The organism is Halopseudomonas litoralis, from assembly GCF_900105005.1.
Lineage (GTDB): Bacteria > Pseudomonadota > Gammaproteobacteria > Pseudomonadales > Pseudomonadaceae > Halopseudomonas > Halopseudomonas litoralis.
On the sequence record NZ_LT629748.1, the window covers coordinates 2,063,043 to 2,116,400 of the forward strand.

Consider the following 53,358-nt stretch of genomic DNA (forward strand, 5'->3'; position numbering starts at 1 on the left):
TGATAACAGGCATGACGGTAACCGCGCTGTTGACCCTGGGCATGGCGTTCGCCGGCGATTTCGATACCCTGCTGTGGCTGCGTGTGGCCCAGGGCGTCGCACTTGGCGTGCTGCCGGCCACAGCCATCGCTTATCTGGGCGACAGCATGAACCGCCAGGCACTGATTGCCGCTGTTGGTCTGTATATTGGCGGCAACACCCTGGGCGGCGCCGGCGGGCGCGTGCTGGGCGGCTTCATTGCCGACCACTTCGGTTTGCAGATGGTGTTCCTGATTATCGGCGCCAGCAGCCTGATCTGCGCTCTGGCGGTCGCCCTGCTGCTGCCTGCGGCCAGTGTCTTCAAACCTCAGCCGTTATCCCTGGGCGGCAGCCTGCGTACGTTCCGCAGCCACCTGAGCAACCGAGCCCTGCTCCCGGCCTATCTGGTCGGCGGGCTGGGATTCATGGTGTTCATCAACCTCTACACCTTCATCACCTTCCGCCTCAGTGCCGAGCCATGGCAACTGGGCGCCGGCAGCCTCGGCCTGCTGTTTCTGACCTATATGGCCGGCACCTTTTCCGCCGGCATGTCCGGACGTGTCGGAGCGTCCCGGGCTCCCCAGGGTATGGTGCTGGGTGTGTTGGTGTTCATGGTCGGCTGTCTGATTACGCTGTCGGACCAGCTGTGGATCATCATTGCCGGCCTGCTACTCAACTCCTTCGGTTTCTTCCTTACTCACTCGCTGGCCAACAGCTGGGTCAATCAGCATGCGGCCCACGGCAAGGCCAGTGCGTCTTCACTGTACTCGGTGTTCTATTACCTGGGAGCGGCGGGAGGCATCTATTATCTCGCGCCCTTCTGGAAAGCCGCCGGCTGGCCGGCGGTTATTGGCGGCAGTCTGCTGATGCTGCTGATCAGTCTGGCACTGATCGGTTACCTGTACCGCGGTCAACAACGACGCTCGCAGAAAGCCTGACTGGACGTACCCGTCGCGCTTGCCTATCATCAGTCGAAAAACAAGACTGAATCCTGTCTCAGGATATGACAAGCCAAGGAAATGTCGGCATGCCCATAGCTACCTTGCCCCCCGATACGCGACTACTGCTCATTGATGACCATCAGATTTACCTCGATGGCCTGACTCTCACCCTGAACACCTTGTGCAAAGGCATCCAGCTGGACCACGCGCGCAATGCCAGCGAGGCGGAACGGCAGGTGCAGCAACATACCTATGACCTGATTCTGCTGGATCTGCACCTGCCTGACAGCAGCGGCCTGGCGGTGCTGGAAAAGCTGCGCGTGATCGATCCGCTGACGCCGGTGGCAATTCTCACCGGCAGCAACAACCCCAGCGACATGGACGCCGCCCTCCGCCTCGGCGCGGCCGGCTTCATCAGCAAGACCGCCGACGGCCAGATGCTGGTCAGCGCCGCGCTGCGACTGCTGTTCGGCGAGCAGGTGGTCATGGCCAACGAACATCAGCCGCTGGACCGCCAGACCAACGCCCGCTCGCTGGGTATTACGCCACGGCAGCTGGAGATTCTCGACCTGCTGGCCGAAGGCCTGCCCAACAAGGTGATCTGCCAGCGCCTGTCGCTGTCCGAAGACACCGTCAAGACCCACCTCAAGGCCGTCTTCTCCGCTCTCAACTGCCACAACCGCACCGAATGCGTGAATACGGCCCGCAAGCAGGGCTTGATCAGTAGCTAGACTCCGCCCCGAGCCACCCGTCAGCACAGACCGGTAACTCGAACGCAAAGCATGGGAGATCCCATGCTTCATGCCAGGGAGCGGGCTTTGTGGAGCTTAGAGTCTTCCACTCATAACCAGCTGACTAACCGGCATCAGATAATTCTGCCCCGCCTTACGCCTCTGCTTTCTGCAGCAGTGTTTGCACCATCCGCCGCAGGCGTGCGGGAAGGACGGGTTTGTAGATGACGGATACGCCGGCCTGTTCGGCGGCGGCAGGCAGGGTGCTGCTGGTGTCGGCGGTAACCAGCGCTGCCGGACCGGTGTAGATGCCCGCCTCGCGCAGCGCCTCGATCAGTTCCAGGCCGGTCATGTCGCCTTCCAGATGGTAATCGGCGAGTATCAGATCCACCTGTTCATCGCGTTGTCCACCCTGCAGCAACCGGTCGCCCTTTTCATGACACTCGACCTCACAGCCCCAGTGGCGCAACAGGGTTTCCATGGCTTCGCGGTTGACCAGGTCATTTTCAACCAACAGCACCCGCCCTTGCAGCGTTGTGCTGCCGAGCATCGGATTGAGCGTCGCTTCCTGCTGCCATTCACCCATCGGCACCTCTATCCAGAAACGAGCACCCTGCCCCGGTTCGGACTCCACGCCGGAGGGATATTCCAGCAGATGCTGAAGCTGTCGGCAGATCGACAACCCCAGTCCCACGCCCTTTTCCAGAGTACGCGCGGGGTTGCGCAGCTGGGTAAACTCCTCGAATATCCGCGCCTGCTCGTCGCGGCTCAAGCCGCAGCCGTCATCCACCACCGCAATTCGCATCTGCTCGTCTTTCTCGGTTACCACCACCTTCACCTGGCGGGCGCTCGCATGCACCAGTGCGTTGTTCAGATAGTTGCGAATCAGCCGCTCCAACAGCATGGGGTCGGTGTAGACGGCACTGTGCGGCGGGCACTCCAGCAGCAGCTCGATATCCCGCTCCCGCGCACTCACCTCAAAACCGGCGAGCAGGCGCTGAAACCAGCCCTGCAGGTTGATGTGCCGCAGTTGCGGACGCACCATGCCCACCGATAGCCGCGATATATCCAACAGCGAATTGAGCATGGCCTGCAACAGATGGGTCGACTCGGCCAACCGCGTAACACTTTTGCGCGTGTCCGGCTCGACGACTTTTTCCTCCAGATGCCGAATGAACAGACTCATGGCATGCAGCGGCTGACGCAGATCATGACTGGCCGTGGCGAGAAAGCGCGTCTTGCTCTGGCTTTCCCGTTCGGCGCGGACCCGCGCTGCCTGCAGCAGCCGTTCATTGAGGTAGCCGCGGCGCAACATGTGCTCATAGGCATAGGCGCCGATGCTGCCCATCAAGGTGAAGCACCCCAGAAACAGGCCGTTACCCAGTACCAGCTGCCGCGATGAGCCTATCAATATCTCTCCCACCAGATAACTGACCACGATGAACCAGGAGCCCAGTACCGAGTTGCGCATCGGCAGACCCAGCAGGAAGCAACCCGACAACAGGATCAGATACAACCCGTCATGGGTGACCGTCACCGGCACCTGCTGCACTCGGCAGACCAGAATCACCATGACCACCATCAGTCCGGTGCATATATAACTCAGGGTCGCGGTATTGAAAGCCGTCCGCGGGACCACCCGGCCCGGGCGATTGGAGTACCAGATACTGAAACATATCAGCAGCAACACCAGCACCCGTACGGTGATACTCAGCCTATACAACGACTCGGGCAGGAAGGCGTAATCCACCCAGATGAATAACAGCATGAAGCCGATAGTGGAAACAGCGACCGGCAACACCCGACTGCACATCTTTCGATGCATGAAGTCCTGGAAGTCAGCTTCTATTGAGCTCGGAAACCGCAATCGCCCAAGGCGACGACTCTGTACCAGCAGTCCTGGCTCGTCCAGACCAGGGGTAGCGTTCATCATTATTGTTGCCCTGTTCATTGCACTGCTTCCAAGCCTACGCCGTTGTGAACAATCGACCAACCCCGCCTATGGGCAAAACCCCGCCGCGCCGGCGGCAGTTTTGCCAACTGACTCACAACCCTGATTCTCAAGGGCGGTCTTCCCGGTCCCGGTCTGCTATAACGACCACCTTGTTCGTCAGACAATGGAACACAGGATGTTCGCCCCGGCCAATACCGCGCATTTCACGCTCGACATTCCCCGCCTCGACCACGACTTCAAGGTGCTGTCCTTTCAAGGCACCGAGGCCATCAGCCAGCCTTATTGCTTTGAGCTGGATCTGGTCAGCGAACGTCCAGACCTGGATATCGAAAGCCTGCTGCACCAGCCGGTGTTTCTCAACTATGCAGGCCCGGGCAAGGGTATACACGGACTCATCCACAGCATCGCCCAGGGCGAATCCGGCAAACGCCTGACCCGCTACCGGGTAACCCTGGTACCGCGCCTGGCCTACCTGCAACACGCGACCAACCAGCGGATTTTCCAGCACAAGAGCGTGCCGCAGATCATCACCGAGGTACTCAAGGGCCACGGCATCTTCACCGATTCCTTCCGCTTCCAACTGCGTGAGGAAGGTTTCGAAAGAATCTACTGCACCCAATACGGCGAAACCGACCTGCATTTCATCCAGCGCCTGTGTGAAGAAGAAGGCATCCACTACCACTTCCAGCACAGCCCAGACGGCCATCAACTGGTATTCGGTGAAGACCAGACCCTCTTTCCCACACTGCCGCCAACCCGGTTCAATCAGGGCAGCGGCATGGTTGCCGACGAACCGGTCATCAAACGCTTCAATCTACGCCTGCAAACCCGCCCCAGCCACGTCACCCGCCGCGACTACAACTTTGAAAAACCGCGCCTGCTGATGGAAAGCGCAGCGCAAAGCGAAGCCCTGCCCACCCTGGAAGACTACGCCTACCCGGGCCGCTTCAAACACCGCGACCGAGGCACCCATCTCACCACCCGCACCCTGGAAACCCACCGCAGCGACTATCGCCTGATCAATGGCAAAAGCGACCAGCCCTTGTTGATCAGCGGACATTTTCTGGCGTTGACCGAGCACCCTCGTCAGGAATGGAATGATCTCTGGCTACTGACCTCGGTAACCCACGAAGGCAAACAACCCCAGGTACTGGAAGAGTCTGTCACCAGTGATGTAAATCCAGAAGAGGGTTTTACCCAAGGCTACCGCAACACCTTCACCGCCACCCCCTGGGATGTGATCTTCCGCCCCCAAACAGTCCACAAAAAACAAACCATCGCCGGCAGCCAATCCGCCGTCATCACCGGCCCCGAAAACGAAGAAATCCACTGCGACGAATACGGCCGCGTCAAAGTCCAGTTCCACTGGGACCGCCACGGCCAGGCCGACGCCAAAACAAGCTGCTGGCTCAGAGTGGCCAGCAACTGGGCCGGCGACCGTTACGGCGGCATCGCCATTCCAAGAATAGGCATGGAAGTCCTGGTCTCCTTCCTCGAAGGCGACCCCGACCAACCGCTGATCACCGGCTGCCTGTACCACAAGACCCACCAGGTCCCGTACAGCCTGCCCGAACACAAAACCCGCAGCGTATTCAAAACCCTGAGCACTCCCGGCGGAGACGGCTTCAACGAACTGCGCATCGAAGACAAGGCCGGCGAAGAGCAGATCTTTATCCACGCCCAACGTGACTGGGACCAGAACATCCAGCACGACCAGACCACCCACATCGGCAACGAACGCCACGACCGCGTCGAGGCCAACAGCTACACCGAACTGCTGGCCGAAGAACACCACACCACCCACGCCGACCGCAAAACCGAAATCAAGGCCGACGACCACCTGACTATCGCCAATAACCAGCACATCAAACTCGGCACCGCCCATCTACTCGCCGCCGGCCGCGAAATCCATCTCAAGGCCGGCCAGAAAGTGATCATCGAAGCCGGCATGGAAATCACCCTTAATGCCGGTGGCAGTTTCATCAAGATCGACCCCAGCGGTATCACCGTCGTGGGCCCTCAGGTGCGGATAAACTCAGGCGGCAGTCCGGCAAAAGGCAGTGGCAGCGCGCCAGTCCTGCCGGGCCTTGTCCAGGCAGCGGATGCAGATCATGCCGGTGAGGTATTGATCCCTCTGCCCAAGCTGCTGAACGAATCAGGCATCACTCCTCTGTGCGGAAAACAAGCTGACGGCGATTGCAGTCGTGGAGATTGCCCATGTCGATAACCGCCATGGAGTCACTGCTGAGCAGCTCCCGCATTCGCCTTGATGATCTCGACTCTGCCGGACAATCCCTGTGCTTCATCATCGATCAGAGTCGTCAGCCAGAGGCGCTGAAGCGCCTGTATGGCCTTGGCCATCCCCTGGACCAGCACAATCTCTTCCTGGGGACCGAATTCGCCGCGCTCGCTGACAAAGGCCCGATCTGGATCAGCGCTCCGGAAACCGCGGAGCTGAAAGCGCTCGCCGCCGAGCTTTGCCAACAACGTAACGCCGGTATCTGCCTGTTGACGAGAGATGTGCAGCAAGCTCTCAAACATGCGCGCTGGCTGCTCAAGACGAATGACGGCTCCGGTGGCCAGAGCCTGCTCAGTTATTACCGTGCCAGCCTCTGGGCCGCGCTTGTGACTGCCGCCGAACGCCCGTCCGCCCACCTGTTGGGACCATGGACCAGCGTCTTCAGCCCGGCCCCCCGGCATTTTGGCGACGGCAATGGTGACTGGATCGCCTGGCCTGCCAGTGAGGAGCCTCTGGCCCCAACCGCTTACGCCATGCACTTCAACCTGCCACCTGAAACCGCCGCGCGGCAAGGCCACTTCGGATGGTTGTACTGGCTCGACGAAGAGTATACCGCCTTCGGCTCGCCGGAGACCCGATCACTGCCCTCCATAATTGACCACCTGGAGCTACTGGCCCGGCACGGCATTCATCAGGCACGCCATCTACGGGAGCTGGCAGCACTGCTAACCGGCCCACCGCTGGAAGACAGCCCCGACGCCATGGCGATATTGGCCAGCGACCTACTGGCTTATCAGAAAACGGATCAGTTGAAGAAGTTGACAGCTGCTGCCCCGCTACGTGAACAGGACAACTGGAATCATCATGGAATTCGATAACTACCTCGTCGTTACGGGAGACACGCTCGGAGATATCGCCCAACAACACGGCACCACCGTCGAGCGGCTGCTACAGCTCAATCCCTTCATTCGCAATGCTGACCATATCCAGGCAGGATGGAATCTCAGCGTACCCAGGCAGGCCGCCGAGGCAGTTACAGCTGGCCCCGACACGCAACCAGCAACGGCATCGGGGTCAATGATGCTGGAGCTCGGACCGGAGGCACCCATTGACGAAAGTTGCGATGTCACGTTCGATGATGGCGCCCCCGCCTGCAACACCCGGTTTGCCGGGATTCTGTACGCCACCGAGGAGCGGCAGTTCTGGTTGTTGCCAGAGCCGGCACTCGATGCGATCGGCGAAGCCACCTCGACCCTGGCAAATAGAATATCGCCAGACAAGCCCGCTCATGAGCGTCAACAGGGCCTGGATGAAAGCGGTCTGTTGGAGTATTTCCTGCAGCCGAAGTTGACCAACTTTCTCAGCGGGGACGACCTCACCCGCGCTTTGCAGATCGAAGCTCAGGTCCCCGATATCGATAACTGGTATTACTGGTGGTCGCTCAAGGCGCAGGATCTGAACCTACCGCGCAACCCGTTTGATCGGCCGCAGATGCGTCACCCTTACTCAGAAGAAAACAGAGAACATAACCGGCAGGCAGAGGCATACATACGCCAGGCGAAATCACGTCAGGCTGAGATGGAGGCACTGCATCGAGAGCGTGCCGAACTGCAACAACTCCATGAGGAGTGGGCAACACTGCAGAAGAAGGCGTTGGCGGTAGCCAGGAGCGAGGGCTACGCCTACGAAAATGGCGCGCTGTTCTCACCCGACGCCCTGGAAGCGCGCAAACGGGTACAGCGCTATCTGGACGAGCGCCAGCAGGTAATGCGCAGCAATCTGAATGCAGACGCCATAGCGGAGATTCTGGCTGAAGGAAAGGCGCTGGAGCAGGAGTCACGCTTATGTCTGCAGCCGTGCTATGGCCAATTGGACAAGCTGCACCGGTGGCGAATGTACAACCTGCCAAAACTGGAACTTTATCAGGATTACATCGATGCCATTCTCGATGTGGCCGATTATGGCCTGGCCGTTCCTGAATATGCCCTGACACCGAACCCCAGCAGTGGGTTGGCTGCCGGGGAGAGAGCGCTGCAAGTCTATCTTGAAGCTCAGCGCCACCAGGCCGCGGTCACCGCCCGGCTGCAGAAGAAATATCAGGATTGGGTCCGAGCGACGGGCACCAACGCCCCGCCACCTGCTGGGCTGGTCGATGCCGAGCAGCAGGAATGGGATGAATTGCAGAAGCTACTTGACGACCTGCACCAGCAGGCGCACCGCAACCTGAAAGCCAGCCCGATTCGCAGACATTTACTGTGGGACCCTGAACAATTCACCCCGCGCCCCGTCGAGAGACTGGTCCGAGGCGACTTCCCGCTGCGGGAAGCCAGCCTGCTCGGGACCGGCAACAAGGTGGTTGAAGCGCTCAGCCTGTTTGATCTGAGCAATATCGGCGAGCAGCTGAAAGCCAATGGCAAAAAAGTCGTGGATGACCTGGGCAAAGCGATCAGACGCATTCCGATCAACGACAAACGCGGTCTGAGCACCACCACCAGCCTGTTTCAACAATGGCTGGAAGGTCATGGCGCCATCGCCATTCATGACCAGGCGGGAGACTGGTTTGATAAGCACGGCTGGTTCGAAGTCGACCAACTCAGTTCATATCTGCAGGCCCGCTCGATCAAGGTCGCCCAACTGGAAGACGCTGCGGCGCGTCAGGCCTGGGGACAGAATCTGCGCCAGATGCTATTTCGTGCAGATATTCGTGACCACATGCGGCTCTTCGACCCCAGCCCGTCTGCGCAACTGGTGCGCTGCCTGACGCCACCGCAGGATTCGCTGCATAACGGCGTGACCGTGAAAGGCCCCAGCCTCAGCCTCGCTGGCGGACTGCAGACCTCGGTCAAGGCGAACATCGGCATTGACCTGGCGCAGGGGGTAGTCGAGCTGTTCAGTGTCAATCTGCCGGCCCGCGCGGAGGCCAAAGATCTCATGCTGACTTACCTGAACCACAGCGGCGAACAGGTTCAGTTCAGCCTCGGTCGCTACTCGATGCATCTAAGTGCCCTGGCCTGGGGTTATGCGGGAGCGGCCATGCTGCTGTCTGCCAGCATCAGCCTCGCACCCAACCACCCCGCATGGGGCAAACCCGGGCTGACTGCGGAAGAACGGGCCCAGCGGCGAGGCGCCGACCTGAAAGACCGCATCGACATCCGCAACGGCGCCGGTGCGCAGTTCAGCGTTTTCGCCGGCATACAGGCGGGAGTCTCCCTGACCGGCGCACTCAATTGGGCACCGCCGTCACATATCGCAACCCTGCGCACCCTCCCCGCCGGCCGACCCGGCGCGCACAGCACCAGCCCGGACAATCACTGGCTCAGCCTGGCCAGCCTTAACGCCGGTGTAGCCGCAGCCGCAGGCGTAGGCGCCAACGCCCAGATCAATCTATCCCTGACCGGTGGCCAACTGATGCTGAGCATGAAAGCCTCACTGGTAGCCGGCCCGGGAGTCAAAGGGGAATACAGCTTTGCAATCAGCTATGCCGGCGTGGTCGACCTGATCAACCTCTTCCGCCGCGAACTACACCGAAACCACGGCAACCCCCTGGAATGGGTAACCGACGATGCGGCCAGCTTCATGTCCAAACTCATCACCCTCGGCGCAAACGGCCTGAGCGTGCCGATGCTTTACTTGATGGGTCTGGATACCATCATGTCCTTGTATGAGGCGCTGACCGATGGGGCGCGGGGCGGGCCGATAGCCTTGGCCATTATGGAATACGAGAACACTGCGGAGCTCGCGCAATGGTTTATCGAAGCTCCCCCTGCAGCGTTGGGGCCAATTCTGATGACACTTACGGCAGCCCCGCGGAGTTTTAGCGTGACGAACACAACCGTTACACAAGACGCTGCGATACGACATGACCAAGAGGAGATATCCCGGGAGCAATGCCGTAGCATCCAGCAGCGCGCTATCGATCGAATTTTCAGCTGGATCACGGTTGTTGCGAAAGCGTCTGACACGAACCTTGAACGCGCTCAGCAGCAGTTTGGCCACGCTTGTATGCACATGAATCGCTTTGGTGTTCCAGAGCCAAACTTATCGCGAATTTATCGCAGAAATCGGTTGAAACTAGACTTATTTATGGCGGCAGCTAGTAGCACAATGGCACCTGGCATGGTTGGAACGCAAGAACGTTACAAGTCTAATATCGCTATACTTGCCGCCACTCACGACTCCACACACGAATACCATCCTGACACTAATTATGTATGGGCGAGAGGAGTAGGCCCGTTTTAGTTTGTGACGGGAGTCTAGAACAAAACGCGATGAAGTTTAACATCAACTCAGAAAGCCACAAAATGGAAGGCCCCATCCACCCGTCTCTTACTCCCAGACAAGCTGAGTATCTACTGAGCAGCTCCGGGATTCATAACACATTGAGGATGACTAGAACCAATGTTTAAAAAAGCAGCGTTCGGCCTGTGCTTGCTGATACTTACCTGCACAGCCGTATGGAGTGGAACCCTGACGCCTGAGCAACGGGACGCGCGTGAAACTGGCATCCGATTATATAACCAATACAAAGCCATATCCGCTACGCCGTTCCTTGAGACCGCAGCCCAAGCCGGCGACGCTGAAGCTCAGTATTACTTGGGAGAAGCCTTGCGAAAAAACAATCGTTTCATGACGCATGAGTCCCATAAATGGCTGGAGGCCGCAGCCAATCAGGGCCATATCTACGCCATGATTCGGCTAGGTCGGAGCGGCAATGACCTTTGCGCAGTCATGGGGAATTGTCCCAGCGGCAGCAAATCCCCGGGGGATTGGCTACGGCACGCCTATCGGGTAGCCCTCCCCCTCGCTGAACAGGGTGATCCTGAAGCGATGTTTTTAATGTACAAAATCACACTTGATACCGACTGGCGAGCCAAGGCTGCAGAGGCCGGTTATGCCTTGGCTCAGTATGGTGAGGCAATTTCCATTAAACAGGGTCGCGGGTTTTATTTATTTGGCAACCGGAAAAAAGCCGTTGAGAAATGGTTCAAGGGTTCCGCCGAAGGCGGCTACCCGCTGAGCATGCAGTATTATCAGGTCATACTGGCCGAAAGGGATGATTGGGAAGGCGTGCGCTATTGGCAGTATAAGGCAGCAGAAACGGGGCATGCTGACAGCATATATACGTTGGGAGCCTACTTGTCGCATGAGCCGGAGGGCGCTGGGCACAAGCTTGATCTGGTCAAGGGATACGGGTTGATTTCATTGCTTCTGGAACTGGATGGTGGAGGTTGGCTGCTAACTACAGTAGAAGAAACATTACCTCTAGTCGCCGCCAAAATGACACCCGAACAAATCGAACAAGCTCTGAAGTTCGCCGAGGAATGGAAAGCCACCCATCCGCCGGTATCTTATTTCCCCGATAAGCTCAGCATTTATTGAGTCAGTACAGCCATCCCAGAGCCTCCCGCTTACTTGAATGCTCTCCATTAAACGGGGCATTTACTGACGCCAGATCACTTGGCTACGCCCTCCCCCTACGCAAGATGATCCCGGAGCGTCCGTGGGCTGATTGCCTCGGGAGCATTGGCCTCTATACTGGGTGACTCAGTCATCTGTTTCACACCGGGGAAGTCTCATGCCGCAAACCACCACTATCAACCGCCAGATCCTGCTCGCTTCACGCCCAGTGGGCGCACCGGTGCCGGATAACTTCAAGCTGGTCGAATCCGCCGTCCCCACGCCCGGCCAGGGCCAGATGTTGCTGCGCAACCTCTGGATGTCGCTGGACCCCTACATGCGCGGGCGCATGAGCGATGCCAAGTCCTATGCCGAGCCGGTAGCTGTCGGTGATGTGATGCCCTGCGGTGGCGTCAGTCGGGTGGTCGAGTCAAACCTCGATGGTTTCGCCGCCGGGGATCTGGTGATGTGCTATACCGCCGGCTGGCAGGATTACAGCCTGTCCAACGGCAGCATGGTATTCAAGCTGGACCCGAACATGCCCGAACCCTCGCAGGCCCTCGGCGTACTCGGCATGCCCGGGTTCACCGGCTACATGGGTCTGCTGGATATCGGTCAGCCCAAACCTGGCGAGACCGTGGTGGTCGCCGCAGCCACCGGCCCGGTTGGCAGTGTGGTCGGCCAGGTGGCCAAACTGAAGGGTTGCCGGGTGGTGGGGATCGCCGGCGGGCCGGAGAAGTGCGCTTATGCGGTGGATGAGCTGGGCTTTGATGCTTGCCTGGATCACAAGCTCGACAGCCTCGCTGATGATCTGGTCAATGCCTGCCCGGATGGCATCGACGTGTATTTCGAGAACGTAGGCGGCAAGGTGTTCGATGCGGTCATGCCGTTGCTCAATCCGCATTCGCGGGTGCCGGTGTGCGGTCTGATCGCCCAATACAACGCCACCGAGCTGCCAGCCGGTCCTGACCGTCTGCCGCAGCTGATGCGCCTGCTGCTGAGCCAGCGCATCCGCATGCAGGCGTTCATCATCTTCGACAACTACGGCCCACACTATCCCGACTTCCTCAAGGAAATGACGCCCTGGGTGGCCGAGGGCAAGGTGAAGGTAAAGGAGCACCGGGTGGAAGGCCTGGAGAATGCACCACAGGCCTTCATCGGGCTGCTTGAGGGACAGAATTTTGGCAAGATGGTGGTCAAGATCAGCGACTGAGAATACGCATGACGCCAGCAACCAAAATGCTCGACAAGGCCAAGGTGGCTTACAGCCTGCATCGTTACGATCATGATCCGCAGGCTGAGTCCTATGGTGGCGAAGCCGCTGAAAAGCTCGGTCTGAATCCGCAACAGGTGTTCAAGACGCTGCTGGCCTGTACCGAAACCGGTGAACTGCTGGTAGCCGTGGTACCGGTTGACGGGATTCTCGATCTGAAGCTGCTGGCCAAGGCGGCAGGCGCCAAGAAGGTTGCCATGGCAGATCCCGCCGCAGCCCAGCGCAGCACCGGTTATCTGCTGGGCGGCATCAGCCCTCTGGGGCAGAAAAAGAACCTGCGCACCTTCATCGACAGCAGCGCTACCCGCTGGCCACAGCTGTTCGTCAGCGGCGGGCGCCGGGGCCTGGAAATAGAACTGGACCCGCAGGACCTGGCCCGCCAGACACGCGCCACCTTTGCTGAGGTCGGTAAAGCCGGCTGAGCATCCATTGGAACCAAGGGCAACGCCTATGCCAAATCATCTTCTTGCCATCGACCAGGGCACCACCAGCAGCCGCGCCATGGTATTCGATGCGCACTGTCACTCTGTAAGCGTGGCGCAGCAGGAGTTCGCCCAGTACTTCCCCCATGACGGCTGGGTAGAGCATGATCCAGAGGAAATCTGGCAAAGTGTGGTGACTGTGGTGCGCGCGGCGCTCGAGCAGGCCAACCTGAGCGTCAGCGACATCCTGGGAATCGGCATCACCAATCAGCGGGAAACCACCCTCCTCTGGGATGCCGAGACCGGTGAAGCGGTGTACCCGGCCATCGTCTGGCAGGACAGGCGCACTGCGGCTTTCTGCGATCTGCTGCAGGCCGAGGGCCATGAGTCCCTGGTCAGCCAGCGCACCGGCCTGCTGATCGATCCCTATTTTTCTGCCACCAAACTGCGCTGGTTGCTGGACAACGTGGACGGTGCACGTGAGCGCGCTGAACGGGGCGAGTTGCGCTTCGGCACGGTGGACAGCTTCCTGCTGTGGCGCCTGACCGGCGGCCGGGTACATCGCACCGACGCCACCAACGCCTCGCGCACCATGCTGTTCAATATCCATGATCAGCAGTGGGACCAGGAGCTGCTGCAACTGCTCGATATCCCACCCAGTCTGCTGCCCGAGGTGCTGGATAACGCAGCGGATTTCGGGCATACCGATGCAGACCTGTTCGGCGCCAGCCTGCCGATTTCCGCGATGGCCGGTGACCAGCAGGCGGCTCTGGTCGGGCAGGCCTGCTTTACACCCGGCAGCGTCAAGAGCACCTATGGCACCGGCTGCTTCATGGTGATGAATACCGGCGACCAGCCGGTGACGTCCTCCCACCGACTGCTGACCACCGTTGGCTATCGACTGAACGGTCAGACCACCTACGCGCTGGAGGGCAGCATCTTTGTCGCCGGAGCGGCGATCCAGTGGCTGCGCGATGGCTTGAAACTGATCCGCCACGCCGACGAAACCGAAGCCCTGGCCGAACAGGTGGGTGATCAGAGTGGCGTGTATCTGGTGCCGGCCTTCACCGGTCTGGGCGCGCCCTATTGGGACCCGCAGGCGCGCGGTGCCATCTTTGGTCTGACGCGGGATACCGGCATCGCCGAAATCGTCACCGCAGGCTTGCAATCGGTGTGCTTCCAGACCCGCGATCTGCTTGAAGCCATGACCGCCGATGGCGCCATCGCCACCGCATCGCTGCGCGTGGATGGCGGCATGGTGGTGAATAACTGGATGGTTCAGGCGCTCTCCAACATCCTCGGTGTGCCGGTGGACCGCCCGCAGGTGACAGAAACCACCGCCTTGGGCGTGGCCTTTTTAGCGGGTTTGCAGCAGGGATTGTTCGACAGTCTGGAAGACTTCGCCGCGCGTTGGGATTGCGAACGCAGCTTTCACCCAGCCATGCCCGAACAGCGGCGCGAAGCGCTGTATACGGGCTGGCTGGATGCGGTGCGACGGATCAGGAATCAGAGCCCTTGAGCGGGGGCTCCGGCGGCGCAACGACCCCGACCTCAGGCGCACAGACGATATCCTCCATCTCGTCGATCGTCGCCACTTCCTCGGTCGGCACTGCCACCATCTGATGCTCTTCCCGCGCCTCGGCATACAGACTCCAGGCAGCAATGAACAGGGCCGCGATCAGCGGTCCGATGACAAAGCCATTGAGCCCGAACAGGGCCATGCCGCCAAGGGTGGAAATCAACACCACGTAGTCCGGCAGTTTGGTGTCCTTGCCGACCAGAATCGGGCGCAGCACGTTGTCCGCAAGGCCGATGACCACAGCGCCGAAGGCCGTCAGCACCGCCGCTTGCCAGACCGCGCCAGTGGCCAGGAAGTAGATCGCCACCGGTCCCCAGATCAGGCCCGCACCCACCGCCGGCAGCAATGACAGCACCGCCATGATCACGCCCCAGAGCAACGCGCCCTGCAATCCGAGTGCCCAGAAAATGAAGCCGCCGAGCGCGCCCTGTATCACCGCCACGGCAATGTTGCCCTTGACGGTCGCCTTGACCACAGTAGTGAATTTGCTCAGCAGATGCTGTTTGTAGATCTCCCCCAGCGGAATCGCCCGACGCACCCTGGCCGCCACCTGACGCCCGTCGCGCAGCAGGAAGAACAGGAGGTAGAGCATGATTGCGAAGCTGATCAGGAACTGGAAGGTGTTCTGGCCGATGCTGAAGGCCTTGGTCGCCAGGTACTGGCTACCGCTCATGGCCAGGCTGGAGATGCGCTCCTGCACACTGGAGATATCCGTCATGCCGAAGCGCACCAGCAGATCCTGGGCGAAACTCGGCAAGGCATTGATGACCTGTTCCAGATAACCACCGAAATCCAGCGTGCCCGAATCGATGCGCTGATAGATGGCTGCCCCTTCCTGAACCAGCGCCCCGGCCAGCAGACTGACCGGCAGAATCACGATAAACAGGATGATCAACAGTGTCGCCAGCGCGGCCATGCCGCGCCGCTGATTGAAACGTGCCTCGAAACGGCGCTGCATCGGTTGAAAGATCAGCGCCAGGATGGTGCCCCAGAATACCGCGCTGTAGAACGGCAACAGCAACCACACGAAGGCCACTGAAACCAGTGCCAACAGCAGAAGAAAGCTCTTGTTCTCGAGATTGTCGTTAGTCATGACCAGCGGGCCACTCCTGATTCCATAGAAGCAGTCGAGGATACCAGTGGCGGGCAATCGCAGATAGCACGCAGGCGACTATTTCCGCTGACTATGTGCCCTGGTGCGAAAGATCAAACCCTCCAGCCAGGCTACTGTCACAGCTGAAGAGACATTTCATTGCAGATGGGAGAGACAATATGAAGACCGCTTCATTGATCATCGCCACCGCCTTACTCGCCAGCCCGATCGCCTTCGCCGAAGACGTCACCTGCCAATCCAATATGCAGGAGCTGGCCAGATACTCCTCCGCCCCACTCGACCAGCTCACCGACGACGCGCGCACGCAACTGGAAGATCACATCCGCCTCGCCGGCGAAGCTCAGACAGATGGCGACGAAAAGGGTTGCATCGTGCATTCCAGCAAGGCATTGCAGGAAATCAACAGCATTGGTCAGGAGGATGAACAGGGGCAGCGCAACAGCAATAACTGATCAGTGCAGGGCAAAAACAACAAAACCCGCTTATGGCGGGTTTTGGCAATTGGTCGGAGCGACTTGGATAGAACTCGACCTATAAGCTATTGATCACAATGCAATTTACCTAACTCAATAAATACAGGCATACACGCTGGCATACAAGGTTCACAGCCCTGATGATTCTGCGCGAACTCTGATCCAGTGCTGAATGTCCTGCAGTCTGTACCCCACCGGCGCATTTCTGGCTGTGCTATCGCTGAGCATCACCGGCTTCGGGAAGTGCGGGTCACTCTTCGAATACCGGTAGGCTGTGGCCCTGGACAGGCCGGTCAGTTTCAGCAGCATTGGCAGGCGCACCAGGGACTGCATCTGAGCTTGCTTATTGGTTGTCATGTTCCAGCCTCCACTTGGTGTTGTTGCTCTGGCTGCGGTCTGCTGTTACCAGCCCGTCGCGCTCCATGCGTTCCAGCTCTTGCCGGATCACTTTGGTGGCCCTGGGGATCTTGAACTTGAACCACCAAGTGCAATAAGCAAACGTCTTGTCATGCCAGCTCAAAGCATCTTCGCCATGCTCTGCCCATCGCTCGCGGCCCTCTGCTTTCCCCCTGCCTATCTCCGCGATGATGGCGGCGCGCAGCGCTGGATCGTGCGGCTTATTGGTTGTCATCAATAATCTCCTCAGCCGAATCAATTCTCACAGCCCACGCGCTATGGCGAGTCGGGTTGCCCATCAGCGTCCTGACTTTCTCGAAAGCCTCGTCGTGATTGTGTGCAATAACGGATACAGACTGCGCCCTATCCCAGCGCGTCATGTAGTAGCCGGTGGGGTCAGATTCGACTACCCGAGCATTGAAGCGGAACAACGGCTTATTGGTTGTCATGGCTGGGCTCCTTAATCACTTTCAAGAAATCCCTAATTGTTGCCTCCATAGATGCCGCAGCGGCGTTGCATTTTCCGTCCCGTTCGCTGCTGTATATCTTCTCTAGTTCGTCCAAGCGGAAGAATGCTTTCTTCAAGAAATCAAAGTCGCTCATGAGATACCCCCTTTGCGGTGGGCGGCAATAAATTGCTCGCACCGATCCCAGAACTCGGTATCCAATGGACGGCCATCCAGCACACCTTCCAGCGCCTCCACCAGCCCCGAAACGTCCGGCGCGGGCTGCGGTGTTTCTCTGGTCGCGCACCGGTGTTGGTGGATGTGTACGAGGACTATCGGGCCGTCCTGCCCCTGGGCCATGACATTGAGGGTATAAACTCCGTCGGTTAAGTCTTCGCCCACGGCTATATCGACTCCGTTGATTGTCGTGAAGTCCATACCGTCTCGACAGGTGCAGCACTTCGGTTGCTGGCTTTCGGGCTGCTGGGCTTCCGCTGCGCATTTGCAGTAGGTGCCGTAAGCGCCGCATTCCAGATCGCAGTCTGCGTACTTGTCGGGCTGCTGCTCTGCGGGCTGCATGGCCTCCGTGGCGACATGCAATCTTCCAACACCCCTGCAATCAGGACATTCGACAACGAAAGCATCGGCAGCATCACATGGGCGCGGATTCTCGTACCGCTCCCAGTCCGTGATGATTTCGCCGTTTCCTTGGCAGCGCTCGCACTGAACGCAGCGGCATGGGGATGACTCCCCCTGCACAGCAGGCGCTGCATTGAGCAATGCCTCCCGGTACTGTCTCACACTCTGAAACGACATTGCGAAGGCGTCATTTCCTATCAGGCAGACCAGCGCTTCAAGCTGTCCGATATCGCCCGTGGTAATCTCTGTCTGGCTACTGCCGTGTGCTTCATGTTCTTGCATGGGTACTCTCCTTTGGTGATAACAACAGGGCGTTGCCGCGCCCTACTTCTTGAAGATCCAGCACTTGATGGTGCCGGGTTTGGGTTTGTCGAAGGCTTCGACGCGGGCACTGGCGCGGATGACGCTGTGCACGGCGCGACTGCTTTCGATGAATTTGTGGCTTCGGCTCTCTTTCAGCAGCTCGCGCAGCAGGGTCAGGTCGGCGATGTTCTGACGGTTGTTGGCCGCGACCTTGGCGAACTCGTTGAGGTTGATGGCAATGAGCTTGGGGTCGGCGCTGTGGTTGACCACCGGGCCTTCTTCCAGCGATTCCAGGTACTCGTACACCTCCCAGAACTCGGCCACGGCCGGGTGGTCTGCGTTGACCGCCTGCTGGCGAGCCACTGCCATGCCGCGCAGCACCAGTTCCACTTCGGCGCGCTGGGCTTGGGTGATCGGCATCAGGTGTTCCAGGCAATCGACCAGGGCCATCATCTGGGCATGGTTCTTGGCGATGCGCTCGATGCGGATCTCTTTCAGGCCGCGCAGCTCCTTTTCGTACACGCCGACGCGGCTGCCAAAGGTGGCGACCATCTGGTCTTCCAGTCGCAAGGCGCGGACCAGGAATTGGCTGACGTCCTCGGTCTGCATCAGGTTGAGGTTGTCCGCCGCGGCGCGGCTGGCATCGGTGGCCACCGGACGCTGAAAGTGCAACTTGACGATACGGGTCAGGATCGCCTCGGACGCACTCACTGCCGCGTTCTGGCTGATGGCGATGGTGCCGCGAAACGGTGGCTCATAGGTCTCGTTGCCGGCGGTCTTCACGCCCCGCGTGCGCAGCGTGCCTCCGCCGTAGAAGTCCTTGAGCTCGTCCCAGTCGAATGACTTGGCGTGGGCTTTGTCCGGCTCGTTGCGGTCACCCTCGATCAGCACCACCGGCATGCCGGATACCTGCCCCATGGCCCGGGAACGACCCGCTACTGACGACTTGGATGGGTCAAAGCCCTCGTAGTCGCGGCCGAAGAGCTTCCACAGAAACTGGATCAGCGTTGACTTGCCCGCGCCCGCCTCGCCGGTAATCTCCAGAAATGGAAAGGACTTGTACTGGGCACGGATCTGCTCGGCGTACAGCGAGCCGACCCAGAACGCCAGGGCGATGACGCCCTTGGCGCCGAAAGCGGTCCACAGCCAGCCCAGCCATTCCTCACGGTACTTGTTTTCACTGAGACTGATCTCCAGCGGGATGGTTTTCAGCAGGCTTTTCAGGCGCAGCTTGCCGAACTCGAAGAAGTCTTCCTCGTTGACCTGGTACAGCTGGCCGCCCTTGATGGCAATGTCGCCGAGCACATAGCACTGGTGCTCCTTGCTGTAACCGATGTAATCGATGGTCTCGACGGTTTTGATGCCGAACAGCTGGTCCTGCATGATCCTGTCCAGCTGCTGGCCGGACCCGGTGAAGTAAGCGCCTGCACCGGTCGACACCAGACGCTTTTTGAACTCCGCCGCCGCCGACACCTGGCCGCCGGTGAAGGTGCTCTTGACGCTGCCGCCGTCATGGGGGAAGTCGATCCGAAAGTAATACCACGACTCGTCAGTAATCTCGTTGCGCTGGAAGTAGAGCGCCTGCGGGTAGCAGTTGGCGATGCGGATCACCGCGCCGGACTGCTCCAGGGCCTTTTCGCGCAACTCAAAGTCAGACATGGTGCGCACGTCCACGCTCTCTGACTCGCTCAGCTCGGTCAGGACCTTGTTGTACTTGGTCATGTCCAGCTTGAACCAGTACAGGTTGCTGTTGAACCCGAAATAGAACTCCTGCCGCTCGCGCCAGGTGTACATCAGCAGGCCCTTTTCACCAGCGGTCTTGGCCGTCAGCAGGTCGCCGTGGTGGCGCACCTCCTTGATTTTTTCCTCGGTCAGCTGCTCCAGCTGGTGCAGGTCGTTCCAGTCGTGCTTGCGCTGGCCCTGGAGAATCTGCGCAGCTGAGCAGCGCCAATCGTCCTGCTCGGCACGGTCTACCCATTTGCGGGTGTAGCTCTGGCCTGCGTGGTCGCCGTCCAGCGCCCAGACCAGCTTGGGCAGCTTACTGCCATTGGTCTTGCAGTCAGCGGCCAGCGCTGCCAGAGCCTTTTCCGGGTAGTTGTTGCAGCTCATGATGGACACGGCGCTGATGCCGTTATGCACCAGGGCGATGGCATCGAAGATGCCTTCCACAATCCACAGCTCATCAACTGCAAGCAGGTCGACGCAGGGCGGGCACCACCAGCCGCCTTTGTGGCTGGTGCCGTAGGAGAAGCGCGCCTTCTTCTTGCCAAACCGGTGCGGCTGGTCGATCAGCCGCTCCCAGTAACCGCCGCCGGGCAGCTCAAAGCGCACCGTGGCAGAGCCAATACCCAGCTCGCGGTCGTGGTAGTACTCCTGGGTATACCAGCCGCCGATCAGCTCTTCTTTGAAGCCGCGGGCATATTCCAGGTACGCCCGGGCCGTTGCCTTGGGCTGCTCGGGCGTAGCCTTGTAGCGCTCACTCCAGTCGTTGAACAGGTCGTCAAACAGGTCTTTTACGTGGAAGGTGTCGCCGCATTTGCTCTCACGGCCGCAGCGCAGTACCCAAGGGTTCTGGGCGTGGGTATACAGCTCCTTTTTGCCACAGGATGGGCAGATGCCGCCACGGATCCACTCGCCAGAGACCTTGCTCAGGCTGTAGTTCACCGCGATGCGGTTGAGCACTTCACGTTGCAGTTCGGCTTGCATTTATTCCGCCCCGCCTGCGCTCTCGCGCTCAGCCATATTCAGTGCCGCCACCAGCTTGACGCTGGCGGCCATGTCTGGGCAGCTGGCGACGATGTGCCCGGCCCGCATTGCGTGAGGGATGTACCTGTACCGGTCACACCAGAATTCATCCTGCAGGCGCTGGCGATGCATGACCTGCAGGGTGCCGCGCAGTGCGGCCGCCTGCTTCTCGGTCAGTTCCAGATTGATGCTGATAGTGCGCATGACGGCTCCCCTTGCCTTGGCGAATGGATCAGTTGACGGGCCGCAAGTGGCGACGCGCCGGCGTATCGATCAGCCGCTCGAAGATCATCTTCACTGGGACGGCATGGCAGATGCCGGAATTGGGATCAACCAGCATGGCCACCCTGCCGGTGCTGCCGCTGATGTCCATGTAGCGGCTGTCTTCGCCGGAAACGAGGTCGCCGTAGGCGTAGGAGGTTATGTTCTGAGCGGTCGCCTCAGAACACTCAAAGCAGCCCATCAGGTAGGCAACGCAGCGGCTGAACAGGCACTGATCGTGGCCCAGGTGCTGAGCCTGGTGGCGAGCCATAAAACCCAGCGCGGCTTCCTGAAGTGTTTCCTGGTAGTCCTTTTTAAATGCTTTCATCGGTCAGTTCCTCGTCGTCAAGCAGATCAAGTTGTTCTTCTTCTGAAGGGGGCATTGCTTCGCGCCGGACGCGGCTGGGAGCCGGTGGGAGCACCGCTGCTGGATTGGGCATGGAGCTGGGGCTCAGCTCATAGGTCATCTCGAACCGGGCGTAACAGGACCAGCTGCACACCTCGTTAGTGCATTGCAGGTAGGTGTCACGCAGGAAGATGTGCACGCCCTCGCTGGTGCGGATCCGCACTTTGCTGCGGCAGTGGGGGCACACCAGTTTGTAGGTGCTCATCGTTCTCAGTCTCTCCCGTTATTGATTGGGTACAGCGCCCGGCCACGGCCGGTTAACTTGATGGCAGCCCGGCGCAAGCGGGCCTTGATCAGCCATTCCGCTGCCTGCTCGCAGCTCTGCAGGCCATAGCGCCGCTGGATGCGTTCAAGCAGTTCGCGGTCGGCTTCGTCGAATTCAAAATGGGCTTCGGGCATAAGTAAGTAACTCTGCTGGCACTGGGTTCAGGCGATCGCCCGTTCTACATTGGGCTCTGCCAGAAGCAGGTCCCGCGCTTCACTCAGGGCAAGACGGCGCAGCAGCTCGGCCTGGCTCAGCCCGGTGTAGTTCACCAGGGCGTCGATCAGGCCTTGCTCGTAGTCGTCCAGGTTCAGCGTGGCGCGGTGCTTACGAATGCGTTTTGGGTCGGGATACATGTTGGCGTTCCTTATGCCTGAGCCTGATAACGCTGCATGCCCTGCACAATCAGTAGGCGGGCCATTGCAGACATGGAGCGAGCCTCTTGGTCGGCCATCTTGACCAGCTGGGCGCGCTCTTCCGGCGTGAGGTGGGTCATCAGCGGCACACTGCAGCCGCGCGGCGATGGGGAACGGGGAATGGTCTTTGTGGTCATGTCTTACAACCTCTTATAAAGTGATACAAAATGACGGATGGCTGCAAAGCGCTATGTGCTCTGCTCTCCGGTCAGGCATTCGCGCATCAAGTTGAGCGGCACCATCATGTCGCCGATGGCGAACCGCACGGCAATTGACTGAAGCTCTGGGTCCGTGGCCGGGTCTGGCTCCAACTCCTGCTTGAGCACAGGAAGCGCGGCCTCAAGCTTGTCGAGCAAAAAACGAAGTTCATCAGCGTGTTCAATAAGGGGGTTATTCATGGGGTTTCACTCCAAGGGTGAGGTCAGGAGGCTGCAGGGCCGACTAACCGAGGCTTACGAAAAGGTCATCGCGGTCATGGATGGAAAAGACACCAACCCGGATGACCCCGCGCACGACAGCCGGGTCGAGCGTTGGATTGACAGTCAGGACCTGCGCTTTGCATTGGCTCACCTGGAGGTCGCCATCAAAGAAATCCGGGGCGATCTGGGGAAGCGATAGATCCCTGGTTACCGCATGAGGGCGCTTGCCGGCGCACTGCTCTTTGCTGGGGTGGTTGGTCATTGGGTCTCTCCTTTGGATATACATTGGTAACCACTCGGTTACTTAAACCGTTAAACAAACTGTAAGACGAGATAATAATGGTACCGAACGGTTCTTTTGTCAACATGGAAAATCACCGAATGGTTTCTATCGGGAGTCGGCTGCGGGAATTAAGAAAAGAACAGGGGCAAACGCAGGAGGCGCTGGCCGAGGCAGTGGGCGTGACAAAGAAGACACAAGGAGTTTACGAGCGAGGAGAAAGGAGCCCCGACGCGATGTATCTGGCAGCCATGGATCGCCTCGGCTTCGATATTCTTTACCTGGTAACCGGGGTGCGTCAGCTACCGCCCGAAGCCTCCCAGGCCGACCACGAGCAAGCTCTGATCAATAGCTACCGAACCCTGAGCGAGCAGCAACAAGATTTCGTCCGGGAAACCGTCGCCGCCCTGGCCGCTGCTGCCGAAAGGCAGCGGAAGTGAAAAGGTAGACGCCTGGATTTCAAAACAAGCAGCAATTCGACCTTATTCCCCCGATGACACGGAAAAAAGGTGTAGAGAATAGGTATCCAACGCTGAATGGCCACGGTGGCCCAGCATGGATGGAGCAGTACCGATGTCTGACCTACCTCACAACCCTCGACCCGACAATCCCAAATTAAGCGCCAAGGAAGCGGTGCTCATAGCAGCATTCCGGCGACTCACCCGCCAGCAGCAAGCCTCCCTGCTGGAAGCCGCCGAGGCCCTGGCCAACTACCCTGGCTGACCCCCGCCACCCATGCAGCCGCTGAGCGGCTGCATACCTACCCTGCCTATATAGTCCTTAAGTCGGTTGTCCCTGATGGCCAGAAGATGGCATTATCGGAAGCCTTACAACGTCTTACAGGATCGGGAAACATGGAAGGCTTCGCTTCTCTATTGGCATTGGTCGCGCTAGTTGCGGCGTGGTGGCTGGCTGCAAAAAAGCTGAAAGGCAAAAACTGGTTTCTACGCCACCTCACAGGCTCGACCGTGGGAGTGGTTGCCCTGATAGCAGTGATGCTGTTCTTTGTCGCTACCGGCCTCGTAGATCCTGAAGACAGCACCTCGCCAATAGCTGCCGACGCTCGAGAGGAAGATCTCGCCCCAGAGATCGTCCTTCCTGTTAAGACCGATGCACTGCCTGAGCCCTCCAACCAGGCGGCCGAGACAGAACTGGCATCGCCTGCTGAGCCTGAGCCTGAGCCTGAGCCTGAGCCTGTAGAGGATACCTTCGCCCCCGAATCCCAGGCCATCCTTGACGAGTTCACCCCGCGCATGGCCGCTCTGGTCGGTGCCGGCATGTCCATGGAGTCAGCAAGAAACAATGATCTGGGCCAGTGCGGCGACATGATGCGGCAGAATCAGGCCGAGCTGTCCGCCTTGAGGGAAGAGCTGTCCGCAGCGTACAAAGCGCTACCTGCCGGCCAAGGCGCCTGGCACCCGAGCTTCGAGCCACTGCACAACGCCAGTGCCAACCTGCCCCGCTGCGTAACCTGCCTGCCCACGGCGCTGCCTGACTGCAAAGAAGCGGCTCATGCGCTGGCGATTAAAGAGTGATGAGCCAGCTATTCATAACAGTAAAAAGGAACTATGCATGAAAATACATGCCTTCAAGGTAGAGGCAAGCGACCAATCGGCCGCCTTAGAAGATGTGCTCGCGCTGGTAGCGAAAGAAAAAAAGCTAAATAAAAGAATACGGTTGGTCGCAAAGGCTGAAATCAGAATTGACGCGATAGAAAAAAGAGACGGGCTGTGGTTTATGGAGTTTGCTAAGTTCAGAGCAACTCAAGGTCCTGGACGCGGAAAGAAAAACGCGAGAACCGAAGGGTTCGACTTCAAGAAGGGAGAAACCTTTGCGGAAGAAACCTGTGCCCTTTATGACCCAGCGACTGGGTATATCCTGATTCAATATAACCACTCAGGCGTGCGTTCAGGCGCGATCTGCAACTACCTTAGCGACTACGACCAAGCCGCCAGTAATGTTTATACATTCAACCCCAAATTCGATCCTGACACTGAAAGACGCCTGTTGAAAAAGGCTATAAAGAAAAGGTTGATGTTCAAGCTCGATGTCAGCGCAATGACTGCGGATGATATAAAGCGCGGAGTGGCCCTACGGGATGCGGTAGCCCTTGGGCAAAAGTGCGAGGCAGGCATCATTGATATCGAATTGTCTGCGGGCGGTGATAAAACGAATGGCCTCAGAGGCACAGTTTCCAATGTCATGGGGGCTCTGCGAGATCTATCGCAACGAAATCCCGAGGCAGTGAAAAGCCTGAGGGTTGCAGGCAAAACAGATGAAGACGATGCGATAGAGGTCCTTGACCTGCTAACCCAGCGACTATATGTTGAGCTTGAAGACATCAAGCCAGGGCTTGATCTCAGGCTGCCACTGGAAGATCGCTGGAAGGGCTTGAGCCGGGCACGCAACTCTTGGAAGAAGATATTAAAGTGAAACTCCTTTTTGAACGTTTATACCCATATTTTTTTATGTGTATGGCGTTCTATTTCTGGAGTTTACTGAACATATCGCTACCAAAAAATGATTCCCTACTGTCCTCTACTCTGGGTGTTTCAGGCGTGCTGGTTGGATTCTTGGCCACCAGCAAAGCTATTCTGATCGCGATGAATTCAAAAATTATCGACGACTTGCGCAGTAGCGGCTATATGCTCTTTCTGGTTTCCTATATCGGCCAGGCCATATGGATCAACCTGACATTCTGCACCATAAATGTCATCGGTTTTTTCCAGGACCACACACAACCTTGGTATTCCGGCATCTGGATAGTTTTGGCAGTCGGGTCGCTCCTTTCATTCATGCGAGTTGCCGATACCATGCTGGCGATTTTCAGGCACCACTGACAAGCCTCCCCATTTCCCTCTTCACCGCCCTCTCCGCACTGTGCTTGCTCGCATACAGATGGCTCAGCCGCTTCGGGTTGGTCTGGTCGCCTTCGGTGACCTTGATCTGTTTGCCAGTCTTTTCGTCCCGGTACCAGGCGAGAACGCCGGTATAGCCCCCCTCCACCAGCGCCGCCAGATCCGGGTCGTCGGCCAGCTGGTTTTCCAGCTCCAGACTGGTGAGGTAGCCGCTGTCACTGAGTGAGTGGGTGACGCTCTTGGCCAGCCAGACGGTGTCTGATATCTCCTGCTTTATGCCGCTTAGGCTGTAGGTCATTTCCGGGATCAGATCCGGCCTGCCGAGGGCCAGCGTGTAGCTGAGCGTGGCAGCGCCGCGCTGCAACCGCTGCCACTCCGCCCGCGCGGCCTGCAGGGCGCTTTGTTCGTCGGTGTAGACATGCCGCAAGGTCTTGATGTTGTCATCGTTGCCGATGATGGCGTCCAGGCGTTCGGCGCTGTTGTCGTTGTAGTAATGGGCGCGCACGCCGGTGTAGGCGTCCCGGTCGGCTTCCATCCAGCGGTGGCCGTCGCCATCGCGGCGGGTCAGGGTGATGTGCGGCAGATCAATGCCGCTGGCGGTCTTGCTGGCTCCCACCGGCATAAGCAGCAGGTGGCCGGCTTTGACGCTGCTGATGGCGTCGTGGTCGCCGGCCAATCTGGTCAGCAGGTTGGCGTCGGATTCATCGGCCTGGTCCAGGTGCGGCACCGGGATTTTGCCGAGCACTTGATCAATGACCGGCTTGAGGCTGTAGGCGCTGGCCACGGTGTAGATGATGTCTGCCAGGGTGACGCTATGCCAGCTGCGTTCGCGCTTGCGGGTGAGGCCTGCGCGCAGGTCGGCGCTACTGGCGCGGATGCTGATGATGTCCGGCGCGCCGCTGTGCTCAACCTCGTCGACGATGTAGCTGCCCTTGTACACCAGCCCGGTGTCCTGCCAGCCCAGCCAGAGCTGCACGGCGGCCCGGCGCGGCGGGATGGCCAGTTGACCGTCGTGGTCTTCCAGGGAGAAATCCAGCTGGTCGGCTTCAAGGCCGCGGTTATCAGTCAGGCTGAGACTGAGCAGGCGCTTTTCGATCTTGGGCGTGATGTCCTGGCCATTGACCACCAGCCGGTAAATGGGCCGGGGATGGTGGGTGGCACGGTTGTATTGGTCGGCGGCATTCTGCGCACCGTTTTGCAGGGCGCGCGCGGTGTTGCTGGCCAGCCCGGCCAGTCGCTCGATCATCGGAGCAGCCCGCCTACGGTTTCCAGCAGATTGCCGAGCAGCTCGATACGGCTATCATCCACGCGCTGCAGGGTGATGCTGAACTCGATACGCCGCGGGGCGCCGTCTTTGAAGAACAGGGTATTGGTTTCGCTCAGGTTGTCGATGACCCACAGGCCGTAGATACGCCCGGTACCCTCTACCAGGGGCCAGGCTTTGCCGCTGTCGCCCATCAGGCGCAGGGCATCCAGTGACAGGCGCTTGCCGGACAGCTCGGGCACGATCAGGCCGGACAGAGTGATGGTGTCTTCGCCTTTGCCGACGAACTGGCGCACCGGGCCGGCGCCGACCCGGTTGCTGCTGGGATGCCGCCAGGCGGTTTGCCGCTGAAAGTCCTGGTAGGCGGCGGTGGGCAGGCTGAATACGAACAGCCCCAGGGCCATCATCATGCGTAGCACCTCATTCGTTGTCGTACAGGGCGGAGCGGATACGGGCCGCTTTGCCGCGTTCGCGCTGGTCCATTACGCGGTTGATCATGCGCTCCAGCTCAGCAGAGTCGGTACCAGCCGGGGCGGTAAGCTGGATGGTGATGGTGTCGCCCTGCACCACGACGGGGGCGCTGCCGCTCTGCAGGGGCGGGCGGCCATCCACGGCCAGTGCCTGCCCTGCCCCGCCGATGCCCAGCGCCAATGCACCGGCACCGGCCATGGCTTTGCCGGCCTTGAGGATGGACGCCAGCGGGCCGTCCTGACTGCGATCCAGCCCAGCCTGCAGGCCGGCCATGGTGTCATCGCCCAGGGCGGCGAAAACGCGGGACGGCGAGCGAATGCCGAGCTTGTCCTTGAACCAGCCGATGGCTTGGTCGCCGGCACCGGTGACTGCATTCTTGACGGCGCCGAGCCCATTCTTGATGCCGGTGACCAGGCCACTCATGAGCATGCCGCCGAACTCGGTGAACTTCCCGGGCAGGTCAACACCGAAGTAACCCATCACGCCCGCGAAGGCCTTGTAGAACAGGCCCAGCGGTGACCAGTTGATGATCAGGGCGCTGACGCCGAGGATGCCGCCGTCGAAGGCGGCTTTGATTTCACTCCAGATGCCAGTGAAGAAGGTCAGCAGCGCATTGAAGGCGCTGTGCGCCACGGCGACCATGTCGGCCCATAGCGCTTTGAGCCCGCCCACTACGCCATCCCAGTTGCGCCAGAGCATCCAGGCTGCCACGCCCAGCAGAGCGATGGCGGCGATGACGGCAAGTATCGGCCAGGTGGCTGCCCAGGTAGCGCCGGCGAACGTGACCATGGCGAATTTGATCATTGCCAGCGGGCCGATCAGGCTGGCCAGCACGAACGTGAGCGCGCCCATAGCCGCAACGAATGCCAGTGTGTAGCCGACTATTTTGGCAATGGTACCGGCCAGCTCGGGGTTCTCCTGCATCCACTCACCCACGCCGCGTACAACGCCGGTCAGGCTCGTTATCAAGTTGCGGAGGGGGCCTTCGTTGGTGTCGGAAATGCTGATGCCTATTTCTTCCCAGGCGCTCTTCAGCCCCTTGAGATCGCCACCGATATTGTCAGCCCGGGTTGCAGCCATGCGGGCGTTCTCGCCGGCGACTTTGTGCAGCTGGTCCAGCAAGTCATCCAGCCCGCCATCGGACATCTGACCGACCAGCTCCGCCATACCGGAGCCGGCCTCGGCACCGAATATATCGGTGAGCAGCGCCTTGCGCTGGACGTTGCCCATGTCCTTAGTAGCGCTGTTCAGATCGCGCAAAATGTCCGGCATGTCACGCATCTTGCCGTTGGAATCAGCCACTTGCAGACTCAGCGACTCCATGGCGTCGCGTCCCTTTTTGGCGGGGCCAGTCAGGCGATTCATCATGGCTCGCATAGCGGTACCGGCCTGGCTACCCTGAATACCGATGTTGCCCATGAGGCCTGCCATGGTGGCGGCCTGCTCCAGCGTCAGGTTGAGGTCTTCTGCGCCGCCCAGGTACTTCATTGTGTCGCCGAGCGATTCCAGGTTGACGTTGGCGCGCGCGGCGGTACCAGACAGGACGTCCGCCACGCGAGTGATATTGCCTTCTGTCTCAGGGTCGATCTTGAAAGCGCTGCTGATGTTGGATGCAATATCGGCGGTGCGCGCCAAGTCGGTGCCGTTGGCCAGCGCCAAGTTGAGAATGTCACCCATGGAGGCACTGATTGCTTCGGGCGTGAAGCCTGCGCGCGCAAGGAATGTTTGGCCGCCCCCCACTTCGGTGGCGCTGAAGGCGGTGCTCGCACCCAGCGCCCGGGCCTGATCCTTGAGCATCGTCATTTGATCGTCATCCTTGCCCAAGCGAGTAACCGCCTGCAGCTCGGACATCTGTTCCCCGTAGCTGATACCTGGTGCGAGCATGCGACTGGCACCGAGCAGGCCGGCACCGCCCACAGCCATGCCACGCATACCAACCCCGGCCATACTGCCAGCGAATTGCTGGCTGCCGCGTAGATTGCCCAACTCTTGGTGATAACGCCGATGCTGTCCAGTAAGGCGTTTTAGCTTTGTGCCCTGGTTGGTAATCGCGGTATTGGTTTCGTTTATCTTGGTCTTTAACTGACGCTCATGCTCGCCCAGGTTGCTGGTGCTTACACCGGTCTCTCGGAGCTTGTCACGGAGCTTTTGCAGTGAGGTGCGGTGCTCGCCATGCTTGGTTTTGAGGCTTCTTGCTTTGCGAGCTGCAGCGTCGAACTCGTCGCGAAGCCCCTTCGATGCGGTCTCGGTTGAGCCCATCTGCCGCGCCAGCTCTCGCACTTTGTCTTGCTGCTGTTTAAGCTCATCGCCACTCTTGCGACTAGCCTCTTTCAGCGTCCTGAAGCTGCTGATGTCCTTTTGCTGAGACTGCAAGCCCTTGAGGGTATCGCGGGTTTCCTTCAGAGATTTGGCCAGACTCCCGCTGCTGTCCATGATCCCACGGATCGGCTTGGTGGCCTTGTCGATCGCGGCCAGCACTACTTCCAGTTTAAGATCGCGCGCCATGCTTGGTATCCGCTCGCTTGCGGGCGCGTTCGCGCCACTCCATCAATTCGGCCAGGCCCAGCGGGTCCATGTCCGCCGGGGCCCAGTGGAAAACCATGGCCAGATCGGCCATGGCGTCTTCTACATGCCTTGGGATGCTTCCGCTTTCGCCGACTTCTGCAGCAAAAAACCGGAGACGGCGACCCCGCACTGGACCAGGTCGGCGGGGTCCATGCGGCCGATCTCGATGTCGGTGATGGTGGGCGTGGTGATGCGCGGCAGGACTTTGCGCAGCGCCAGTACGTCCATCTGCATCAGCTCGATCAGGGAGACACCGCGCAGCTCGCCGGCCATGGGCTTGCGCAGGGTGAGGCTGTCAATGCTGTGCTCGCCACGGACGATGGGGGTGTCCAGCTCGACGACTTCCATGTTGGGGTTCTTGGCGGCTTCGGCTTCAGGCGCTACAGCTGCCGGCTCGGCTTTCTGGGCGGCCTGATCGGTTTCTGGCTTGCTCATGGGGGTGGTGCTCCTTGGGTGTTGGTGTGCCGGCGGGCGACTGGCACCGCGCCGGTCTTGGGGTAATCGTTACAAGCCGATGGCGGCGCGCTGTTCAGCCAGGCGGTCTTCGCCGTCGACGATTTCGACCATGTTGAGGATGTCGATTTCGACCAGCACTTCGTTGTCTACGGTCAGCTTGTAGTAGCTGCAGGTGGTGGTGACGGTCTGCTCGGTGTCTTCGCCAACTTCTGCGTCACCCATGCCGATCTCTTCATGGCGGCCGCGCACCACCAGCTCGACTGCGCTGACTTCGCCGGTGTCGTCGCGCTGGTAGGCGCCGGCAAAGCGCAGCAGCACGCCGTCGGCACGGGTGATGCCGAACTGGCGGAAGACCTGGACGTCGAGGCCGCCGGTAGTCCATTCCAGCTGGATGCCATCGTCGCCTAGGCCCAGGTCGACTTTCACGGGGCCGTTCATGCCGGCGGCGCGGAAGGCTTCCATCTTGCGGGCAAGCGTGGGCAGGGTGACTGTTTTGGCCAGGCCAACGTAGCTTTCGCCGTCGTTGAACAGGTTCATGTTTTTGAGTTTGCGGGGCAATGCCATGGCTGTTCTCTCCGGTTAGGCGTTGATGCGGCTGGCAAAGTCCACCAGGTAGCGGTCGGTGATGCGCTGACGCAGGCTGAGATCTTCCAGCGGCGGCACGGGGGTGTAGTCGTAGTCAATGCGCAGTTTGCCGGCTTTGAGTGTTTCGGCGGTGTTGGCGCTTTCGTCATACCAGGCGCTGCCGTCGATGATGTAGCCCAGGGCTTTCCACTCGCGGAATTTGGCGTTGATGCCTTCGATGATGTCTTTCACCAGCGAGGGGTGCATGGGCTTGTCGATGGCCCACAGGTGCGCTTCGGCCATGGTGTCGGCGATGACATGGGCGGTGCGGGTGTAGTTCTCGAAGGCGAACAGCGGATCTTCGCTGCAGGTGCGCGAGCCCCAGAAGCGGTAGCCGCCCTGCTGGATGAGCGTGGTGACGTCGTTCTGGTTGAGGTAGCCGGCGTCGGTGGCTGGGTTCTGCAGGTCCCAGAACACGTCTTTGTCGATGCCGGTAACGCCGTTGACCGGGACGTTGGACAGGGTTTTGTGCCAGCCGACGGTCTGGTCGATCTTGGCGCGCAGGCCGAGGGCGCGGGCGACGGCGTAGGCTGTGTCGGTTGCGCTGGTGGCGGTATTCCAGGACTCGAAGTCCGGCCAGATCAGCATCAACTCGCGTCCGCCGAAGCTGTCGCGGTAGGCAACGGCCGCTTCTTTGTCGGCACACTCCCAGGCGCTGGCGTATACGAACGCGCGCAGCTGCTGTGCCAGCGCGACCAGGGCGGTGGTGACGGCTTCGCTGTCGAGGCCGGGCACGCCCAGAATACGCGGAGTGACGCCCAGTCGGGCCTTGGCTGCGAGCAGTGCTTGCATACCGGTGTATTGGCCGCCTTCTACGCCGCCGATGATGTTGGTGGTGGTGGCGGATTCGTCGTCGCCCTCTTCCACGCGCACAACAATGGTGAATGGTGCGGTTTGGTCGGCAATGGCCCGCAGGCTGCGCGCCAGGGTGCCTTGGGTGCCGGCGTTGCCAATGGCGCCGTGCACGTTGGTGAGCAGGACGGGTTTGTTCAGCGGGAATACCGCTTCGTCGGCGTCATCGCCCGTGCACACCATGCCAACCACGGCGGTGGAGATGGTGCGGATCGGGCGTGTGCCTTCGTTGATCTCGATGACGCGGACGCCGTGATGGTATTGATCGGGCATGGTGGGTTCCCTGCAATGGGTGGGTTACTGTCAGGGGTTCATGCTGTCGCGTGGGCGCGTGGATTGGGAGCAGGGGTAGTTGTAGCGGTGCGTTCTACAGGGCAGAAACCCCGCGATGGCGGGGTTCTTTGTGGCATGCGGGTCAGTCTTGGCTCAGCAGCGCCGCCACGTCCGGGTTGTCTGCGAGGAACGCGGCCAGCTTGGCGACAGGGTCGCCGCCCTTCGGCCGGGGCTGGTTGATCAGGTCCCACCTTACGCCGTTCCATCGAGGCCGATGCCCTTCGGGCACATCATCCGGCGGGGCTACGGCAGTAGTGCGGGCTGGCATAAGCCAGACGCCGGGCTCCAGCGGGCTTTCGTCCGCCTCGGTCTGGCCTTGGTAGATGCCTGCTGCGTCGTACTGGTAAACGATCATGGGCGCTCCTTAGAATTTTATGCAACCGAGCATGGCCATGTTGCGCGGGCGGGTTTCGGAGCCGCCAGTGGCCTCCACCTCGATGCTGTGGTTGTGGGTGCCGGCGGAGCCGACTGATACCGTGTGGGTGTGCGCTCCGCCGGTGCCGATGGAAACGGAGTGGGTGTGGTTGCCTGCAGCTTCAATCCTGTCGCTACTCCACCCTGAGCCTTGGCTCTCGTCATCCAGGCCGCGACCGCCGCCGCCGGCGGCTTGTCCGCTCAGCCGGTGATTGTGATGGCCTGATAACCCGGTGGTTGCCCCGTGGCTGTGACTCCCCGCCGTGGCCGCTGTCCCCGTGTGCGCGTGAGCGCCTGCGCTGCCAGCCGAGCCTTGGTGCGCGTGGGATTGGAGCTCGCCGGCCTGGCTGCTGCCGAACTCACGCCCACCGTCCGCGCCACGCCCATCATCCCAGCCGCGCAGGAACTCGCCGCGCAGATCCGGAAGGTTGAACGTTGTGAAGCCGTTACCAGCACCAAAGGCCGTGCCTATCGCGGCGAACAGATCAGCGTAGGCGGATCGGCTGACGGCCGCGCCGTTCGCCTTCAGCCAACCGGTGGGGGCTGTGTTGCGGGCGAAGTGGGCAATCATTCCTGATGGCGCCATGTGGCGCGTTTCTGCCTTGCTGAAAACGTCCAGATTGGCGCGTGCCGCTGGTCTGCTGTCCAGGTCGGACAGGTTCTTGCTGCGCTCCAGTGGTGACGGGGCGAAGCCGGTTGGCTCGTTCTGGGCGGCGATCAGCTTGGTGCCGCCAGGATAGCTTTGCCCCAGCACGATGCGGGTGACGCTGTCAGGTTCCGGCGCCTTCTGCCAGCGGTTTGCGCCGGCGCCCTCATACAGGCGCAGACCGTCGACGTAGACCGCCAGCCCGCGGGTGGTCACTACGGCCAGATCCACCAGCGTCTGGCTGTCGGCCAGTGTCTGCTCTTCGTCGATGGTGTTGACGGTGATGTTGATGTCGTCCGGGTCGCTCCAGACGATGTCGCCGTCGGCGTTGCTGGCCTTCTTGGCGATCTGACCGGTGGTGCCGCCGGGCAGCAGTGTGGCCATGGTGACGTTGTTGATTATCCAGGTGTGGGTCGCTACGGCAACGTTCGGGTCTATCTGGAGGGTGACAACGCTGGCGTTGGTTACCAGGAACTCGAAGCGCACCACGGTATCGGCAAAGGCGCCTTCGCTGTCAGAGGGCTTGTAGGTTTCAGGCAGGTTGCCCACGGCAAACAGGCCGCCCTGCTCGTCGAAGATACCTATCTCGCGCAGAGTGAAGCCGCCGACGCTAGCCGGGATGATCAGTTCGGCGGAGTACCTGTTGTCGCGCTCGGGGTCGGCGTACACGCGGTTGATCTCGGCGCGAAAACGCTCGCGTACCAGGCCGGTTGCGTCAGCCTGGTCATCGATGTCAACCGGGTTGCCATTGCCATCGCCTACGGCCATTTCGACGATGTTGATTGGCTGTCCTGCAGCCTCGGCCGCAGCCATGCGCTGCAGGCCGTGAGCGGTGTGAATCGATTTGAATGTGGGCATGTAGTGCTCCTTTGTGCTTTACGTCAGCTGAGGCCCAGCGCCTTTCTGGCTTCCTTTTCGCTCATGCCCAGGCCGTACTTGGTCATGAGGGCGTTCACTGCGAATTGAGGGCTGTGGTAGTTGCCCGTTTTCAGCTGGATGCGGTATGCGCGGATCTCGCCCCACTTCCGGTAGTACTTGTTGCTGCTCAGCCTGCTGTGGACGAAGGGTCCAAAGAGGGCGATCAGGCCCCAGCCGGGCTGCACGAACACGCCCAGGACGCCAGCAATGGCAAAGGTGGCAAACATTGCGTAATACCACTGTCGAACGTGGAACTTCTCGTGCTCAAGCAACCCTTTGTCATGGCGGTACTTCTCCAATATCTGGATCTTCCACATGCGGGCCTTGCCGCCCCAGCCGTCCAGATCGCGCTTGAATTTCAGGGAGTAATATTTCATTTCGTGCTCCTGGTGCCGGGCTTACGCGCCCGGCCATGGATACATGGACTTGATCTCTGTGTAGCGAGCCAGGCCGGCAGCGCGAGCCGCTTGGGCTTCGTCAATCAGGCCTTCGGCCTCCAGCCGATTGGCTTCTGCAAAGTGGCGATCTGAGCCGATCTCTGGGTGTGCGTAGGCGCACAGGCGGCGCTGCTCAGTGATGCGGATAGCCCAGTCGCTGTGGCTTTCTTGCGGGGCTTGCTGGTCGTTGGCTTCAGTCATGATCTTCTCTCCGGAATGGTCGGTCTTTCAGGTACTTGCTGATGGCGGGTATCGCTTCGCCATGGCGGGCATGTGCTATCCAGCTGGATAGCTGTTGATGAATGTCAGGGAAGCCGATTGTGCGGTTGGCGTACTGGCGCTGAAGGCGCCGGACGCGGCGCTTGAAACGCTTCAGGCTAGCCTTGCGCAGCCGCCGCTTGTGCGGCCACAGGTGATAGCCGAGGAAGTCGAGCCCGCGGCCGTGGGTGGTGGCGATCGGGAAGATGACCGTTTTGTGGTTCAGCTCCAGGCTCAGGTTGCGATCAAGCCAGGCTTCAATATCCAGCCGTAGCGCCTGCAGGTGCCGCTTGTCTGGGTGCAGGACAATGAAGTCATCCATGTAACGGCAATACCACTTTTCGCGCAGCCGGCATTTGACGTGCTGGTCGAGCGCGTCCAGGTAGACGTTGGCCATCAGCTGGCTGGTTAGGTTGCCGATGGGGATGCCGCGACCCGGCGTGCTTGGCTCGCTGTAGCTGTCGATAATGTTGTCCAGCAGCTGGAGGATGCGCTTGTCGCTGATCTTACGGCGGATCAGGCGCTTCAGGGCTGCATGCTCGACGCTGGGGAAGTACTTGCGCACATCGGCCTTGAGCGCGTAGAGACTGCCGTGACGGCGCAAGCAGTCGCGCATCATGGCCTGGGCGTAATCAGCCCCAGCGTGGGCTCCCTTGCCGTCCCGGCAGGCGTAGCTGTGCGCAATAAAGCTGCGTTCCCACAGCGGCTCCAGCAGCTCCATTAGGGCGTGCTGGACGACGCGGTCGCGGAATTCGGTGAGCGCGGTGATGGTGCGCACCTTGGGCTCGCTTACCTGGAATGACCGGTAGCCGCCGGTGCGGTACTGGCCCCAGATCAACTCGTTCTGCAGCTGGATCAGGTTGCCTTCGAGATCCCGCTCGAAGTTCAGGCAGGGCCATGACTTGCGCTTGCCCTTGCGGGCTCGCCTGTACGCACGGTAAAGCGCGTCAAAGGTGATGATCTGTTCAAACAATCCGTTGTGGGTTTTCATGCTTGTCCTTGGGGGCGCAGCCGACAGGCTTCCCGGTGCGGTACCACGCGCCGGCTGCTGAGGTTTTTTCGCCTTGCGGCGGGGATCTGACATCCTTTCGATCGAGCACTGGAGCTGTCGCCGTAACGGCAGCACTTCTGGCTCGTCAAGGATCGGAAGCGGAGACGGAAGCCACGATTCGAATTCGAATTCGTGCGGTCGTTGTTGAGGTTCAACGCGGCCAGGCCAGCATTGCCCGCGTTATTCCAATTCCCGCCGCGATTCGGCATGCGCTCACTGTTGACGCCAGACCCTTCTCTCATGACTGGGCCTTCGCCCAGTTCAGCCATCCACCGATCATGCGACCGAGTTCCGCCAGTTGGCGGGACCAGATCTCGTACTGGCGGAAGGGTAGAAAGGTGAGTTCATGCGATAGCCGGACGTATGAGCGCAGCAGATCCAGCTCCGCGTCCAGGTCTTGCATGGTGGTTTTCTTGTGGTACCGGCGGTTGACGACTACCACCAGGCGCAACAGGCGGAACATGCACTGGCGGATTTCCGCCGACAGCACGTGCTTTTCCGCCTTCGGAAAGTTGCGCAGCGGTGAGTAGGCATAAAGGATCATTTCTTCAACCTTCAGTCTGATTTGCAAATCTTGCTGTGACACATAAAACCCTTAGGCCCGGCTATCGCCGGGCCAGACAGACGGCAGACCGCAGATTACTGAGCGCGAAAGCGGAGACGGAAGCCACGAGTCGAAGTCGAATTCGCGCGGTCGCGGTTGAGGCTCAACGCGGCCAGGCCAGCAATGCCCGCGTTATACCAATCCCCGCCGCGATACGGCATGCGCTCACCTTCAGCAGTGACGTACAGGCGGCCTTCAGGCGACAGTGCCGGGGTTGCTGGGGCGATCAGCGACTGTTTAACCAGCATGCTTGCGCCTTCGCTTGAGTGAGTTGCCCACTGGGTGGCATTCGACAGGTCAAACCCGGTGTCGATCAGCGAGGGTTCGTCGGTCAGGCCATTGTCCGGTGCCAGCCAGACGCGGCCGTCCTGTAGCGTCATGCCGGTTATCCACTCCCAGACGTTGCCGACCAGGTCATGGATTCCTGCAGGTGTACCGTCGTGCGACCAGGCTGCAGGCCCGGATCCGGTGAGCGTGCGAGCGGTGCCGCTGCCGCCCGGCGCAAAGCCGTCCTGACGGCGCGCTGCCTCCCATTTGTTGGTGTGATGCCGACCGTAATCGGTGTTGCCGTTCGGCTGGTAACCATTGGCCATGCACCAGAGCGCGATAGCGGCCCAGTCCAAGTTGCTCATCATGTCCCAGCCCGAGCCATTGGCTTTGCACAGGCCGCGAGCGCTGTCGAAGTTGATGCTCGTGCGCGGATCGGCCATCGGCAGGCTTACGGCTTCGCTGCCCATCATCGATGACAGATAGGCGCCGACGAAGATTTCCGACGCGGGCTGGCCATTGAAGATGAAGGCTGGGTGTAGGCCGCTGCCCAGCTCGCCGCCGGGGGCGACATCCTCAAGGTTAAAAGCTGGGAACACATGCATGTGGCACGGTGCGCCGTTGGCGGTGTACAGCACGGTCATGCGGCCGCCGCTTGCGGCTTCGACTGAGGCGCGCAGCTGATCGACGATGAACCAGTCCGGTGAAATGTGGCCTTTGCTGTTTGCCAACGGGATCTTTCCGGCGGCTGGCTCCAGTGTCGCGGTACCCCCGGTAACGATGGAGGCTGCGGTGTCTGCGCTGGCGGCGGCAGCATTGGCTTTCAGGGTTGCGGTTCCAGCGGATCCGGCGGCGGCGCTGGCCGAGGCCTGGGCCTCGCTTGCGCTGGTTGCGGCTTCGTCAGCGGCGCCGGTTGCTGTGTCGGCTCGGTCGTCAAGCACTTGCTTCTTGACGTTGACGGCCTCGGTGAGATCCGTGGTTGCTGCGATTAGATCGCTGATCTGGACGTCCAGGGACATGGGCTGCTCCTAATTGAATCCGTGGTGGTTGATGATGATGGTCTGGGTGCGAACAATATCTGTGGCCATGCCGGCGAAGGCCGGCAGGATGGCGCTGGCAATCTGCGCCTGCTCGGTGGCAACGCCTGCTGCAGTCTCGGACTTATTGGCATGCTCAATAGAGACATCCCGTGCCAGCGATGCTACGGAAGCGCTGCCCTGGGCTGCGGAGGCGGCGCTGCTTGCGGTGGTGGCGCTTTGTTCTGCCAGCACTTTGCTGCTCAACGCAGACTGGCGTGAGTTATTGGAGGACAGGGCGCTGTTGGCAGCGGCGTCACGGTCATTCTTTGCTGAGTCAGCAGCATCTACTGCAGTGCCGGCGGCGATGGCGGCGGCCTGTGAGGCGCCCCGAGCAGCCTCCTCAAGGGGTTTGACTTTCCCCAGCGACTCAGTGGCGGCGGATTCTGCAGCCTCTGCCTTTTGTGCAGACTGGCTGGCAGCCAGCTGACTGGCGTGCGCGTACTCCTTTGCTGTAACGGCTTCTTGCTTGGCCAGCTGGCTGGCGTGGGCGCTTTCCTGAGCCTGTACAGCTGATGGCGCGGCGCGCTCGATCAGGTCTACCCATTCCGGCTCGGTGCCTTGGTATCCGTTGCGGACAGCAACCTGGTAAGCGGAAATGCCGGGGATGCCCTGGCTGGTATTGCTGGTCACTTCAATCGGCTGGACCACCGGTTTGGTGATGACGGTTGTATCGTTCATGGCTACCTGGTTACCTCTCGATCAACTACAACGATGCCCTTTGCGAAGCGCAAAACTTCACCGCCGGAAAATTCGACTTCTATGTCGTGTACGCCGGAACGAAAGGCCAGGGCGGCAGTGACGGCTGGCGGCAAGTCGATAAGCATCTCGCCTTGCAGTGGATCGGTGATGCGGATGTAGCTCGCAGCGCCGAGATCGAGCTCTACGGCGGGCGAATTGACGCGCCGACGAAACTGCATGCGTACCGAGCAGCCGGACAGGTCCACGGGGTTGCGTTCACCGGCTTCATCTTCGGTGTGCCAGCTGATGGGCATGGTGAAGCTGGCCCCTTGGTAGATCGGCAGGTCGATCTGTGCCGGACCGGTGCGCAGGATCTCTTCAAGCGCGGTCGGATCAACAGCCATGGCGGTCTCCTTCATTCAAAGCCATTGCTCTGCACCATCAGGGTTTGTGTGCGCACCAGGCCGGTGGCAATGCCTGCCATGCCGATGCGGACGTTCTCGACTGCCTCCGCGCTGGGGTAGAACTTGATTCCTCTGGCGACGCCGCCTTCGTTGCGATACAGGGCCAGGTATGTCGCTGCCTCATCGGTGGGTACCGAGAAATAACGCTCGTTGGCGGTCTCGCGCAGCCCTTCGGCGACCGTGGTGTAAACGCCGCCAGATAGCCAGGCGGCATCCGCCGCGGCATCCGCGCGTATCGCGTCAGCGCGGGCTGCAGCGCTGGCGGCTTCAACTGCTGGCAGGAGGAACGGCAGTGTTGGTACTGGATCCCCATCAACCGTCAGGTAAACCGTCTCGGCCGCCGGCGCGTTGATGAATACGTTGAGGCGCTGCTCGTTGTCCTGGAAGCGCTGGGCGGCTTGGTCAAAGGGTAGGTTGGCCATTTCAGTTCCCTAGTGTCTGCGCGAGTGCATAGTTGGTGACGTTGTTGATCAGCGCTTCTGCGGAGAAGAAGCCGGGCAGAATGGAGATCTCCTGCTCGATGCCTGGCGTCAGCGTCAGCTCGCTGCCCAGGCCGGCGACGGATGCGGTGCGCGGGCCTGCCTGGGTTTGTATGATCGGGGCCATGTGGGTCAGGTGCGAGCGCAGGTTCTTGGTGTTGTCAACCATCATCAGCAGCAGGTCGATATCGGAGCGGCTGAATCCGGTCTGGCTGGCCTCAAGGATCAGGCGGTAGGTGTATTCCGGCGCCTGCGGCACCTGGTTGAACCACTCCTGGACTCTCGCTTCAAAGCCAAGGGCGCGCAGCGCTTCGAGCACGGCGCCGATGGTGCCTTTGCGTCGGTGAACCTCGATAGAGGTTTTTATCGCAGCGCGCTTCTGCTCGGATGACCAATTGGTGTCCCATACGTCGACCGATACCGCTCTGGCCAACCACGGCAGCAAGTTCTCGGGGCAGGTGTCTGCGTTCCAGATCTGGCGGAGCGGTACCGGGATGCCGTCGAATCGAGTGGCGACCTTTTCAAGTGCGCTTTCGAGGGCGGTGGAGCTGGGAGGCAGCAGACTAGACATCATAATTCTCCGCCACGGTCACCGCGATCGAGGTGCAGTAGGATGCTTGGCCTTCGCCGTTGACGATGGTCGCGGCGGGCTGGATCAAGTCCACTCGCTGCACGCCTGCCTGATGTAACGCTGCATACAGGCCGGACAGGGTGACGTCATAGGCCATGCGGTGCATGGCGTCGACATAATCTTGCGCGGCGGCCTGTGCTGCGGCGCGCACCACTTCGCTATCGGGGCCTGGGTAGGTGGTGATAACGGCTTCGATCTCGTATTCGTTCACGGCCGCCGACAGCACGGTGACCTTATCGGTCATCGGTCGGACTTTTTCAGCATTGACTGCCGCCCGGACAGCTTCGATGAGCTGCTCAGAGGCTGTCCCGTTTCCTTCTCTGCTGAGCACGTAAACCAGGACTTCTCCCGGCACCAGGCTGTCAGCGTTGGCGTCTCGAACCATGCCGCTGGCATTCAGGGCGGCAAAGACATAGCTGCCCTGGCTTCCGGCCGTGGTGAAGCCTTCAAACGAAAGCTGCACTCGGCGGCGCAAATCTTCGTTGCTTTCATAAGTCTCGGGCACCGGTGGAATCGCGCTCGGGTCCCCCGAGGCTGCAACCAGGCGCTGCACTCCGAAGTTCGCGGCGATCTGATCCAGGTCAGCGTCTTGGGCATAGGCCAGCATGAGCGCACGGCAGGACTCGTTAATGCGTTGGCGCAGCATCATCTCGTCGTAAGCCGATAGCTGCAGGATCTTGTAGGCCGGGTCTGATTCGACCAGGGCATTGAACTCGGGGTCCAGCTCGACGAGTGTGGCCAGCTTGCGCTCGAAGATGACTTCGTAGTCCAGCGCTTCGACGATGTCCGGCGGATCCAGCAGGGTAAGGTCGACCGTGGTGAAGCTGCTCATGATGCGGCCCCCATTTGTATCGCTACCTGCAGGCTGACTGGCTCATTGGTTTCTGTGCGCTCGCCTTCCAGGTCAATCAGACTGCGGCCGGCGGCGGTGCTCTGGATGCTGACACGTGACAGGCGAATACGAGGCTCCCAGCGCAGCAGTGCGGCGCAAGTGGCGGCGTACAGCTGCACTGTGGTGGATGCGTTCTGTGGCTGGTCGATCAGCTCAGGCAGCAATGACCCGTAATCGCGGCGCATGACGCGTGAGCCGATCGGAGTAGTGAGAATGTCGGTGACGCTCTGCCGCAGGTGATCAATGCCGGTCAGGCGCTTGCCGGTAATGCGGTCCATGCCGATCATTGCGGGGCCTCTGTTCTGCTGCTGCCGCGCTCTACGCCACCGTGCGTGTGCGTGACCAGATCCACGCCGCTGGCAACCACGTCCTTATCGGCTTTAACGGAGCCTTTGACGGCAACGTCCTCGCTGACGGTAACGGTGCCTGTGATGGTGACGTCGCCATGGATCGCAACGCCGCCGGGCGCGTAAGCGGTAATCTTTCCGCCGGTCGTCATGATGACGGTCATCTCTTTGCTGCCCATGTCATAGCCAAACCACGTGCCGTCGGCATAGGTGGTGCTATCCAGGGATGGGCTGACGCTGGGAGCCGGGAATTGATCGCTGTTGATGCCTACCAAAACAAATCCGGTGGCCATTTCCCCGCTGGGGCTGAACACGGTGCACTGCTCCCCCAGGCTGGGGGCGCTATGGCGGCGAACGGATCCGGCGCGGCCGACGAAGTAGCGCAGCCAGCCGGTCAGGAGGTCGCCGGTTTTCACTCGGCATCGGGTTTGGGCATGGTCCACGGCGTAAATGGTGCCAGGGCGGATCATGTTGTCGAGGCGGCGGCGTAAATCGGCGATTGGGTTCATGCCGTGGATGTTGCCGCGTTATGCGCGCGCGGGCATGGGTCTGGGTTTGTAGGATGGCGGGCTACAGCTCGGAAAGATGGTCGAGCAGGCGATCGCGGACCATATCGAGGTCGCTGGCACTGAACCCAAGCAGTTCGCGCTTGGAATACCGCACCTCTGGCGAGTTACGGGCGGGCCTATCTCGCAATCCGTACTGATGCACTCTGGCCAACCGTGCTGTGCGGCTCATGAAGGCGATACCGATGCTGCTGGCGTTGCTCTGCAGCTTGAGGTGTTTGACGGTACGCAGCTTGGTGAACATCTTGCGCTTTACCCTGCCCTGTTTGCCGCGCAAGTTTTTGGCCTTGCGCGGGGCGTAGGGGGTGCCGTCGGGGTTGCGCTGGGCGGTAATACGCTGCTGCTGGCTTTTGCGCAGGTCGCGGGCGATGCCTTGGTTTAGCTTTCGTCGCTCTCCAGGCTCCAGCTTGGCCAGTAGGGCGCCGGCCCAGTCTTCAAGGGCTTTCAGGTCGTCACTCACGGCGCAGGGCTGTCCCACTCAGCAAGTACGTTGCCAGCCGCATCAGTCGTTTGCCAGCGCCTGGCCTCGAATGGCTGGTCGATCTGCGGCTCCGGTGGATGTGTGGCCTGTAAGGTGCCGTCTGCTTGCTGCTTTACGATGACCCTCTCGGTTAACGGCAGTGTGATCGATAGATCCACTTTCTTGTTGTCGAGAATGTCGGCCTCGAACTGTACTGATTCCTTTGCCCGGGCCGGGTTTTCCATCAGCTCTCGCTGGTTGTCCAAGAGCCATGCGAACAAAGGAACAGCGATGCTGTCCGGATGGGCGGCGAAGTCGGTGAAGATCAGGTTCAAGGTGTAGCTGTATTCGAATGACAGGCCCGGCGCTGCGGTGCTGCGCATGGTGCCGTTGTCGATGAATACCAGCAGGCGGTCAGGGTTCTTGCGCAACTCAGGGATGGCTCGCGTCAAGTGCTCGCGGAGTGAATCGGGCTTGTTCATGGGTCACCTGGTATTGGTAGATGATGTCGACCTGGGCGGCGCATTCAGCCCAGGCGGCCTCGATGCGATCGGCGTCAGTCAGCAGGTCGCCGTTCTGCGCCGGGCTGGTCGCGGGCAGAATGCAGGGCGTCACTGCGGGACAGCCAAGCCTGATAATCTGCGGCGCCGGTAATGGCTGGACGGGTGCGCAGGCGCTGAGCAGTGCCAGGCAGATCAGTAGCAGACCAGTCGCGTAACAGTTGATTTTCATGGGTGAGCTCCCTAATTCGTTGTTGTCGCTGCTGCAGCTGTTGGCGGATCCCGGCCTGCTGGTTGCGGAGTGCAAGCTGGGCAGCCCGCTCGACAGCCAGCTCCTGCTCCAGCTGGTCTATCAATTGCTGGTGCCTGGCGGTCTCTCGCTTCGCCTGCAGGGACTGCCCTTGGGCGGTGGCCCGCTCTTCGATGGCGCGCTCGATGCGGCTTTGCTGGCTCCAGATCAGCAGGCATAGCGCCGCGATAAGGCCGGCGCCGTACAGGGCCTGCCGTAGCGCGCTCATGCGGCAGCCTGCAGGTGCTCAGCATGCCGGGCATAGGCGCGCTGCAGCTTCACGTCATACAGGTTGCGGGCGTAGGCCGGGCCGTTATAGATCCGCGCGAAGGCGGTCCACTTGTGCGCTTTCAGTGCTTTGTGCAGGGCTGGGTCGGCCTCGATAAACCGCACGAACGCATCAAGGTGATTGGCTTCGCTGGCCTGCATTGCTGCCTCGAAGTCGGGGGCGCTGTCATACCCGAGGTTTTTCCAGTGGAAGCCCATGATCTGGAATAGCCCCCAGCTCGCCGACTCGATCGCGCACGGTGTATCGATCATCTTTGCGCGGGCCAGTCGCGGGTATTCCGCCAAACCGCCAGCGTAGCCGCCGGGGCGTTTGTTGATCAGGCCGGGGTGCGCCTGCTCCAGTGATGCGACCCGGCCTTTCAGATCCTCTTCGCCTTCGTCCAGCAATAGCCGGCGGCGCATGATGTGGCGTTCAAACAGGATGGCTGGCTTGCCTGGAGCGAAGAACCCCTCGCCCCGGCTTTCGACTTCGTTGACGGCTTTGACTGCGGCCAGGTCGGCGCCAAGGCGATCGGCTGCGCGGACCAGGTCGGCTTCTTTCAGTAGGGCGCTGCAGTCGCTACCGGCCAGCGCCTGGAAGGTCTTGGTGCCGGCCAGGCCGTCGACTACCAACCCGGCGCGTAGCTGGAACGCCATCACTGCCGCCTCGGTCTTCTCGCCGAAGTCGCCGTCGACATACAGGCTCGCGCCGGCGCGTTTCAGTCCTGCCTGCAGGTCGCGAACCGCGTGGCCTTTATCGCCGAGGCGGAGTGTGCTGGTCATAGGATGTCTACCTTTTTCCTGATGAATTTGGCAGCAGCGGCGCGGCTTGCCTCGACGCCGAACAGACCGACCATGCATGCGAAAAACACGCCCGCCTCCGCCGGTGCGCCTATGAGTGACGGCCCATAGGAGACGCCAACGCCGAGCAGGCCGCAAAGTGGGGCTTCAAGTGCCAGCTGGCGGAACCGTCCGCCGCTGTAAATGATTCGCCAGATGGCCACCAGCATGGCCAGTGCTCCGGCATACAGCGCCGGGAAGTTGTGTTCCAGCCAAGTGGCAAGCCACAGCCAGGTTTCCGGTCTATCAGGCATGCGCTTCATTCCTTTGTCCCCGCGGGGAATTGCTGGTGTCAGTCCCATAGGTTCACTGTGCCGGCCTGCTCGGCCTGCTCCTCGATCTCTGGAAGGGCGACTGGATAGCCGGCGGGCAGAAAGGTGCCCATATCCGCCAGCCCGTGGTTTGCCTCTAAAACAGCCTCAGTAACACCTGCGGTGCGGCCGTAATGCCGCCAACAGATCGCGTCTACGGGCTCGTTTTTGTTGGCGCGGACGATGTCCATCAGATCAGTTCAACCGTGCTGCGTGCGCGGCCGGCAAGGTCGCGGATGGCCCACCAGGCGTCTCGCCGGAGCTCGTCAATACTGGGGGTCAGCGCTTCGGCGTTTCGGTCGCCATCGGCGCTAGTGTCGTAGCTGCGGTATCGCTCAACCAGTTCAGCGCCGGCGATGCATGTCACGGCGCGGTTATACAGAATTACAAGGCGGCTGACGCCGTCGATTTCGGAACTTGGAATGTCTTCCAGGGCGTGGTGCTGCGCTGCATGGCCTGCTTTGTAGGCGGCAAGCTCTTGGTTGACGCTGAGCATGGCATTGACCAGGGCGGCCTCCAGGCGTGTGTCGGTGACGGCGCCGTCCAGTCTCAGTCTTTCGCGGGCAATGTTCGCGTCGATGTCTGGGAACCAGTCATCGTTGGTTAGGGTGAAATCTGCAGTTTTTCCGCTAGCGACGAATGCGCTCATGATGCTGCTCCAAGTCGCCGGTGGGCGGGGTGCGCAGCAAGGGAGAAATCAGCCCTGCTTTGCACCCCGCGCCGGCGGGCGCTGGGGGGACGCTCGGTTAGCCGATAGTTTCGGCGTGTTTCTTCAGCAGGCGATCGACCTTTTCCAGGTCTTTCTTTCCGCCGCAATTACTGTGCAGGTCAATGGCGCGGACTAGGTTGATGCGGGCCTGATCCAGGGTGACTGCATACAGCTCATCTGTCGGGTTGGCTTCGGCATACACCAGCAGCGCTTTTCCGATGGCCAGGTGCAGCTTGGCGCGCGCCTCATCTGGCATATCATGTTTGGCTGTCAGCTCCATTGCCGTGTAAAGCACCGAGCTGTCGAAGTCCTCGCTGGCCTTGAGCTTGTTCAGCGCGCCATTGGCCACTTCTTCAGCGAGTAGGCAACCAGTGGTTCGTGCAAAGCGGTCGGGCATCTTCAGCGAGTGCTCAAGCACATAGGCGCCAATGGCCAGAGCCTGGGCATAATCACCGGCATCGATGCACCAAACCATCAGGGTGGTCAGTACTTCATCCTGAGCACCTTTGCCGGCAGCCAGAACGCCTTCGATATACGGGGCGTACGCAGGGATCAGCTGACGCTTCAGCTCCGCCTTACCCTGCTGCGACTGCACCTGCTTTAACCGCAAGCGGTCCTGATTCAGCGCCATCAGTTGATGTTCGTACGCCGTCGCCCCTTCCATCGACATGGCAGGCTCGACTGCTGCGGACTCCAGAGCTGCGCGTTTGCGCAGCTGGTTGCGTTGGGCTGGGCTCAGCATGGTTATACCGCCTCGATGTTTTCTACCAGGGCCGCCAAGCCGAAGTCTTCGATGACGTAGGCGTCGTTGGATGACTGGTAGTCACCGATACGATCGTACTCTGGCTCGTCTTTGACATGGCGGCGGCGCGCACCTTCCTGCCAGTAAAGGGACAGGTTCGACAGGGTGGTGACCAGCACGGTGCCATCGGGGAAGAAAGGCGCGTCGACAATCGGCAGGCCGCCCAGGCGGGCCTTGCTGATGATCTCGTCGGTCGCGTTTTCCTCCTGGTTGGAGTTGGCGCCTTTCTCGACTGCGGACAGGAGTTTGCTGTGGAGCAAGCCGCGATCGACCAGCACCACCAGGTCGGGGTGCTTGCGGTGCCATGGGTCCAGCATCTGCACGGCGTCAAAGACCAGGCCGTCCAGGGTTTTATAGTCCCCGGCAGCGCCAACAGTGACCTTGCCAGCTACATCGCCCTCGTCCATGACCCGGTCTGGCGCGCCAGTGCGCATCTTCTGCAACCAACCGATATTGACGTCCTGCAGCAACTGGTTGGTAGCGCGACTGGTTGTCGTCGCAGCCGACGTGCCGTTGAAGCCGACCATGATGCGGTCCAGCGCTTGGCGCTGTGCTACTGCGCCGGATAGCCGGGTCTGGAAGTCGGGGAACTTGGCCCAGGCGTCAAGCAGCGCATAGGGGAAGGCGATGTCGAAGTCGGTTTTTTTACAGGCGTAGCTGTCTTTCGACAGCGCGTGAACGTCGCGCGGGTGGCGGCGCTTGTTGTCGGATGTGTCGGTGCGGCCGGCGATAGTGCCGTTCACGCCAAGCAGCAGCGCTTCGCCGGTCATATCGGTAACGCCGATGACGTTGACCCGCTGCAGTAGCCCGCTGGCTTCCTGAATGGCTGTTTCAAGGCGCTGCTGAACCGTCGGCTCGACTGCGAACTTCTCGGCGGCCGATGCGACGCCGTTGACCTTAGCTACCTGCCCCAAGTATTGGGTAAATGCTATCCGTGTTGTGTTGCGCATAATGTTCTCCGAAGGATCCGTATCAGTACTGGGTCAGGACGGTATCGCCGCCGCCGGTGGCAGGGGGGCGCTGGGTTTGATTTGGGTCAGCTTGGTTGCTGAGCTTGGTGGTCAGCTCTGTCAGCTGGCTGCTGAGCTTTTCAATTTTCTCGGCAGCCGCCTTATGGCTTTCTTGCAGGCTGGAGAAATCGTCGTTCTGCTTGCTGGCATGGTTGGCCAGCGCCTCGACGGCATCAGTCAGCTCGGAGAATTGGGCGTCATCCTTGACCGTTTTTTCCTTGCTCTTGCTGAGGAGATCAGCGACACGCTTGAATATGCCGGTGGCCTTAGCATCGTTTTCGCTGGTCTCCTCAAATTCAATTTCCGCCTCTTCCGCGGCGGTGAACAGGTTGTCTTCGTGCGTCTTGCGTTCTTTCAGTGTCCCGTGCTGCGCGCTGAACGCCAGGGCTTCAGTGCCCAGGCTGGCGGGGGAATCCGTGACAGCCATGCCGACCAGGTAGGCCTTGCCGGTGTCTGCGAACTTTTCCCGGACTTCGATTGAGGTGTAGATCTTCTGTCGATCCTTATTCAGCGCGAGCAGCGCTTCGTTGGGCTCGATCTGAGCGTACAGGGCCAGCTTTTTCTTGCCGCCGATTTCGACTTCTTCAGCTTTCAGTGCCAGCACGTCGCCGTAAGCGCCGAACTCCCCGCCCGGCCAGGACCACTTGATGTGTTCGCAGTTGATTCTCGCGCCATAGGTCTTTGGGTCGTACTGCGCGGCCATTTCTTCGATCCATGAGCGCTCGATCTGGCGGCCATCCGTGGTGGCGCCTTCAGTGGCGACCTGGAACCATTTGGAGCGGAATTTCTTCTTCATGCGGCAAACCTCAATGTGGCTACGTGGTGGGCGTAGGAGTTGAGGCCATGGTCGGCATGCAGCGCCGCGCGGGCAATGGGGTCGGTTTGTAGGGGCGGGCTATACAGTGGCAATGCCGTGTAGCTATCGCGCGCGGGCGTCAGCATCTGCGGCATGAATACATCAATCGAACTTTCTTCTCAACGTGATAACCGGCGCCAGTCCAAATTTCTGTACTGGATGGGTTGGCGCGTTACCGATATCGCCGACCTGCTTGGCGAGAAAGAAAAAACGCTGCACACCTGGAAGAGTCGCGACGAGTGGGATCGAGCCGACTGCGTCGAGCGGATCGGCGGGGCCCTGGAGGCTCGGCTGGTTCAGCTGATCCTGAAGGACGGCAAGTCCGGTGGCGACTTCAAAGAGATCGACCTGTTGCATCGACAGCTGGAGCGGCAGGCACGAATTCAGCGCTACCAGGAGGGCGGTACCGAGGCAGATCTGAATCCGAATATTGCCAAGCGCAACGAGGGGCCGAAGAAAAAGCCCCGGCGCAATGATTTCAGCGAGAAGGACATCGAGACGCTGACCGAGGCGTTCACCGACGGTTGTTTTGGATACCAGCTGGACTGGTTTCGCGCGGGAAATCAGCGAACCAGGGCAATCCTCAAGTCGCGCCAGATCGGTGCGACCTATTACTTTGCCAGGGAGGCGCTGCTCGATGCCCTGGCCACCGGGCGCAATCAGATCTTCCTGTCAGCATCAAAGAATCAGGCACATATCTTCAAGGGCTACATCCAGGCGTTCGCCCGGGATGTATGCGGTATCGAGTTGACCGGCGACCCTATCGTTTTAGGCAATGGCGCTGAGCTGCACTTTCTTGGAACAAACGCGCGCACTGCCCAGGGCTACCACGGCAACTTCTACTTCGATGAGTTCTTCTGGACCCACCGTTTCGACGAGCTCAACAAGGTGGCCAGCGGCATGGCGATGCAGAAGCAGTACCGCCGCACCTACTTTTCGACCCCGTCGAGCATGGCGCACGAAGCGTATAGCTTCTGGACGGGTGAGCGATTCAATAAGGGCAAGCCCGCGGCACAGCGGCTGTCGATCGATGTGTCCCATGATGCGCTGCAGCAGGGTCGGCTTTGCGAGGACAAGCTCTGGCGGCAGATCGTCACCATCCTTGACGCCCAGGGGCGCGGCTGCGACCTGTTCGATATCGAGGAGCTGCGCCAGGAGTACAGCGCTGACGCTTACGCCAACCTGCTGATGTGCCAGTTCGTTGATGACGGGGCCAGTATCTTTCCGCTGGCCATGCTGCAACCGTGCATGGTCGATAGCTGGATCGAGTGGGCGGAAGATTACAAGCCGTTCGCCATGCGCCCGCTGGGTGATCGGCAGGTGTGGGTGGGTTATGACCCGGCCGAAACCGGCGACAGTGCCGGACTGGTAGTCGTCGCGCCTCCCTTGGTGCCTGGCGGGAAATTCCGCGTACTGGAGCGGCATCAGTTCCGCGGCATGGACTTTGCCGCGCAGGCCGAGTCGATCCGGCAGGTAACGATGCGTTACTGGGTAACCTATATCGGTATCGATATGACCGGTATGGGCTCGGGCGTAGCGCAGCTGGTCAAGAGCTTCTTCCCAAATCTGACCACCTTCAGCTATTCGCCTGAAGTAAAGACCCGCCTGGTGCTCAAGGCCTATGACGTCATCCACAAAGGCCGGCTGGAGTTCGATGCCGGCTGGACTGATCTTGCCTCTTCGCTGATGGCGATCCGCAAAACCACCACGGCCAGCGGCCGGCAGATGACCTATACCGCCGGCCGCACCGATGAAACCGGGCATGCAGATCTAGCCTGGGCCCTATTCCACGCACTGCACAACGAGCCGCTGGAAGGCATGACCTCCCAGAACACCAGCTTCATGGAGACATTTTGATGACTAGCGAAACACCTGCAACCGCCCCGGCCAGCAACGCGGGCATCGAGGCATTCACCTTTGGCGATCCGGCTCCGGTGCTCGATGGCGGCGACATGCTTGATTACTTGGAGTGCTGGTGGAATGGCCGGTGGTACGAGCCGCCGATCAGTCTGGACGGGTTGGCCAGGTCCACCAAGGCCAGCGTCTACCTGCAGTCCGGGCTGACCTTCAAGCGCAACATGCTGAGCCGCACCTTCATTCCTCACCGGCTGCTGTCCCGGGCCGCGTTTGAGCAGTTCGCTCTGGATTGGCTCTGGTGCGGCAACGCCTATCTGGAGCGTCGCCGCTCGATGATCGGCACATCAATCACGCTGCAGCCGGTGCTGGCCAAATACATGCGCCGCGGCGTCGATCTGGACAGCTACTTCATGGTTCGCGGCTGGAAGGATGAACACGAATTCGATAAAGGCACCATCTGTCACCTGCGCGAGGCTGACATCAATCAGGAAATATATGGTCTTCCGGAATGGCTGGCGGCTCTGCAGTCCGCTTTGCTGAATGAGTCGGCCACACTCTTCCGCCGCAAGTATTACAACAACGGATCCCACGCCGGATTCATTCTCTACATGAACGACCCGGCGCAGAACGAGGGTGACGTCAACGCTCTGCGTGAAGCACTGAAAAACGCCAAAGGCCCGGGCAACTTCCGCAACCTTTTCGTGTATTCACCGGGCGGCAAGAAGGACGGCTTGCAGGTGATCCCTGTCAGTGAAGTGGCTGCAAAGGATGAGTTCAGCAATATCAAAAACATTACCCGGGATGACATGCTGGCGGGACTGCGGATCCCGCCGCAACTAATGGGCGTGGTGCCGACCAACGCTGGGGGCTTCGGATCAATCCGGGATGCCGCCCTGGTCTACGCAGCGAACGAACTGGAGCCTATCCAAACCCGCATGCTGCAGGTCAATGACTGGCTTGGTGAAGAGGTGATTCAGTTTAAGCAGTACGAGCTGCCAGGAGGGTCTGACAGCTAAAGCGTTGCTCACCAAGAAGCCGCCTTCGGGCGGTTTTTTTGTGCGTGTGAGGCTTGAAAGTAATGTGCTATAGACCGAAAAGGCCCCAGTTAATCATAGCATTCGCGGGTATCAAGCGCTACCGAAACCGCGCTGCTCCAGCAAATTCAGGGCCTGCAGCCTAATCCGCAACTGGTAAATGACGGGCGCCTGCAGCTTGGGTCGGCAGCTGGTCGGGCGGCCAGCCCCGGAGGCGCATCACCTGGCGCGCGCCATCTTCCCCCCACCTCACCTGCGGGCTAAATAGGGCGCTTTTTCTTCGCCCCTTCAGGCGTGCCAGGGCAAGGCCCGACGCGGGCTGGGTGCAGCCGATCGGCTTGCTGGCTTTCCTCGGAACCCTTCAGGAGCGGAGGATTTCAAGGCAGCGCAAAGCAGCTGGGCCGGCGTTTTTTCAGGTCGCCATCGGAAAAGGGTAATATGGTAATGCGGCGCTTGAAATCAACTATATCTCTTTGATTTTATTGAAGTTTCCGCATTACCATGCAGAGGTAATAATGGGTAATTTAGAAGGTAATATTTATGTAACTCGTTGATTCTATTGATGTTTGTTTTTGTCAGATATTACCCTCTGTAAAGGTAATGCCATTACCTTTGTATTACCAATAAATTACCTTTCTTAAATACTTCTAACCGTTTGATTTCATTGGGTTACAGAGCGTTTCGGCGTCACACCTTACCGATATTACCCTTTTCCGATGGCTCCATGGAAAAACGCTAATAGCGCTAACGCGGGCGCATATGCGCGCATTTCTATGTAAAAAGCACAGGCGCTCACACAAAAAAGGCCGCACACTGGCGGCCTCTCAGCATTAAAACTCGCTCACTCGTCCGGCTCTACCAAGCTGCCGAGCAGATCGGCATACCATTGCATCATGTGCCTGCGCTGCTCCAGGTAGATGGCTTTGTTGTAGACCCCGGCGACACCCTGTTCAACGTGCGCAAGTTGCGCCTCTACATGCTCGCGAGCGAAGCCGTTTTCACGCAGCACTGTGCTGGCAATGTGGCGGAAGCCGTGCCCGGTCTGTCGGCCGCCATATCCGAGCCGTCGCAGGGCCATGCTGAACACCATGTTGCTGCGCGGCTTGGCTCTGTCGTTTCTACCAGGGAAAAGTAGAGGACGAGCCCCGTTCAAATAATGCAGCTGCTGCAGCAGCTCGACCGCCTGGGCGGACAGCGGCACAACGTGGTCCCTGCGCTTCTTCATCCTCTCAGCCGGTATGCTCCACAGCCGAACAGCGAGATCGAACTCTGCCCAGGTCGCTTCGCGCAGCTCGCTGGGGCGAACACACGTCAGCATCAGCAGCTGCAGGCCTATCGATACATCAGTTGCATGGGGGTAGGACTTGATGGCAGTGATCAGCTCCGGCAGTTCTGCCAGGGTAACGTGGGCATAGTTCTGCGCAGGCCGGGTGGACAGGTACTTATGCAGCCCTTCTATAGGGTTGTGCACCGCGCGCCCGGTGACTCTTGCCAGGTCATATATGTCCCGGCAGTAGCGCCGGACGTTGCCGGTCTGATCGATGATGCCCTTCTTCTCCATCTGGCGGAAAAAGTCCATCCATTCGATCGGCATAATATGGGTGAAGTCGCGCGCGCCCATTTTCGGGAAAACATGAAGCTCCAGCGAGCCGATGATGCGGGTTGCAGTGCCTGGCTGCCATGAGTGCTTTCTGGCGGCAAACCATTCTCTGGCCAGCGCCTCAAAACTCTGGCCTGCCGCTATACGGGCCTCCGCCCTCGCCGCCTGGCTGGTGACGATCTCCCTGCCGGCAGCCAGTGCCGATCGATGTTCCGCCGCTTTCTGTCGAGCCAGCGCTCCGCTGGTTTCCGGATATGCACCCACGCCGGCCCAGCTCCACCTTCCGTCTGGCCGCTTGTATCTGAATTCCCAGCTTTTATGGCCGTTCGGCTTCACCCGGAAATAGAGCCCGCCGCCGTCATGCTCGCGATAAACCTTTGACTCCGGCTCCAGGCTGGCCAGCACCGTATCAGCCAGCGGCCGGCGCTTGATCTCACTTCTTTTCATCCGTGTATGCCCCAGTTCGAAGAAAGCACGGGCATACACGCTGGCATACACGGCTGAGTGGGCTGGAATGATGCAACATGAGACGACCTGAAACAACAAAGCCCGCACGGGGCGGGCTTTGTAGGGTGGTTATGATGCAACTTGAGACTACCTGAAACATGCAATTGGTCGGAGCGACTGGAATCGAACCAGCGACCTTCTCGTCCCGAACGAGACGCGCTACCAGGCTGCGCTACGCTCCGTATTCGTGATGCGGCATTTTACATAATCGTTGCTTTTTCACAAGAGGATTATGGAAATTTTCTTTTGCTGCCCGGTGCTTAGCCGGATTTTCACCCTGCCCGATCAAGCTCTCAGCCAAGTCAAAAAAAACCCGTCGCGGCAACACCGGGACGGGTTCTTGCCGTGCCGCTGGACTCAGTCTTCGACTGCTGCCGAAACCATGGTCGCCAGCTCTCCGGAATCGAACAGCTCCTGGATGATATCGCTGCCGCCGACCAGCTCACCG

Annotated in this window: 66 protein-coding genes, 1 tRNA gene and 1 pseudogene (2 of these 68 running past the window's edge); 18 read left to right on the forward strand and 50 right to left on the reverse strand. The window is 60.2% G+C overall.

Going from position 1 to position 53,358, the window contains the following annotated elements:
* Positions 1-956, forward strand: partial view of an MFS transporter gene (locus tag BLU11_RS09965; RefSeq protein WP_090273193.1) — the 3' portion only. Its footprint begins 262 nt before the window's first position; the window shows 956 of its 1,218 coding nt (coding positions 263-1,218); its start codon lies beyond the left edge, outside the window; the stop codon is at positions 954-956.
* Between the two features lie 89 nt (positions 957-1,045).
* On the forward strand, positions 1,046-1,690 hold the full coding sequence (locus tag BLU11_RS09970; RefSeq protein WP_090273194.1) for a response regulator: 645 nt from the start codon (positions 1,046-1,048) through the stop codon (positions 1,688-1,690).
* 154 nt (positions 1,691-1,844) lie between these two features.
* On the opposite strand, the gene BLU11_RS09975 is transcribed toward BLU11_RS09970, so the two are convergent.
* Positions 1,845-3,623 carry a hybrid sensor histidine kinase/response regulator gene (locus BLU11_RS09975; RefSeq protein ID WP_172828686.1) on the reverse strand — a complete coding sequence of 593 codons (1,779 nt, stop codon included), beginning with the start codon at positions 3,621-3,623 and terminating at the stop codon, positions 1,845-1,847.
* A gap of 196 nt (positions 3,624-3,819) precedes the next feature.
* Between BLU11_RS09975 and tssI the strand changes: the two genes are divergently transcribed.
* From tssI to glpK, 7 genes are all read left to right on the forward strand, one after another.
* Entirely contained in the window at positions 3,820-5,871 is a 2,052-nt protein-coding gene (gene tssI, locus BLU11_RS09980; protein WP_090273196.1) for a type VI secretion system Vgr family protein, read from the forward strand.
* Entirely contained in the window at positions 5,862-6,761 is a 900-nt protein-coding gene (locus BLU11_RS09985) for a DUF4123 domain-containing protein (RefSeq protein ID WP_090273197.1), read from the forward strand. The genes tssI and BLU11_RS09985 overlap by 10 nt, the downstream gene beginning before the upstream one ends.
* Positions 6,748-10,122 (forward strand): LysM peptidoglycan-binding domain-containing protein, encoded by a 3,375-nt coding sequence (locus BLU11_RS09990; RefSeq protein WP_090273198.1) that lies wholly within the window; start codon positions 6,748-6,750, stop codon positions 10,120-10,122. Before BLU11_RS09985 ends, BLU11_RS09990 begins: the two co-directional genes overlap by 14 nt.
* A 159-nt stretch (positions 10,123-10,281) precedes the next feature.
* A complete protein-coding gene (locus tag BLU11_RS09995) occupies positions 10,282-11,262 on the forward strand; it encodes a tetratricopeptide repeat protein (RefSeq protein WP_090273199.1) in 981 nt (326 codons plus the stop codon).
* A 196-nt stretch (positions 11,263-11,458) separates the two neighbouring features.
* On the forward strand, positions 11,459-12,493 hold the full coding sequence (locus tag BLU11_RS10000) for an NADP-dependent oxidoreductase (protein ID WP_090273200.1): 1,035 nt from the start codon (positions 11,459-11,461) through the stop codon (positions 12,491-12,493).
* Positions 12,494-12,501: 8 nt separating this feature from the next.
* Positions 12,502-12,975, forward strand: a complete 474-nt coding sequence (ybaK, locus tag BLU11_RS10005; protein ID WP_090273201.1) for a Cys-tRNA(Pro) deacylase — start codon at positions 12,502-12,504, stop codon at positions 12,973-12,975.
* A gap of 28 nt (positions 12,976-13,003) precedes the next feature.
* A complete protein-coding gene (gene glpK / locus BLU11_RS10010) occupies positions 13,004-14,494 on the forward strand; it encodes a glycerol kinase GlpK (protein ID WP_090273202.1) in 1,491 nt (496 codons plus the stop codon).
* On the opposite strand, the gene BLU11_RS10015 is transcribed toward glpK, so the two are convergent.
* A complete protein-coding gene (locus tag BLU11_RS10015) occupies positions 14,475-15,647 on the reverse strand; it encodes an AI-2E family transporter (RefSeq protein WP_090273203.1) in 1,173 nt (390 codons plus the stop codon). The two genes, glpK and BLU11_RS10015, sit on opposite strands and share 20 nt — an antisense overlap.
* A gap of 179 nt (positions 15,648-15,826) precedes the next feature.
* On the opposite strand from BLU11_RS10015, the gene BLU11_RS10020 reads away from it, so the two are divergent.
* Entirely contained in the window at positions 15,827-16,120 is a 294-nt protein-coding gene (locus BLU11_RS10020) for a hypothetical protein (protein ID WP_090273204.1), read from the forward strand.
* 150 nt (positions 16,121-16,270) lie between these two features.
* Here the strand turns inward: BLU11_RS10020 and BLU11_RS10025 are convergent, their stop codons facing one another.
* From BLU11_RS10025 to BLU11_RS10080, 13 genes are read right to left on the reverse strand one after another with little or no spacing between them, the layout of a single operon-like run.
* Positions 16,271-16,498, reverse strand: coding sequence for a helix-turn-helix transcriptional regulator (locus tag BLU11_RS10025; protein ID WP_090273205.1), 228 nt, complete (start codon positions 16,496-16,498; stop codon positions 16,271-16,273).
* Complete coding sequence (locus BLU11_RS10030) at positions 16,485-16,772, reverse strand: hypothetical protein (protein ID WP_090273206.1); 288 nt, start codon at positions 16,770-16,772, stop codon at positions 16,485-16,487. The genes BLU11_RS10025 and BLU11_RS10030 overlap by 14 nt, the downstream gene beginning before the upstream one ends.
* Entirely contained in the window at positions 16,759-16,986 is a 228-nt protein-coding gene (locus BLU11_RS10035; protein ID WP_090273207.1) for a hypothetical protein, read from the reverse strand. Before BLU11_RS10035 ends, BLU11_RS10030 begins: the two co-directional genes overlap by 14 nt.
* Positions 16,973-17,140, reverse strand: coding sequence for a hypothetical protein (locus BLU11_RS19265; protein ID WP_157718651.1), 168 nt, complete (start codon positions 17,138-17,140; stop codon positions 16,973-16,975). Before BLU11_RS19265 ends, BLU11_RS10035 begins: the two co-directional genes overlap by 14 nt.
* The gene (locus BLU11_RS10040) at positions 17,137-17,904 is read right to left on the reverse strand and encodes a hypothetical protein (protein WP_090273208.1); all 768 of its coding nucleotides are present in this window, start codon (positions 17,902-17,904) and stop codon (positions 17,137-17,139) included. Before BLU11_RS10040 ends, BLU11_RS19265 begins: the two co-directional genes overlap by 4 nt.
* Before the next feature lie 42 nt (positions 17,905-17,946).
* Positions 17,947-20,631, reverse strand: coding sequence for a toprim domain-containing protein (locus BLU11_RS10045; RefSeq protein ID WP_090273209.1), 2,685 nt, complete (start codon positions 20,629-20,631; stop codon positions 17,947-17,949).
* The gene (locus BLU11_RS10050) at positions 20,632-20,874 is read right to left on the reverse strand and encodes a hypothetical protein (RefSeq protein ID WP_090273210.1); all 243 of its coding nucleotides are present in this window, start codon (positions 20,872-20,874) and stop codon (positions 20,632-20,634) included. It lies immediately after the preceding gene.
* 28 nt (positions 20,875-20,902) lie between these two features.
* Entirely contained in the window at positions 20,903-21,259 is a 357-nt protein-coding gene (locus tag BLU11_RS10055) for a hypothetical protein (protein ID WP_090273211.1), read from the reverse strand.
* Positions 21,246-21,542: an ogr/Delta-like zinc finger family protein gene (locus BLU11_RS10060; protein WP_090273212.1), complete on the reverse strand. Its 297-nt coding sequence runs from the start codon at positions 21,540-21,542 to the stop codon at positions 21,246-21,248. Before BLU11_RS10060 ends, BLU11_RS10055 begins: the two co-directional genes overlap by 14 nt.
* A 5-nt stretch (positions 21,543-21,547) precedes the next feature.
* Positions 21,548-21,736 carry a hypothetical protein gene (locus tag BLU11_RS10065; RefSeq protein WP_090273213.1) on the reverse strand — a complete coding sequence of 63 codons (189 nt, stop codon included), beginning with the start codon at positions 21,734-21,736 and terminating at the stop codon, positions 21,548-21,550.
* 27 nt (positions 21,737-21,763) lie between these two features.
* Positions 21,764-21,955 carry a hypothetical protein gene (locus BLU11_RS10070; RefSeq protein ID WP_090273214.1) on the reverse strand — a complete coding sequence of 64 codons (192 nt, stop codon included), beginning with the start codon at positions 21,953-21,955 and terminating at the stop codon, positions 21,764-21,766.
* 11 nt (positions 21,956-21,966) lie between these two features.
* Positions 21,967-22,152, reverse strand: coding sequence for a hypothetical protein (locus BLU11_RS10075; protein WP_090273215.1), 186 nt, complete (start codon positions 22,150-22,152; stop codon positions 21,967-21,969).
* Between the two features lie 51 nt (positions 22,153-22,203).
* Positions 22,204-22,413, reverse strand: coding sequence for a hypothetical protein (locus BLU11_RS10080; protein WP_090273216.1), 210 nt, complete (start codon positions 22,411-22,413; stop codon positions 22,204-22,206).
* On the opposite strand from BLU11_RS10080, the gene BLU11_RS19410 reads away from it, so the two are divergent.
* The 6 genes from BLU11_RS19410 (at position 22,412) to BLU11_RS10105 (ending at position 25,554) form a co-directional block, all read left to right on the forward strand.
* Positions 22,412-22,633: a hypothetical protein gene (locus BLU11_RS19410; protein ID WP_090273217.1), complete on the forward strand. Its 222-nt coding sequence runs from the start codon at positions 22,412-22,414 to the stop codon at positions 22,631-22,633. The genes BLU11_RS10080 and BLU11_RS19410 overlap by 2 nt on opposite strands.
* 140 nt (positions 22,634-22,773) lie before the next feature.
* Positions 22,774-23,154 carry a helix-turn-helix domain-containing protein gene (locus BLU11_RS10090; protein ID WP_090273218.1) on the forward strand — a complete coding sequence of 127 codons (381 nt, stop codon included), beginning with the start codon at positions 22,774-22,776 and terminating at the stop codon, positions 23,152-23,154.
* Positions 23,155-23,287: 133 nt separating this feature from the next.
* Positions 23,288-23,437: a hypothetical protein gene (locus tag BLU11_RS19275; RefSeq protein ID WP_157718653.1), complete on the forward strand. Its 150-nt coding sequence runs from the start codon at positions 23,288-23,290 to the stop codon at positions 23,435-23,437.
* Positions 23,438-23,568: 131 nt separating this feature from the next.
* The gene (locus tag BLU11_RS10095; RefSeq protein ID WP_090273219.1) at positions 23,569-24,249 is read left to right on the forward strand and encodes a hypothetical protein; all 681 of its coding nucleotides are present in this window, start codon (positions 23,569-23,571) and stop codon (positions 24,247-24,249) included.
* Positions 24,250-24,286: 37 nt separating this feature from the next.
* A complete protein-coding gene (locus tag BLU11_RS10100) occupies positions 24,287-25,147 on the forward strand; it encodes a DUF6731 family protein (protein WP_090273220.1) in 861 nt (286 codons plus the stop codon).
* Positions 25,126-25,554 carry a hypothetical protein gene (locus BLU11_RS10105; protein ID WP_157718654.1) on the forward strand — a complete coding sequence of 143 codons (429 nt, stop codon included), beginning with the start codon at positions 25,126-25,128 and terminating at the stop codon, positions 25,552-25,554. The genes BLU11_RS10100 and BLU11_RS10105 overlap by 22 nt, the downstream gene beginning before the upstream one ends.
* Here BLU11_RS10105 and BLU11_RS10110 read toward each other — a convergent pair.
* The 32 genes and pseudogenes from BLU11_RS10110 to BLU11_RS10260 form a co-directional block, all read right to left on the reverse strand.
* Positions 25,541-26,818, reverse strand: a complete 1,278-nt coding sequence (locus BLU11_RS10110; RefSeq protein WP_090273222.1) for a phage late control D family protein — start codon at positions 26,816-26,818, stop codon at positions 25,541-25,543. The genes BLU11_RS10105 and BLU11_RS10110 overlap by 14 nt on opposite strands.
* On the reverse strand, positions 26,815-27,246 hold the full coding sequence (locus BLU11_RS10115; RefSeq protein WP_090273223.1) for a phage tail protein: 432 nt from the start codon (positions 27,244-27,246) through the stop codon (positions 26,815-26,817). Before BLU11_RS10115 ends, BLU11_RS10110 begins: the two co-directional genes overlap by 4 nt.
* Before the next feature lie 10 nt (positions 27,247-27,256).
* On the reverse strand, positions 27,257-29,812 hold the full coding sequence (locus BLU11_RS10120; protein WP_090273224.1) for a phage tail tape measure protein: 2,556 nt from the start codon (positions 29,810-29,812) through the stop codon (positions 27,257-27,259).
* Positions 29,796-29,924 carry a GpE family phage tail protein gene (locus BLU11_RS10125; RefSeq protein ID WP_090273225.1) on the reverse strand — a complete coding sequence of 43 codons (129 nt, stop codon included), beginning with the start codon at positions 29,922-29,924 and terminating at the stop codon, positions 29,796-29,798. The genes BLU11_RS10120 and BLU11_RS10125 overlap by 17 nt, the downstream gene beginning before the upstream one ends.
* Positions 29,925-29,932: 8 nt before the next feature.
* On the reverse strand, positions 29,933-30,220 hold the full coding sequence (locus BLU11_RS10130) for a phage tail assembly protein (RefSeq protein ID WP_231702326.1): 288 nt from the start codon (positions 30,218-30,220) through the stop codon (positions 29,933-29,935).
* A gap of 156 nt (positions 30,221-30,376) precedes the next feature.
* Positions 30,377-30,892, reverse strand: a complete 516-nt coding sequence (locus BLU11_RS10135) for a phage major tail tube protein (protein WP_090273227.1) — start codon at positions 30,890-30,892, stop codon at positions 30,377-30,379.
* Positions 30,893-30,907: 15 nt separating this feature from the next.
* The gene (locus tag BLU11_RS10140) at positions 30,908-32,077 is read right to left on the reverse strand and encodes a phage tail sheath protein (protein WP_090273228.1); all 1,170 of its coding nucleotides are present in this window, start codon (positions 32,075-32,077) and stop codon (positions 30,908-30,910) included.
* Positions 32,078-32,219: 142 nt separating this feature from the next.
* Complete coding sequence (locus BLU11_RS10145; RefSeq protein WP_090273229.1) at positions 32,220-32,492, reverse strand: phage tail protein; 273 nt, start codon at positions 32,490-32,492, stop codon at positions 32,220-32,222.
* A gap of 9 nt (positions 32,493-32,501) precedes the next feature.
* A complete protein-coding gene (locus BLU11_RS10150; RefSeq protein WP_090273230.1) occupies positions 32,502-34,055 on the reverse strand; it encodes a phage tail-collar fiber domain-containing protein in 1,554 nt (517 codons plus the stop codon).
* 23 nt (positions 34,056-34,078) lie between these two features.
* Positions 34,079-34,492, reverse strand: coding sequence for a hypothetical protein (locus BLU11_RS10155; protein ID WP_090273231.1), 414 nt, complete (start codon positions 34,490-34,492; stop codon positions 34,079-34,081).
* 21 nt (positions 34,493-34,513) lie between these two features.
* Positions 34,514-34,753 (reverse strand): hypothetical protein, encoded by a 240-nt coding sequence (locus tag BLU11_RS10160; RefSeq protein ID WP_090273232.1) that lies wholly within the window; start codon positions 34,751-34,753, stop codon positions 34,514-34,516.
* On the reverse strand, positions 34,746-35,801 hold the full coding sequence (locus BLU11_RS10165; protein ID WP_090273233.1) for a reverse transcriptase/maturase family protein: 1,056 nt from the start codon (positions 35,799-35,801) through the stop codon (positions 34,746-34,748). Before BLU11_RS10165 ends, BLU11_RS10160 begins: the two co-directional genes overlap by 8 nt.
* A gap of 298 nt (positions 35,802-36,099) precedes the next feature.
* Positions 36,100-36,447 carry a diversity-generating retroelement protein Avd gene (gene avd, locus BLU11_RS10170; RefSeq protein ID WP_157718655.1) on the reverse strand — a complete coding sequence of 116 codons (348 nt, stop codon included), beginning with the start codon at positions 36,445-36,447 and terminating at the stop codon, positions 36,100-36,102.
* A 53-nt stretch (positions 36,448-36,500) separates the two neighbouring features.
* Positions 36,501-37,751: a hypothetical protein gene (locus BLU11_RS10175; protein WP_090273234.1), complete on the reverse strand. Its 1,251-nt coding sequence runs from the start codon at positions 37,749-37,751 to the stop codon at positions 36,501-36,503.
* 9 nt (positions 37,752-37,760) lie between these two features.
* Positions 37,761-38,489, reverse strand: coding sequence for a hypothetical protein (locus BLU11_RS10180; RefSeq protein WP_090273235.1), 729 nt, complete (start codon positions 38,487-38,489; stop codon positions 37,761-37,763).
* Between the two features lie 2 nt (positions 38,490-38,491).
* On the reverse strand, positions 38,492-38,893 hold the full coding sequence (locus BLU11_RS10185; protein WP_090273236.1) for a hypothetical protein: 402 nt from the start codon (positions 38,891-38,893) through the stop codon (positions 38,492-38,494).
* Positions 38,894-38,904: 11 nt separating this feature from the next.
* Positions 38,905-39,375, reverse strand: coding sequence for a hypothetical protein (locus tag BLU11_RS10190; protein WP_090273237.1), 471 nt, complete (start codon positions 39,373-39,375; stop codon positions 38,905-38,907).
* Between the two features lies 1 nt (position 39,376).
* Positions 39,377-40,003, reverse strand: coding sequence for a phage tail protein I (locus tag BLU11_RS10195; protein ID WP_157718656.1), 627 nt, complete (start codon positions 40,001-40,003; stop codon positions 39,377-39,379).
* On the reverse strand, positions 39,996-40,895 hold the full coding sequence (locus tag BLU11_RS10200; protein WP_090273239.1) for a baseplate assembly protein: 900 nt from the start codon (positions 40,893-40,895) through the stop codon (positions 39,996-39,998). Before BLU11_RS10200 ends, BLU11_RS10195 begins: the two co-directional genes overlap by 8 nt.
* Positions 40,892-41,242 (reverse strand): GPW/gp25 family protein, encoded by a 351-nt coding sequence (locus BLU11_RS10205; RefSeq protein ID WP_090273240.1) that lies wholly within the window; start codon positions 41,240-41,242, stop codon positions 40,892-40,894. The genes BLU11_RS10200 and BLU11_RS10205 overlap by 4 nt, the downstream gene beginning before the upstream one ends.
* Positions 41,239-41,811: a phage baseplate assembly protein V gene (locus BLU11_RS10210; protein WP_231702189.1), complete on the reverse strand. Its 573-nt coding sequence runs from the start codon at positions 41,809-41,811 to the stop codon at positions 41,239-41,241. Before BLU11_RS10210 ends, BLU11_RS10205 begins: the two co-directional genes overlap by 4 nt.
* Positions 41,812-41,872: 61 nt before the next feature.
* Positions 41,873-42,328 carry a phage virion morphogenesis protein gene (locus tag BLU11_RS10215; protein ID WP_090273242.1) on the reverse strand — a complete coding sequence of 152 codons (456 nt, stop codon included), beginning with the start codon at positions 42,326-42,328 and terminating at the stop codon, positions 41,873-41,875.
* On the reverse strand, positions 42,325-42,810 hold the full coding sequence (locus BLU11_RS10220) for a phage tail protein (RefSeq protein ID WP_090273243.1): 486 nt from the start codon (positions 42,808-42,810) through the stop codon (positions 42,325-42,327). The genes BLU11_RS10215 and BLU11_RS10220 overlap by 4 nt, the downstream gene beginning before the upstream one ends.
* On the reverse strand, positions 42,761-43,054 hold the full coding sequence (gene lysC / locus BLU11_RS19540; RefSeq protein WP_407920253.1) for an Rz1-like lysis system protein LysC: 294 nt from the start codon (positions 43,052-43,054) through the stop codon (positions 42,761-42,763). Before lysC ends, BLU11_RS10220 begins: the two co-directional genes overlap by 50 nt.
* Positions 42,936-43,346: pseudogene (gene lysB, locus BLU11_RS10225) on the reverse strand (Rz-like lysis system protein LysB); the annotation flags it as partial. The gene lysC and the pseudogene lysB, both read right to left, overlap by 119 nt.
* Complete coding sequence (locus tag BLU11_RS10230; RefSeq protein ID WP_090273245.1) at positions 43,343-44,167, reverse strand: N-acetylmuramidase domain-containing protein; 825 nt, start codon at positions 44,165-44,167, stop codon at positions 43,343-43,345. The gene BLU11_RS10230 and the pseudogene lysB, both read right to left, overlap by 4 nt.
* Positions 44,164-44,478 (reverse strand): phage holin, lambda family, encoded by a 315-nt coding sequence (locus BLU11_RS10235; protein WP_090273246.1) that lies wholly within the window; start codon positions 44,476-44,478, stop codon positions 44,164-44,166. Before BLU11_RS10235 ends, BLU11_RS10230 begins: the two co-directional genes overlap by 4 nt.
* Positions 44,479-44,516: 38 nt before the next feature.
* Entirely contained in the window at positions 44,517-44,726 is a 210-nt protein-coding gene (locus tag BLU11_RS10240; RefSeq protein ID WP_090273247.1) for a tail protein X, read from the reverse strand.
* Entirely contained in the window at positions 44,726-45,184 is a 459-nt protein-coding gene (locus tag BLU11_RS10245; RefSeq protein ID WP_090273248.1) for a head completion/stabilization protein, read from the reverse strand. The genes BLU11_RS10240 and BLU11_RS10245 overlap by 1 nt, the downstream gene beginning before the upstream one ends.
* Positions 45,185-45,281: 97 nt before the next feature.
* Positions 45,282-45,986, reverse strand: a complete 705-nt coding sequence (gpM, locus tag BLU11_RS10250) for a phage terminase small subunit (protein ID WP_090273249.1) — start codon at positions 45,984-45,986, stop codon at positions 45,282-45,284.
* Between the two features lie 2 nt (positions 45,987-45,988).
* Positions 45,989-46,996 carry a phage major capsid protein, P2 family gene (locus BLU11_RS10255; protein ID WP_090273250.1) on the reverse strand — a complete coding sequence of 336 codons (1,008 nt, stop codon included), beginning with the start codon at positions 46,994-46,996 and terminating at the stop codon, positions 45,989-45,991.
* Between the two features lie 22 nt (positions 46,997-47,018).
* Positions 47,019-47,852: a GPO family capsid scaffolding protein gene (locus BLU11_RS10260; RefSeq protein ID WP_090273251.1), complete on the reverse strand. Its 834-nt coding sequence runs from the start codon at positions 47,850-47,852 to the stop codon at positions 47,019-47,021.
* 153 nt (positions 47,853-48,005) lie between these two features.
* On the opposite strand from BLU11_RS10260, the gene BLU11_RS10265 reads away from it, so the two are divergent.
* Complete coding sequence (locus BLU11_RS10265) at positions 48,006-49,769, forward strand: terminase ATPase subunit family protein (protein WP_090273252.1); 1,764 nt, start codon at positions 48,006-48,008, stop codon at positions 49,767-49,769.
* Positions 49,769-50,785, forward strand: coding sequence for a phage portal protein (locus tag BLU11_RS10270; RefSeq protein WP_090273253.1), 1,017 nt, complete (start codon positions 49,769-49,771; stop codon positions 50,783-50,785). Before BLU11_RS10265 ends, BLU11_RS10270 begins: the two co-directional genes overlap by 1 nt.
* A gap of 859 nt (positions 50,786-51,644) precedes the next feature.
* Here the strand turns inward: BLU11_RS10270 and BLU11_RS10275 are convergent.
* From BLU11_RS10275 to grxD, 3 genes are all read right to left on the reverse strand, one after another.
* Positions 51,645-52,850, reverse strand: coding sequence for a tyrosine-type recombinase/integrase (locus tag BLU11_RS10275; RefSeq protein ID WP_090273254.1), 1,206 nt, complete (start codon positions 52,848-52,850; stop codon positions 51,645-51,647).
* 165 nt (positions 52,851-53,015) lie between these two features.
* A tRNA-Pro gene (locus BLU11_RS10280) sits at positions 53,016-53,092 on the reverse strand.
* Positions 53,093-53,267: 175 nt separating this feature from the next.
* A protein-coding gene (grxD, locus tag BLU11_RS10285; protein ID WP_090273255.1) for a Grx4 family monothiol glutaredoxin crosses the window boundary here: on the reverse strand, positions 53,268-53,358 show its end. Its footprint extends 227 nt past the window's final position; only the last 91 of its 318 coding nucleotides appear in the window; its start codon lies beyond the right edge, outside the window; the stop codon is at positions 53,268-53,270.

Bases quoted from the DNA above. Each gene is read 5' to 3' on its own strand.
- BLU11_RS10125 (WP_090273225.1), bottom strand. From the start codon at position 29,924: ATGGCCGATCTGGCCATGGTTTTCCACTGGGCCCCGGCGGACATGGAC.
- BLU11_RS10025 (WP_090273205.1), bottom strand. From the start codon at position 16,498: ATGACAACCAATAAGCAAGCTCAGATGCAGTCCCTGGTGCGCCTGCCA.
- BLU11_RS19265 (WP_157718651.1), bottom strand. From the start codon at position 17,140: ATGAGCGACTTTGATTTCTTGAAGAAAGCATTCTTCCGCTTGGACGAA.
- BLU11_RS10240 (WP_090273247.1), bottom strand. From the start codon at position 44,726: ATGGACATCGTCCGCGCCAACAAAAACGAGCCCGTAGACGCGATCTGT.
- BLU11_RS09995 (WP_090273199.1), top strand. From the start codon at position 10,282: ATGTTTAAAAAAGCAGCGTTCGGCCTGTGCTTGCTGATACTTACCTGC.
- BLU11_RS10080 (WP_090273216.1), bottom strand. From the start codon at position 22,413: ATGAATAACCCCCTTATTGAACACGCTGATGAACTTCGTTTTTTGCTC.
- BLU11_RS10185 (WP_090273236.1), bottom strand. From the start codon at position 38,893: ATGGCTGTTGATCCGACCGCGCTTGAAGAGATCCTGCGCACCGGTCCG.
- BLU11_RS10130 (WP_231702326.1), bottom strand. From the start codon at position 30,220: ATGGAAGTCGTCGAGCTGGACACCCCCATCGTCCGTGGCGAGCACAGC.
- BLU11_RS10165 (WP_090273233.1), bottom strand. From the start codon at position 35,801: ATGAAAACCCACAACGGATTGTTTGAACAGATCATCACCTTTGACGCG.
- BLU11_RS10015 (WP_090273203.1), bottom strand. From the start codon at position 15,647: ATGACTAACGACAATCTCGAGAACAAGAGCTTTCTTCTGCTGTTGGCA.
- BLU11_RS10230 (WP_090273245.1), bottom strand. From the start codon at position 44,167: ATGACCAGCACACTCCGCCTCGGCGATAAAGGCCACGCGGTTCGCGAC.
- BLU11_RS10270 (WP_090273253.1), top strand. From the start codon at position 49,769: ATGACTAGCGAAACACCTGCAACCGCCCCGGCCAGCAACGCGGGCATC.
- BLU11_RS10100 (WP_090273220.1), top strand. From the start codon at position 24,287: ATGAAAATACATGCCTTCAAGGTAGAGGCAAGCGACCAATCGGCCGCC.
- BLU11_RS10045 (WP_090273209.1), bottom strand. From the start codon at position 20,631: ATGCAAGCCGAACTGCAACGTGAAGTGCTCAACCGCATCGCGGTGAAC.
- BLU11_RS10070 (WP_090273214.1), bottom strand. From the start codon at position 21,955: ATGTATCCCGACCCAAAACGCATTCGTAAGCACCGCGCCACGCTGAAC.
- BLU11_RS10200 (WP_090273239.1), bottom strand. From the start codon at position 40,895: ATGAGCAGCTTCACCACGGTCGACCTTACCCTGCTGGATCCGCCGGAC.
- BLU11_RS10055 (WP_090273211.1), bottom strand. From the start codon at position 21,259: ATGAAAGCATTTAAAAAGGACTACCAGGAAACACTTCAGGAAGCCGCG.
- tssI (WP_090273196.1), top strand. From the start codon at position 3,820: ATGTTCGCCCCGGCCAATACCGCGCATTTCACGCTCGACATTCCCCGC.
- BLU11_RS10135 (WP_090273227.1), bottom strand. From the start codon at position 30,892: ATGGCATTGCCCCGCAAACTCAAAAACATGAACCTGTTCAACGACGGC.
- BLU11_RS10275 (WP_090273254.1), bottom strand. From the start codon at position 52,850: ATGAAAAGAAGTGAGATCAAGCGCCGGCCGCTGGCTGATACGGTGCTG.
- BLU11_RS10255 (WP_090273250.1), bottom strand. From the start codon at position 46,996: ATGCGCAACACAACACGGATAGCATTTACCCAATACTTGGGGCAGGTA.
- BLU11_RS10210 (WP_231702189.1), bottom strand. From the start codon at position 41,811: ATGAACCCAATCGCCGATTTACGCCGCCGCCTCGACAACATGATCCGC.
- BLU11_RS10175 (WP_090273234.1), bottom strand. From the start codon at position 37,751: ATGTCCCTGGACGTCCAGATCAGCGATCTAATCGCAGCAACCACGGAT.
- BLU11_RS10205 (WP_090273240.1), bottom strand. From the start codon at position 41,242: ATGATCGGCATGGACCGCATTACCGGCAAGCGCCTGACCGGCATTGAT.
- BLU11_RS10155 (WP_090273231.1), bottom strand. From the start codon at position 34,492: ATGAAATATTACTCCCTGAAATTCAAGCGCGATCTGGACGGCTGGGGC.
- BLU11_RS10000 (WP_090273200.1), top strand. From the start codon at position 11,459: ATGCCGCAAACCACCACTATCAACCGCCAGATCCTGCTCGCTTCACGC.
- BLU11_RS10150 (WP_090273230.1), bottom strand. From the start codon at position 34,055: ATGCCCACATTCAAATCGATTCACACCGCTCACGGCCTGCAGCGCATG.
- BLU11_RS10145 (WP_090273229.1), bottom strand. From the start codon at position 32,492: ATGATCGTTTACCAGTACGACGCAGCAGGCATCTACCAAGGCCAGACC.
- BLU11_RS10195 (WP_157718656.1), bottom strand. From the start codon at position 40,003: ATGTCTAGTCTGCTGCCTCCCAGCTCCACCGCCCTCGAAAGCGCACTT.
- BLU11_RS10060 (WP_090273212.1), bottom strand. From the start codon at position 21,542: ATGAGCACCTACAAACTGGTGTGCCCCCACTGCCGCAGCAAAGTGCGG.
- BLU11_RS10115 (WP_090273223.1), bottom strand. From the start codon at position 27,246: ATGATGATGGCCCTGGGGCTGTTCGTATTCAGCCTGCCCACCGCCGCC.
- BLU11_RS09970 (WP_090273194.1), top strand. From the start codon at position 1,046: ATGCCCATAGCTACCTTGCCCCCCGATACGCGACTACTGCTCATTGAT.
- BLU11_RS10265 (WP_090273252.1), top strand. From the start codon at position 48,006: ATGAATACATCAATCGAACTTTCTTCTCAACGTGATAACCGGCGCCAG.
- ybaK (WP_090273201.1), top strand. From the start codon at position 12,502: ATGACGCCAGCAACCAAAATGCTCGACAAGGCCAAGGTGGCTTACAGC.
- BLU11_RS10160 (WP_090273232.1), bottom strand. From the start codon at position 34,753: ATGACTGAAGCCAACGACCAGCAAGCCCCGCAAGAAAGCCACAGCGAC.
- BLU11_RS09975 (WP_172828686.1), bottom strand. From the start codon at position 3,623: ATGATGAACGCTACCCCTGGTCTGGACGAGCCAGGACTGCTGGTACAG.
- BLU11_RS10040 (WP_090273208.1), bottom strand. From the start codon at position 17,904: ATGCAAGAACATGAAGCACACGGCAGTAGCCAGACAGAGATTACCACG.
- BLU11_RS10235 (WP_090273246.1), bottom strand. From the start codon at position 44,478: ATGCCTGATAGACCGGAAACCTGGCTGTGGCTTGCCACTTGGCTGGAA.
- BLU11_RS10035 (WP_090273207.1), bottom strand. From the start codon at position 16,986: ATGACAACCAATAAGCCGTTGTTCCGCTTCAATGCTCGGGTAGTCGAA.
- BLU11_RS10030 (WP_090273206.1), bottom strand. From the start codon at position 16,772: ATGACAACCAATAAGCCGCACGATCCAGCGCTGCGCGCCGCCATCATC.
- BLU11_RS10190 (WP_090273237.1), bottom strand. From the start codon at position 39,375: ATGGCCAACCTACCCTTTGACCAAGCCGCCCAGCGCTTCCAGGACAAC.
- BLU11_RS09985 (WP_090273197.1), top strand. From the start codon at position 5,862: ATGTCGATAACCGCCATGGAGTCACTGCTGAGCAGCTCCCGCATTCGC.
- BLU11_RS09990 (WP_090273198.1), top strand. From the start codon at position 6,748: ATGGAATTCGATAACTACCTCGTCGTTACGGGAGACACGCTCGGAGAT.
- BLU11_RS10260 (WP_090273251.1), bottom strand. From the start codon at position 47,852: ATGAAGAAGAAATTCCGCTCCAAATGGTTCCAGGTCGCCACTGAAGGC.
- BLU11_RS10020 (WP_090273204.1), top strand. From the start codon at position 15,827: ATGAAGACCGCTTCATTGATCATCGCCACCGCCTTACTCGCCAGCCCG.
- BLU11_RS10180 (WP_090273235.1), bottom strand. From the start codon at position 38,489: ATGAACGATACAACCGTCATCACCAAACCGGTGGTCCAGCCGATTGAA.
- BLU11_RS10245 (WP_090273248.1), bottom strand. From the start codon at position 45,184: ATGAGCGCATTCGTCGCTAGCGGAAAAACTGCAGATTTCACCCTAACC.
- BLU11_RS19410 (WP_090273217.1), top strand. From the start codon at position 22,412: ATGGGGTTTCACTCCAAGGGTGAGGTCAGGAGGCTGCAGGGCCGACTA.
- glpK (WP_090273202.1), top strand. From the start codon at position 13,004: ATGCCAAATCATCTTCTTGCCATCGACCAGGGCACCACCAGCAGCCGC.
- BLU11_RS10075 (WP_090273215.1), bottom strand. From the start codon at position 22,152: ATGACCACAAAGACCATTCCCCGTTCCCCATCGCCGCGCGGCTGCAGT.
- BLU11_RS10110 (WP_090273222.1), bottom strand. From the start codon at position 26,818: ATGATCGAGCGACTGGCCGGGCTGGCCAGCAACACCGCGCGCGCCCTG.
- BLU11_RS10095 (WP_090273219.1), top strand. From the start codon at position 23,569: ATGGAAGGCTTCGCTTCTCTATTGGCATTGGTCGCGCTAGTTGCGGCG.
- BLU11_RS10120 (WP_090273224.1), bottom strand. From the start codon at position 29,812: ATGGCGCGCGATCTTAAACTGGAAGTAGTGCTGGCCGCGATCGACAAG.
- BLU11_RS10090 (WP_090273218.1), top strand. From the start codon at position 22,774: ATGGTACCGAACGGTTCTTTTGTCAACATGGAAAATCACCGAATGGTT.
- BLU11_RS19275 (WP_157718653.1), top strand. From the start codon at position 23,288: ATGTCTGACCTACCTCACAACCCTCGACCCGACAATCCCAAATTAAGC.
- BLU11_RS10050 (WP_090273210.1), bottom strand. From the start codon at position 20,874: ATGCGCACTATCAGCATCAATCTGGAACTGACCGAGAAGCAGGCGGCC.
- gpM (WP_090273249.1), bottom strand. From the start codon at position 45,986: ATGCTGAGCCCAGCCCAACGCAACCAGCTGCGCAAACGCGCAGCTCTG.
- BLU11_RS10065 (WP_090273213.1), bottom strand. From the start codon at position 21,736: ATGCCCGAAGCCCATTTTGAATTCGACGAAGCCGACCGCGAACTGCTT.
- BLU11_RS10140 (WP_090273228.1), bottom strand. From the start codon at position 32,077: ATGCCCGATCAATACCATCACGGCGTCCGCGTCATCGAGATCAACGAA.
- BLU11_RS10220 (WP_090273243.1), bottom strand. From the start codon at position 42,810: ATGAACAAGCCCGATTCACTCCGCGAGCACTTGACGCGAGCCATCCCT.